General features: G+C 66.0%; 53 protein-coding genes (1 of these 53 cut by a window edge). 20 read left to right on the forward strand and 33 right to left on the reverse strand.

The window, feature by feature from the left end; genetic code table 11:
- Positions 1-30 precede the first annotated feature (30 nt).
- The gene (locus VO57_011260) at positions 31-927 is read left to right on the forward strand and encodes a haloalkane dehalogenase (GenBank protein ID XBL68709.1); all 897 of its coding nucleotides are present in this window, start codon (positions 31-33) and stop codon (positions 925-927) included.
- Between the two features lie 174 nt (positions 928-1,101).
- Here the strand turns inward: VO57_011260 and VO57_011265 are convergent, their stop codons facing one another.
- The gene (locus VO57_011265) at positions 1,102-1,833 is read right to left on the reverse strand and encodes an SDR family NAD(P)-dependent oxidoreductase (protein ID XBL68710.1); all 732 of its coding nucleotides are present in this window, start codon (positions 1,831-1,833) and stop codon (positions 1,102-1,104) included.
- Between the two features lie 178 nt (positions 1,834-2,011).
- On the opposite strand from VO57_011265, the gene VO57_011270 reads away from it, so the two are divergent.
- The 3 genes from VO57_011270 to zapE are packed head-to-tail and all read left to right on the forward strand — an operon-like array spanning position 2,012 to position 4,387.
- Positions 2,012-2,797: a succinate dehydrogenase iron-sulfur subunit gene (locus VO57_011270; protein XBL68711.1), complete on the forward strand. Its 786-nt coding sequence runs from the start codon at positions 2,012-2,014 to the stop codon at positions 2,795-2,797.
- Positions 2,798-3,265 carry a PaaI family thioesterase gene (locus VO57_011275; GenBank protein ID XBL68712.1) on the forward strand — a complete coding sequence of 156 codons (468 nt, stop codon included), beginning with the start codon at positions 2,798-2,800 and terminating at the stop codon, positions 3,263-3,265.
- Between the two features lie 9 nt (positions 3,266-3,274).
- The gene (gene zapE / locus VO57_011280; GenBank protein ID XBL68713.1) at positions 3,275-4,387 is read left to right on the forward strand and encodes a cell division protein ZapE; all 1,113 of its coding nucleotides are present in this window, start codon (positions 3,275-3,277) and stop codon (positions 4,385-4,387) included.
- A gap of 24 nt (positions 4,388-4,411) precedes the next feature.
- Here zapE and VO57_011285 read toward each other — a convergent pair whose 3' ends face one another.
- The 13 genes from VO57_011285 to VO57_011345 all read right to left on the reverse strand — a co-directional run bounded on the left by VO57_011285 (position 4,412) and on the right by VO57_011345 (position 21,328).
- Positions 4,412-5,335, reverse strand: a complete 924-nt coding sequence (locus VO57_011285) for a crotonase/enoyl-CoA hydratase family protein (GenBank protein ID XBL68714.1) — start codon at positions 5,333-5,335, stop codon at positions 4,412-4,414.
- A gap of 135 nt (positions 5,336-5,470) precedes the next feature.
- Positions 5,471-7,366 carry an XrtA/PEP-CTERM system amidotransferase gene (locus VO57_011290; GenBank protein XBL68715.1) on the reverse strand — a complete coding sequence of 632 codons (1,896 nt, stop codon included), beginning with the start codon at positions 7,364-7,366 and terminating at the stop codon, positions 5,471-5,473.
- A gap of 10 nt (positions 7,367-7,376) precedes the next feature.
- Positions 7,377-8,921 carry an exosortase A gene (gene xrtA, locus VO57_011295; GenBank protein ID XBL68716.1) on the reverse strand — a complete coding sequence of 515 codons (1,545 nt, stop codon included), beginning with the start codon at positions 8,919-8,921 and terminating at the stop codon, positions 7,377-7,379.
- Positions 8,911-10,137, reverse strand: a complete 1,227-nt coding sequence (locus VO57_011300; protein ID XBL68717.1) for a TIGR03087 family PEP-CTERM/XrtA system glycosyltransferase — start codon at positions 10,135-10,137, stop codon at positions 8,911-8,913. Before VO57_011300 ends, xrtA begins: the two co-directional genes overlap by 11 nt.
- Positions 10,134-11,210, reverse strand: coding sequence for a FemAB family XrtA/PEP-CTERM system-associated protein (locus tag VO57_011305; protein ID XBL68718.1), 1,077 nt, complete (start codon positions 11,208-11,210; stop codon positions 10,134-10,136). Before VO57_011305 ends, VO57_011300 begins: the two co-directional genes overlap by 4 nt.
- Positions 11,207-12,100, reverse strand: a complete 894-nt coding sequence (locus VO57_011310; GenBank protein XBL68719.1) for an XrtA system polysaccharide deacetylase — start codon at positions 12,098-12,100, stop codon at positions 11,207-11,209. Before VO57_011310 ends, VO57_011305 begins: the two co-directional genes overlap by 4 nt.
- Before the next feature lies 1 nt (position 12,101).
- Positions 12,102-13,286, reverse strand: coding sequence for an XrtA/PEP-CTERM system-associated ATPase (locus VO57_011315; GenBank protein XBL68720.1), 1,185 nt, complete (start codon positions 13,284-13,286; stop codon positions 12,102-12,104).
- A gap of 24 nt (positions 13,287-13,310) precedes the next feature.
- Positions 13,311-15,089 carry a preprotein translocase subunit YajC gene (locus VO57_011320; protein XBL68721.1) on the reverse strand — a complete coding sequence of 593 codons (1,779 nt, stop codon included), beginning with the start codon at positions 15,087-15,089 and terminating at the stop codon, positions 13,311-13,313.
- Positions 15,090-15,100: 11 nt separating this feature from the next.
- The gene (locus VO57_011325; protein XBL68722.1) at positions 15,101-16,171 is read right to left on the reverse strand and encodes a capsular biosynthesis protein; all 1,071 of its coding nucleotides are present in this window, start codon (positions 16,169-16,171) and stop codon (positions 15,101-15,103) included.
- A gap of 10 nt (positions 16,172-16,181) precedes the next feature.
- Positions 16,182-17,699, reverse strand: a complete 1,518-nt coding sequence (locus tag VO57_011330) for an XrtA system polysaccharide chain length determinant (protein XBL68723.1) — start codon at positions 17,697-17,699, stop codon at positions 16,182-16,184.
- Between the two features lie 15 nt (positions 17,700-17,714).
- Positions 17,715-18,356 carry an XrtA/PEP-CTERM system exopolysaccharide export protein gene (locus tag VO57_011335; GenBank protein ID XBL68724.1) on the reverse strand — a complete coding sequence of 214 codons (642 nt, stop codon included), beginning with the start codon at positions 18,354-18,356 and terminating at the stop codon, positions 17,715-17,717.
- Positions 18,357-18,548: 192 nt separating this feature from the next.
- A complete protein-coding gene (locus tag VO57_011340) occupies positions 18,549-19,811 on the reverse strand; it encodes a pyridoxal-dependent decarboxylase, exosortase A system-associated (protein ID XBL68725.1) in 1,263 nt (420 codons plus the stop codon).
- Entirely contained in the window at positions 19,808-21,328 is a 1,521-nt protein-coding gene (locus VO57_011345; GenBank protein XBL68726.1) for an acyl-CoA ligase (AMP-forming), exosortase A system-associated, read from the reverse strand. The genes VO57_011340 and VO57_011345 overlap by 4 nt, the downstream gene beginning before the upstream one ends.
- 64 nt (positions 21,329-21,392) lie before the next feature.
- On the opposite strand from VO57_011345, the gene VO57_011350 reads away from it, so the two are divergent.
- From VO57_011350 to VO57_011365, 4 genes are read left to right on the forward strand one after another with little or no spacing between them, the layout of a single operon-like run.
- Positions 21,393-22,361 carry a GNAT family N-acetyltransferase gene (locus VO57_011350; protein ID XBL68727.1) on the forward strand — a complete coding sequence of 323 codons (969 nt, stop codon included), beginning with the start codon at positions 21,393-21,395 and terminating at the stop codon, positions 22,359-22,361.
- A gap of 35 nt (positions 22,362-22,396) precedes the next feature.
- Entirely contained in the window at positions 22,397-22,702 is a 306-nt protein-coding gene (locus VO57_011355) for an acyl carrier protein (GenBank protein ID XBL68728.1), read from the forward strand.
- Positions 22,703-22,714: 12 nt separating this feature from the next.
- The gene (locus VO57_011360) at positions 22,715-23,416 is read left to right on the forward strand and encodes a hypothetical protein (GenBank protein XBL68729.1); all 702 of its coding nucleotides are present in this window, start codon (positions 22,715-22,717) and stop codon (positions 23,414-23,416) included.
- The gene (locus tag VO57_011365; protein XBL68730.1) at positions 23,413-24,192 is read left to right on the forward strand and encodes a hydrolase 1, exosortase A system-associated; all 780 of its coding nucleotides are present in this window, start codon (positions 23,413-23,415) and stop codon (positions 24,190-24,192) included. Before VO57_011360 ends, VO57_011365 begins: the two co-directional genes overlap by 4 nt.
- 49 nt (positions 24,193-24,241) lie before the next feature.
- On the opposite strand, the gene VO57_011370 is transcribed toward VO57_011365, so the two are convergent.
- From VO57_011370 to VO57_011395, 6 genes are all read right to left on the reverse strand, one after another.
- Positions 24,242-25,444, reverse strand: coding sequence for a class I SAM-dependent RNA methyltransferase (locus tag VO57_011370; GenBank protein XBL68731.1), 1,203 nt, complete (start codon positions 25,442-25,444; stop codon positions 24,242-24,244).
- Positions 25,441-26,811 (reverse strand): bifunctional ADP-dependent NAD(P)H-hydrate dehydratase/NAD(P)H-hydrate epimerase, encoded by a 1,371-nt coding sequence (locus VO57_011375; protein XBL71330.1) that lies wholly within the window; start codon positions 26,809-26,811, stop codon positions 25,441-25,443. Before VO57_011375 ends, VO57_011370 begins: the two co-directional genes overlap by 4 nt.
- 43 nt (positions 26,812-26,854) lie before the next feature.
- Positions 26,855-27,256: a hypothetical protein gene (locus VO57_011380; GenBank protein XBL68732.1), complete on the reverse strand. Its 402-nt coding sequence runs from the start codon at positions 27,254-27,256 to the stop codon at positions 26,855-26,857.
- Between the two features lie 73 nt (positions 27,257-27,329).
- Positions 27,330-28,070: an N-formylglutamate amidohydrolase gene (locus tag VO57_011385; GenBank protein XBL68733.1), complete on the reverse strand. Its 741-nt coding sequence runs from the start codon at positions 28,068-28,070 to the stop codon at positions 27,330-27,332.
- A gap of 6 nt (positions 28,071-28,076) precedes the next feature.
- Positions 28,077-28,886, reverse strand: a complete 810-nt coding sequence (locus VO57_011390) for a 4-(cytidine 5'-diphospho)-2-C-methyl-D-erythritol kinase (GenBank protein ID XBL68734.1) — start codon at positions 28,884-28,886, stop codon at positions 28,077-28,079.
- Between the two features lie 94 nt (positions 28,887-28,980).
- Positions 28,981-29,814 carry an IS5 family transposase gene (locus tag VO57_011395; GenBank protein XBL68735.1) on the reverse strand — a complete coding sequence of 278 codons (834 nt, stop codon included), beginning with the start codon at positions 29,812-29,814 and terminating at the stop codon, positions 28,981-28,983.
- On the opposite strand from VO57_011395, the gene VO57_011400 reads away from it, so the two are divergent.
- Positions 29,785-30,753 (forward strand): FRG domain-containing protein, encoded by a 969-nt coding sequence (locus tag VO57_011400; GenBank protein ID XBL68736.1) that lies wholly within the window; start codon positions 29,785-29,787, stop codon positions 30,751-30,753. The two genes, VO57_011395 and VO57_011400, sit on opposite strands and share 30 nt — an antisense overlap.
- A 6-nt stretch (positions 30,754-30,759) precedes the next feature.
- Here VO57_011400 and VO57_011405 read toward each other — a convergent pair whose 3' ends face one another.
- Positions 30,760-32,406 (reverse strand): electron transfer flavoprotein-ubiquinone oxidoreductase, encoded by a 1,647-nt coding sequence (locus VO57_011405; GenBank protein ID XBL68737.1) that lies wholly within the window; start codon positions 32,404-32,406, stop codon positions 30,760-30,762.
- An 85-nt stretch (positions 32,407-32,491) separates the two neighbouring features.
- Between VO57_011405 and VO57_011410 the strand changes: the two genes are divergently transcribed.
- Genes VO57_011410 through VO57_011425 form a run of 4 tightly spaced genes read left to right on the forward strand, consistent with a single transcriptional unit; the run spans position 32,492 to position 36,688 of the window.
- Complete coding sequence (locus VO57_011410) at positions 32,492-33,307, forward strand: hypothetical protein (GenBank protein ID XBL68738.1); 816 nt, start codon at positions 32,492-32,494, stop codon at positions 33,305-33,307.
- 11 nt (positions 33,308-33,318) lie between these two features.
- Positions 33,319-35,070 carry a lytic transglycosylase domain-containing protein gene (locus VO57_011415; GenBank protein XBL68739.1) on the forward strand — a complete coding sequence of 584 codons (1,752 nt, stop codon included), beginning with the start codon at positions 33,319-33,321 and terminating at the stop codon, positions 35,068-35,070.
- An 11-nt stretch (positions 35,071-35,081) separates the two neighbouring features.
- Positions 35,082-35,609: a molybdenum cofactor biosynthesis protein B gene (gene moaB, locus VO57_011420; GenBank protein ID XBL68740.1), complete on the forward strand. Its 528-nt coding sequence runs from the start codon at positions 35,082-35,084 to the stop codon at positions 35,607-35,609.
- Positions 35,610-35,653: 44 nt separating this feature from the next.
- Positions 35,654-36,688 (forward strand): sodium:calcium antiporter, encoded by a 1,035-nt coding sequence (locus tag VO57_011425; GenBank protein XBL68741.1) that lies wholly within the window; start codon positions 35,654-35,656, stop codon positions 36,686-36,688.
- A gap of 522 nt (positions 36,689-37,210) precedes the next feature.
- On the opposite strand, the gene VO57_011430 is transcribed toward VO57_011425, so the two are convergent.
- Entirely contained in the window at positions 37,211-38,044 is an 834-nt protein-coding gene (locus tag VO57_011430) for an IS5 family transposase (protein ID XBL68742.1), read from the reverse strand.
- Between the two features lie 190 nt (positions 38,045-38,234).
- Here VO57_011430 and VO57_011435 point away from each other — a divergent pair, with 190 nt between their 5' ends.
- The 3 genes from VO57_011435 to VO57_011445 all read left to right on the forward strand — a co-directional run bounded on the left by VO57_011435 (position 38,235) and on the right by VO57_011445 (position 40,508).
- Positions 38,235-39,311, forward strand: coding sequence for a PA0069 family radical SAM protein (locus VO57_011435; protein ID XBL68743.1), 1,077 nt, complete (start codon positions 38,235-38,237; stop codon positions 39,309-39,311).
- 54 nt (positions 39,312-39,365) lie between these two features.
- On the forward strand, positions 39,366-39,929 hold the full coding sequence (locus tag VO57_011440) for a DUF1993 domain-containing protein (GenBank protein XBL68744.1): 564 nt from the start codon (positions 39,366-39,368) through the stop codon (positions 39,927-39,929).
- Between the two features lie 81 nt (positions 39,930-40,010).
- Entirely contained in the window at positions 40,011-40,508 is a 498-nt protein-coding gene (locus VO57_011445; protein XBL68745.1) for a YbjN domain-containing protein, read from the forward strand.
- A 201-nt stretch (positions 40,509-40,709) separates the two neighbouring features.
- On the opposite strand, the gene VO57_011450 is transcribed toward VO57_011445, so the two are convergent.
- The 8 genes from VO57_011450 to VO57_011485 all read right to left on the reverse strand — a co-directional run bounded on the left by VO57_011450 (position 40,710) and on the right by VO57_011485 (position 49,410).
- On the reverse strand, positions 40,710-41,141 hold the full coding sequence (locus VO57_011450) for a DUF1330 domain-containing protein (protein ID XBL68746.1): 432 nt from the start codon (positions 41,139-41,141) through the stop codon (positions 40,710-40,712).
- Positions 41,142-41,144: 3 nt separating this feature from the next.
- Positions 41,145-41,351 (reverse strand): hypothetical protein, encoded by a 207-nt coding sequence (locus VO57_011455; protein ID XBL68747.1) that lies wholly within the window; start codon positions 41,349-41,351, stop codon positions 41,145-41,147.
- A gap of 6 nt (positions 41,352-41,357) precedes the next feature.
- On the reverse strand, positions 41,358-43,115 hold the full coding sequence (locus tag VO57_011460) for a long-chain fatty acid--CoA ligase (protein ID XBL68748.1): 1,758 nt from the start codon (positions 43,113-43,115) through the stop codon (positions 41,358-41,360).
- Between the two features lie 80 nt (positions 43,116-43,195).
- Entirely contained in the window at positions 43,196-46,663 is a 3,468-nt protein-coding gene (gene dnaE, locus VO57_011465; protein XBL68749.1) for a DNA polymerase III subunit alpha, read from the reverse strand.
- Between the two features lie 75 nt (positions 46,664-46,738).
- Complete coding sequence (locus VO57_011470; protein ID XBL68750.1) at positions 46,739-47,089, reverse strand: hypothetical protein; 351 nt, start codon at positions 47,087-47,089, stop codon at positions 46,739-46,741.
- Positions 47,090-47,151: 62 nt separating this feature from the next.
- Positions 47,152-47,424, reverse strand: a complete 273-nt coding sequence (locus VO57_011475; GenBank protein ID XBL68751.1) for a hypothetical protein — start codon at positions 47,422-47,424, stop codon at positions 47,152-47,154.
- A 65-nt stretch (positions 47,425-47,489) separates the two neighbouring features.
- Positions 47,490-48,176: an ABC transporter ATP-binding protein gene (locus tag VO57_011480; GenBank protein XBL68752.1), complete on the reverse strand. Its 687-nt coding sequence runs from the start codon at positions 48,174-48,176 to the stop codon at positions 47,490-47,492.
- Entirely contained in the window at positions 48,169-49,410 is a 1,242-nt protein-coding gene (locus VO57_011485) for a lipoprotein-releasing ABC transporter permease subunit (GenBank protein ID XBL68753.1), read from the reverse strand. The genes VO57_011480 and VO57_011485 overlap by 8 nt, the downstream gene beginning before the upstream one ends.
- 213 nt (positions 49,411-49,623) lie before the next feature.
- Here VO57_011485 and purF point away from each other — a divergent pair, with 213 nt between their 5' ends.
- From purF to VO57_011500, 3 genes are all read left to right on the forward strand, one after another.
- Positions 49,624-51,111 carry an amidophosphoribosyltransferase gene (gene purF, locus VO57_011490; GenBank protein XBL68754.1) on the forward strand — a complete coding sequence of 496 codons (1,488 nt, stop codon included), beginning with the start codon at positions 49,624-49,626 and terminating at the stop codon, positions 51,109-51,111.
- Position 51,112: 1 nt separating this feature from the next.
- On the forward strand, positions 51,113-51,826 hold the full coding sequence (locus tag VO57_011495) for an SDR family NAD(P)-dependent oxidoreductase (protein XBL68755.1): 714 nt from the start codon (positions 51,113-51,115) through the stop codon (positions 51,824-51,826).
- A gap of 87 nt (positions 51,827-51,913) precedes the next feature.
- Positions 51,914-52,273, forward strand: a complete 360-nt coding sequence (locus tag VO57_011500) for a PilZ domain-containing protein (protein XBL68756.1) — start codon at positions 51,914-51,916, stop codon at positions 52,271-52,273.
- Between the two features lie 4 nt (positions 52,274-52,277).
- Here VO57_011500 and VO57_011505 read toward each other — a convergent pair whose 3' ends face one another.
- The 3 genes from VO57_011505 to VO57_011515 are packed head-to-tail and all read right to left on the reverse strand — an operon-like array spanning position 52,278 to position 56,165.
- Positions 52,278-53,447, reverse strand: coding sequence for a serine hydrolase domain-containing protein (locus VO57_011505; GenBank protein XBL68757.1), 1,170 nt, complete (start codon positions 53,445-53,447; stop codon positions 52,278-52,280).
- 1 nt (position 53,448) lies between these two features.
- Complete coding sequence (locus tag VO57_011510; protein XBL68758.1) at positions 53,449-54,705, reverse strand: cyclopropane-fatty-acyl-phospholipid synthase family protein; 1,257 nt, start codon at positions 54,703-54,705, stop codon at positions 53,449-53,451.
- Between the two features lie 56 nt (positions 54,706-54,761).
- Positions 54,762-56,165: a deoxyribodipyrimidine photo-lyase gene (locus VO57_011515; protein ID XBL68759.1), complete on the reverse strand. Its 1,404-nt coding sequence runs from the start codon at positions 56,163-56,165 to the stop codon at positions 54,762-54,764.
- Positions 56,166-56,205: 40 nt separating this feature from the next.
- Between VO57_011515 and VO57_011520 the strand changes: the two genes are divergently transcribed.
- Positions 56,206-56,922, forward strand: the 5' portion of a protein-coding gene (locus VO57_011520; GenBank protein XBL68760.1) for a phosphatase PAP2 family protein. Its footprint extends 57 nt past the window's final position; the window shows 717 of its 774 coding nt (coding positions 1-717); its start codon is at positions 56,206-56,208; its stop codon lies off the right edge, out of view.

A 56,922-nucleotide genomic window follows, 5' to 3' on the forward strand; every position in this document is an offset into this window, starting at 1 on the left:
GCGGTAGGATAATCACAAGGATCGACGTTGATGAGCCTTGCCTACCGCACGCCCGACAGCCGTTTCGCCAACCTGCCGGACTTCCCGTTCCGGCCCAATTACCACACGCTCAGCGAAGGCCTTCGCGTGCATTATCTGGACGAGGGGCCGCGCGATGCGCCCCCCGTGCTGATGATGCATGGCGAGCCGAGCTGGTGCTATCTCTACCGCCACATGATCGGCCCGGTGGTCGAGGCGGGCTATCGCGTTCTCGCGCCCGACCTCATCGGCTTCGGCAAATCGGACAAGCTGACGAAAAAGAGCGCCTATTCCTACGCGCTGCACGTCGCGTGGATGCGCGACTGGCTCGATGTGATGGAGCTCGATAATATCGTCCTCGCCTGTCAGGACTGGGGTTCGCTGGTCGGGCTGCGACTGGTGGCGGACATGCCCGACAGGTTCGCCGCCGTCGTGCTGTCCAATGGGGGCCTGCCTGCGGGTGAAGAGCCGCCGCCCGCGTTCGACAAGTGGCGCAGGTTCTCCCGCTACAGCCCGGTCTTTCCGATCGGCAAAATCCTTCAGAAAGCCACAGCGCGCACGCTCAGCAAGGCGGAGGTCGCCGCCTATGACGCGCCCTTCCCCACCTGTGGCAGCAAGGCGGGCGCACGTATCTTCCCCTCGCTCGTCCCGCTGGGGCAGAACGCGGCGGTGCCCGATCAAAGGGCGGCGTGGGAGGTGCTCGACCGGTTCGAGAAACCCTTCACCTGCGCCTTTGCCGACAGGGACCCGATCACGCGTGGCGGTGATGCGAAATTCCGCGCGCGCGTGCCCGGTGCCAAGGGCAATCCGTTGCACCGCACGCTGAAGGGCCATCACTTCATTCAGGAAGACGACCCGGAAGGCTTCGCCTCAGCGATCATCGAAACCGCGATGCGCGCGAGGGTTTAGGCCAGGTAACCCAGTCATCCTGAATGTGTTTCAGGATCCAGCCATCGCTCCGCGCCGCATCGCCGTCCCCCGGTGCGACCTCTCGCCTGATCGCTACGCTATAGCCTCGCGCGCGCCCGTCTGCACGCTGGACCCTGAAACAAGTTCAGGGTGACGGGTTGCTGAAACGACGGCTCAAAACTCCACCCGCTTGCCCGCCCAGTCGAACAGCTGGCCGCTGTCCTCAGGCCCCAACCCATCGAGCACATCCAGCAGATTGCGCGCGGCCTGCGCAGGCGCAGTCAGCTGACCTTCGGGCAGATTGGCCTGAAACGGCTCCGACAGCGCCGTGTCGACCGTGCCGGGATGCAGCGCGACGCACACCGCCCGGCTGTGCGTACGCCCCAGCTCGATGGCGAAATTGCGGATCAGCATGTTCAGCGCCGCCTTGCTCGCACGGTAGGAATGCCAGCCCCCGATCCTGTTGTCGCCGATCGAGCCGACCCGCGCGGAGAGTGCGGCAAAGATACTGCGCCGGTCGCGCGGCAGCAGCCGGAGGAAATGCTTTGCGACCAGCGCGGGGCCGATCGTGTTGAGATGGAACACCCGCGCCATCGCATCAGCGTCGATCTGCTTGTAACTGCGCTCCGGTCCCGTACCGTCGGGCAGGGTCAGCAGGCCGCTGGCAACGATGGCGCAATCGACCGGCGCGCCGACGGTTTCGGCGGCTGCAGCGATCGTGTCTTCATCGTCCAGATCGAAACGCACCCATTGCGCCCCGTCGGGCAGGTTTTCGGGCCGTATGCGCGATGCGGCGAACACGGTGCCCGCCTCGCGTGCGATCAGCTCGGCAACCAGACCCGCGCCGATTCCCCCGCTTGCGCCGAAGATGATCGCGCGATCGATGGCCTGTCCTACTCGCTCCAAGTGCCCTAGCCTTTCCTCGATGCCGCCCGATTTTTCCCCGCCCGCCCGGGTCCAGCGGCTTTTTCACCCCCTGGACAGTGTGCCAGGTGTGTCAGGGCACACTTTTGTGCGCTTTACGACCCTTGCACCTTGCGCTGCAAACGCTAGGTGAGACGCAAGCAGATTTCAGGACATTGCCATGGCCACCTTCACCCTCCCCAAGAATTCCAAGATCCGTGACAAGGGCGAGGTGCACCGCGCCGCCGAGGGGGCTGGCCGCGTCAAGAAGTTCAAGATCTACCGCTACAACCCGGACAGCGGCAGCAATCCGCATTACGACCGGTTCGAGGTCGATCTGGATGCGTGCGGCCCGATGGTCCTCGATGCGCTGTTCAAGATCAAGAACGAGATCGACCCGACGCTGACTTTCCGCCGTTCCTGCCGCGAAGGCATCTGCGGATCGTGCGCGATGAACATCAACGGGTCCAACGCGCTCGCCTGCACCACCGCGATCGAAGATCTGAAGGGCGATATCCGCATCACCCCGCTGCCGCACATGGAAGTGGTGAAGGATCTGGTGCCCGATTTCACTCACTTCTACGCGCAATACGCCTCGATCCGCCCCTGGCTGCAGACCGTGACCCCGACGCCGAGCGGCGAGGAACGGCTGCAGAGCCCCGAGCAGCGCGAGCAGCTCGACGGGCTGTACGAGTGCATCCTTTGCGCGTGCTGCTCGACCGCGTGCCCCAGCTACTGGTGGAACAGCGACAAGTTCCTCGGCCCGGCGATCCTGCTGCAGGCCTATCGCTGGCTCGCCGACAGCCGCGACGAAATGACCGGCGAACGGCTCGATGCGCTGGAAGACCCCTATCGCCTGTATCGCTGCCACACGATCATGAACTGCGCGAACGTGTGCCCCAAGGGCCTCAGCCCGGCCAAGGCGATCGCCGAAACCAAGAAGATGATGGCCGAGCGCGCGATCTGAATGGAGCGGGTATTCGCGCCGGTCGATTACCACCCGATTCCTGGCGAAGAGGGCTGGTTCAGCTGGAACCTGAAGGACGCGACGCGCTATAATGGCGTGGTCCTCGGGCCGCTGAAGGTTCGCCACGAGCAGATCGGCGATCGCCGCTATACCCGGCTGCGGATGATTCCGGAGCACAAGCACACCAATATTCAGGACATGGTCCACGGCGCGGCCACTCTGGGCCTGATCGACATCGCCCTGTTCGCCGGCGCGCAGACGCTGGGGCGCGGCCACGATGGCCCGATGGTGACGCTGGAGCTTTCGACGCAGTTCGTTGGCGCAGGCGACAAGACCCGCCCGCTCGACGCAATGACCGAGCTGGTCCGCGAGACGGGCAAGCTCGCCTTCGTGCGCGGCGAAGTGGTGCAGGATGACGATACCGTCGCCGCCTACTCGGGAATCCTGCGCAAACTCTCTCACCGGTGACCTTCTGAGATGACCAACGTCGTTGCGCGATACGAAGAGCTGCTTGCGGCGGGCGAACTGCGTGAGGATGCGGACCAGCGCGTGGCTGTCGAGCGGCTGGCGCAGGTGCAGGAAGCGCTGGAGGACCACTCAGCCCCCGGCCTGCTCGCGCGGCTGCGCGGTCGCAAAAGCGAGCCTGTGCGCGGGCTCTACATGTGGGGCGGCGTCGGGCGCGGCAAGTCGATGCTGATGGACCTGTTCTTCGAATGCCTCGCGATCGAGCGCAAGCGCCGGGTCCATTTCCACGCCTTCATGCTCGAAGTCGACAAGATGATCGGCGAAGAGCGCAAGAAGCAGCAGGAAGGCCCCGTGCGGCGCGTCGCCGCGCGGATCGCGGCGGATGTGCGCTGCCTCGCCTTCGACGAGATGGTGGTCAACAACACCGCCGATGCGGCGATCATGGCGCGGCTGTTCACCCCGCTGATCGAGGATCACGGGGTCACCATCGTCACCACCAGCAACCGCCCGCCGCATGATCTCTACAAGGACGGGCTCAACCGGTCGCTGTTCATTCCCTTCATCGAACTGATCGAGCGCAAGCTCGACACGCTCTCGCTCGACGGGCCGACCGACTACCGGCTCGACCGGCTGGCCGGGCTGGAAACCTGGCATACGCCGCTGGGCGATGCCGCCACCGCGCAGGTGCGTGAGGCGTTCTTCCGGCTGACCGATTTCGACCCCGACGATGCCGAGCACGTCCCCAGCGGCGAGTTGGACCTTGGCGGCGGGCGCAGCCTGCATGTGCCCAAGAGCCTGAAGGGCGTGGCGGTGTTCAGCTTCAAGCGGCTGTGCGGCGAAAACCGCGGCGCGGCGGATTACCTGACCATTGCGCAGACGTACCATACGGTGATCGTGGTCGGCATCCCGATTCTGTCACCGGAAAACCGCAACGAGGCGATCCGCTTCACCAAGCTGATCGACGCGCTGTACGAACATAATGTGAAGCTGTTTGCCACCGCTGCGGCCGATCCCGAAGCGCTCTATCCCGCAGGCGAAGGCAGCTTCGAATTCGAACGCACCGTCAGCCGCCTGCGCGAAATGCAGAGCGATGACTATATGGCGCGCGGCCACGGGGTCGAATGACGCCGGGTCGGCCCCGGCGGTAGGTCAGGCGGGAACGGGCGTACGCCCCGCGCGCCGCTGCTGCGCGACCAGCCGGCCCATCAACTTGAGGTCGCGCTCGGTCAGCTTGAGCGCGGTGTCGGCCCACTGCTCGGTAATTTCGTTGAGTTCGGCCAGCGTCAGGTTCCAGGTCCGCTTGGTGGCCTTGCGAGAGCCCAGCAGGCCTGCGTGGCGGCGGCTGTTCTTGGTTATGAAGAGCTGCACCGCAGCCTCACCCTCCCCATCCGGCACCACCTCGTGGACGAGCCCGAGCGCATGCATCTCTGCCGCGGTGTACGTCCGGGCGGAAGTAATCAGCCGCTCTGCCGCGACGCTGCCGATCATCCGGCCGAGCAGCGCGTGCGCGCCCATCCCGGGGAACAGGCCGAACATGATCTCCGGCAGGCCAAAGGTCGCGCTTTCTTCGGCAATGATGAAATCGAACGACAGCAGCGACTCCAGCCCGCCGCCCAGCGCGGCACCCTGGACCAGGCCGATAGTCAGGATCGGCAGGCCCAGCCCCGCAATGTTGCGGTCGAGGATGCGGCAGCAGCGGTGCCCGTAGCTGACCAGCGACTTGCGGTCGCCTTCGATGATCAGCTGGCGAAACAGTTCGAGGTCGCCGCCGTAGCAGAATACGCCCGGCGCGTGGCTGCCAAGAACGAGGAAACGCAGGTCTTCGGGGCCGAAACTGCCCTCGATCAGATCCTGCCAGTGTTCGAAATCGGCGAGCATTGCGGGGGTGAAGCTGGCCCTGCCTTTGGGCACCATGTTGGTCCACAAGGCCTTGGTATCGGCGTCGTATTCGACCCGCAGCCCCTCCAGCGCAAAAAGCGCGGGTTGAATGTGGGGTGCATCTTCGGCGAGGACCGGATCGCCCGCCTCATCAAGGATGATGTGCCTCTCGAAATTCGTGCTCACGCGATTCATAGAGACCCCCGTTGCCACCATACGGGACGCGACGATCCGACCCGTGCTGCAAGTGCTAACCGATCGGCGGAGTCGCGGGCAATGTTTTATTTACCATACTGGCCCATTTTGAATCACTTTTGCGATGGGCAGAGTCTAATTGTTGCTCAAAAGACTCACACTTCGCTCGAGCATGAGCAATTGCCAAAGCTCGCGCGCATGATCGCGTCGGCCCGCGATATGATCTTCCGCCAGCTGCGAAAGCGCAGCCGCGTCGAACCATCCGGTGTCGAGCAACCGCTCGCTGCGCGCCGCCGCACGCGCCGCCTCTTTCAGCTCGCTGCGGAACCACTGCGCGATGGGCAGGACGAAGCCCTGCTTGGGCCGGTAAAGGATCTGCTGCGGCAGCGTACCCTCCATCGCCTGCTTGAGCGCGAGCTTGCCCTGCCCTCCGGAAACCCGCCGCGTCTCGGGCAGGCGCGCGGCCAGTTCGACCAGATGATGGTCGAGCAGCGGCTCACGCGCCTCCAGGCTCACCGCCATGCTGGTGCGGTCGACCTTGGTCAGGATGTCGCCCGGCAGCCAGAACTTGAGGTCGGCATATTGCGCCCGGTCGAGCCCGCTGCGCACAGGCGCATTGCGCATCAGCTCGATCAGCGGCTGCTCGGCGCGATAGCCGCCCAGCTCGCGCTTCATAGCAGGCGAAAAGATCCGCCCGCGAAGCTGGGGAGACATCACCCCGAGGGCGCGCGCGTACGCCTCCTCCCCCGAGAGGGCGAGCGACTGGAATGTGGTCTTGGCGCGAAAGGGGCGCGGAGCCCAGTCCGCCTTGGGATAGAGCGCCGCGAGAGGGCCGAACACCGCGCGCCTGAGCGGCAGCGGCAACGCACCGCGCGCGCGTTCCTCGGCGGCATGGAATACGTGGCGACGATAGCCCGCAAAGGCCTCGTCCGCGCCGTCGCCCGACAGCGCCACGGTCACATGCTCGCGTGCAAGCGCGCAGACCGCGGCGGTCGGCAAGGCGGAGGCATCGGCGAAGGGTTCGTCGAACATCCCCGCCAGCGCGTCGATCCGGTCGAACATCGCCGGGTCCACGATCCGTTCGTGATGCGCGGTGCCGAACTGTTCCGCGGTCAACCGCGCGTGCGCCGTCTCGTCCAGATCCGCCACGTCGAACCCGATCGAGCAGGTGGTGACCGGCTGGCTCGCGCGATCGGCCATCAGCGCGACCACCGCGGAGCTGTCGACCCCGCCGGAGAGGAACGCGCCGATCGGCACGTCACTGACCATGCGCGATGCAACCGCGCTGGCAAGCTGCGCCCGCAGCGCCTCGGCCTCGTCCACCGCCGACATCGTCTCACGCCGCTCGAAACTGATGTCGTACCAGCACACCGGCGGGTGCGGCGGCTTGCCGTGTTCGACGATGCGGTAGTGGCCGGCGGGCAGCTTATCGACGCCTGCCAGCATCGATCGGTGATCGGGCACGTAGCCCCACGCGAAGTAATCCTCGATCGCCAGCGGATCGATCGTCCGGTCGAGCGCGGGATGCGCCAGCAGGCCCTTAAGCTCCGAGGCAAAGGCAAACGTGCCGTCCGGCAGCAGCGCGGTAAACAGCGGCTTCACGCCGAACCTGTCGCGGGCGAGGAACAGCTGGCGCCGCTCGCGATCATACAGCGCGAAGGCGAACATGCCGTCGAAACGAGCGAGACAATCCGGCCCCCACTGCCGCCACGCGGCAAGGATCACCTCGGTATCGCCTTCGGTCCGGAAGGCATGACCCAGCCCGGCCAGCTCGCTGCGCAGCGCGCGATAATTGTAGATCTCGCCGTTGAACACGATTGCCGCGCGTCCATCCGGCGAATGCATCGGCTGTGGCGATCCCTCTACGTCGATCACCGACAGGCGGCGGTGCACCAGCCCTATGCCATCATCGCACCACAGCCCCGCGCCATCCGGGCCACGGTGAACCATCCGGTCGCGCATTCGCGCCAACAGATCGCGGTCGACCTGGGCATGCGCCTGCCGCGCGAACAGACCGGCGATCCCGCACATGCGACGCGGCCTAGCGGGTCTGGCTGCGCTGGACCAGCGCCGCGGGGCCACCGGCGGCGCTGACGAAGGCCTGCAGCGCAGGCGCAGCGCCGGGTTCGGGGGCGGAGACGATCACGATCCAGCGCGGCTCTGCCCGCAAGCGCAGCCGGTCGCCCAGAGTGGAGATGCGGAACAGCAGCGGATTGGCCTGGCTGGTTCCATTGGTGACGAAGCCGGTCCACGCCACGCGCCGGTCGCGGCCATAGGCCATGAGCCGATCGCCCCGCATGGCGTCGGGCGCAGGCGCAGCCTCGACATGGCGCCACGGCGTCTCGGGCGGCACCGCGCCCTCTTCGCCCACAGTGGGATCGGCGTCGCCGGCATAGGCGGCGAGGTAGAGGTCGACGAACCGCCCCTCCTGATCGCGATATCGGGTCAGCAGGATCGCGCTCGCCGCCTTCCCCGCCGGACGCCATTCGGGCGTCGCGGGATCGGCGACTTGCGTCCAGCCCAACACCGGCGGCGCGCGCAGCGCGGGCACGTTCGCCGCGCTCGATGTCGCGAGCGCACTCCACAGGCCGACCAGCACGATGGCCGAGATCAGCAGCGGGGCGAGCGTGGTCGCGGAGAGCGAATGACGCTCAAGCTTCGCAACCAGCGGATGCTCCGCCAGCCGCGCGGCGCTGAGCGCCTCGGCATCGGGATCGCGATCGAACCAGCGCCACGCGAGCGCCAGCACCAGCGCAACGACGACGGCGAAGAAGACCCAGCCATAGATGATATGATCGACCCCGCCCGCACGTTCGGCCCCGATCACCTGCGCGATCGCGATGGTGCCCCAGGCACGCACGCCATTGGCGAGGATCGGCACCACCACGCACAGCGCCATCAGCGCGATCCGGCGCGGCCAGCGCTCCATCCCGATCTTCGCCGCGAGCACGCCCAGCGTGACCATCGCGACCACGAACTGCACGCCCGCACAGGCCGCCGCGACCTCGAACAGGCCCGCAGGCGTATCGATGAACACGCCGTCGATATGCGCCTCAATCCCGCTCAGATGGGTCAGCGCGATAACGATATCGGCGGTCAGCATCTGCAACGGGGGGACGATCTCCTCTCCGAACGGGACCAGGAACACCGCGAAGGCGAGCGGGAACAGCAGCACCGCGCCCGCGCGGGGGCCGAGCAGCGTCAGCGTCGCCGCCTGCAGCAGCATCACTGCCCCGGCCTGCGCCACGATATTGAGCGAGATCAGCGATCCGACCAGCCATACCGCCAGCGCGCCCAGCATCAGGACCAGCCCCGGCCACCAGCCGCGCGGTTCGATCTGCGCGAGCGCGGCGCGGCGGTTCCACACCAGCCAGCCGATGATCGGCGGAACGAACAGGATATGCTGATAGGCGGACACGGTCAGCCACTGGTGCGCCATGGCGATCCACTGGCCGCCGGTCAGCAGCAGTGTCGCGACCCAGACCAGCGCCAGCCAGCCGAGCGCCTTCGCCCAAGCGGCGGGAACGCGCGACAGGGCGACAGCGATCGGCGAGTGTCTGGGGTTGCGGATCAGTTCAGGCGGCATCGCGCACCGGGTCCGCATCGGACGGACGCAGCAGCTGTGGCAGCCCGGCGAGCATCGCGGGCCAACTCTGCTCGTTCAGCACGAATTCGCGCGCCGCCGCGCCCATCGCGCGGGCCTTGTCGGCATCATCGATCAGCGCGAGCGCGCGACCGATCATCATCCGGTCACCCTCGGCGACCGCGAAATGCTTGCCGTCCTCGGCCTCGATCCCCGTCGCCGCCTCGGGCGAGACGAGCACGGGCCTCGCCATCGCCATCGCTTCGAGCACCTTGTTCTGGATGCCGCGGGCGATGGTCAGCGGCGCGGCGACGATGTCCGCTTCGGCGAGGTATGGCCGCACATCGGCAACCTCGCCCCACACGGTCACCCCGGCGTGCTTGCCCAGCGCCTTGACCGCCGGGGTCGGCGCGCGGCCGACGATGTGGAACTCTGCACCGGGGTGCACGTCGCGGATGCCCGGCAGGATGCGCTGCACCATCCGCTCCACCGCAGAGACATTGGGCGCGTAGTCCATCTGTCCGGTGAAGACGATGTTCGGCCCCGGCCCATAAAGCGTGGGTTGCGGCGGGCACGCATCGGGCGCGAAGAACTGTGCGTCGATCCCGTTGCGCATCACTCGCAGATCGATGTGGTTCATGCTGCAAACGCGCGTGCGAAACAGGTTCGCCTCGTTCTCGCTGATCAGCAGAGTGGTGTCCGCCATGCGGGCAAAGCGCTCCTCCGCCGCCGCGAGCAGTCGTGCTTCGCGCGCGTGGACCCAGGCCTTGGGGCCGTGGCCGGCCTCGCCATAGGCTTCGAACTTGGCGCTATCGACGTCGCACAGGTCGAGCACGGTGCGGCCCGGGAAGTGGACCGGGACATATTGCGCCATCTGGCCGGAAAAGACGTAGATCGCGTCGATCGGCCGGTAATGCAGCACCTGCGCGACCCACTGGCGCAGGCCTTCGTTCGCAAAGGCGGAGAGGCTGACCGGGTGCCCCTTCGCCATCGCCTCTGCCGCGGCGAGCATGTCGTGCTTGCGGCGGGGGACGAGGTGATGACTGGCCGCGATGCCGGAGAGGAACTGGTCGCCATAGCCCGAGCCATCGTCGAACGTGCCGACATGCACGGGGCCGAGCGCGGCGAGCGCGCGCAGCACGTTGTGGGAGCGAATCTTGTCCCCCCGATCGGGCGGGAACGGCACGCGGTGGGCCAGGAACAGGGTTTCGCCCGTCATGCCAGCCCCCTTGCAATGACCGGCCCGATCGCGTTGGCGACCGGCAGCGGCAGCTTCTTCCACAGATCGATCTTGCGGCTGTAGGCCTCGCTGGTCGGGTCGACATCGCGCGGCGCTGCACCCGGCGCGCTCCACCGCGCATAGGTGATCGGCTCGGGCGCAAAGCCCCAGTTCTTCTTGTAATTCCACGGCCCGCTGCCGGTTTTGGAGCGACCGAAGTCGAACCGGGTGCAGGCCTTTTCCCCGCGCGCGTGACACATCAGCGCATAATACATCCGCTCGTTCGCCCGCGCCGCGCGAGCGCGCCACACGCCGCCGCCCCAGAATGGATAGGCGGTGCCCAAGTGATACAGCGTCAGCACGCTGGCGAGCGGCGCATCGCCGTCCCACACGGTCAGAATGTCGGCGCTGTCGCCAAACCCGCCCAGCACCGCGTCGAACAGGCTGCGCGGGAAGACCGGGGTGCCGAGATTGTGAACGCTGGCGGCGTAGCAGGCGTAATGCGCCGCACGGTCCGGTTCGTCCGATCCCACGGTAACGTGCAGCTCGCCCTGAAGGCTCTTGCGGACCTCGGCGCGCTGCTTGCGCGGGATCGCGAGCAGTTGCGCTTCGTCGTCTTCCGCCAGATCGCACACGAAGCCCGAATGCTTGCCGGTCACCGCATCCCATCCGCTGGGCACGTTGCCGCCGCGCAGCTCGACCTCTTCGCAGCACAGCCGTTCGGCCAGCTCGCCCACCGCATGGGCAAGCGCGGCTTCGCTACCCGGATCGATAGCAAGGATGCCGCCATCGACTGCGAAACCGCTGGAGATCAGCGCGCGGCCGAACAGCGGCGAACGCAATATCGTCAGCGGCAGCCAGCCAGTGATCCGCCCCGCCCGCTCCGCCAACAGACCGCAGGCCTTCTGGCCGGCGCCACGCTCGACTGCGTTCAGCCAGCTAGGCAGATGGAACGGACTGCCGCCCTGCTCTTCCACGAAAGCGGCGATCCGCCGCGCTTCGTCGGCATTGTGCAGGTCGACCCGGGTGACCGTGTCGGCTGCGCGAGCGTCAGGGGCGAAGGGCGCGTTCATGCCGCTTCCTGCGCGCTTTCCAGCTGGACGACCTCGTCGACCCGGCCCCATGCGAAATCGCGCAGCAGCCGTTCGAGCTTGGCCTCCATCCGGGTAAGATTGGTGTAGTGCCGCAAGCGCGAGCGCAGCGGGGCATCGGCCACGCGCGGCTGGCCCGGATCGACCTCCCACGGGTGGAAATAGAACACCGCCGGGCGCGCGTCGTCACGGTTGACCTGCGCGATCGCCCAGCGGGAGAAGCCATAGGGCAGCGTACGGAAGAACCCGCCCCCGCCTGCCGCCAGCCTGCGTGTGCCAAGCATCGCGGTGGTCACCGGCAGTTCGATCATCGCGGCCCCCGCAACCGGGCGGAAGGCAAAGCGCGGCGCATCGCGCCAGCCGTAATGGTCGTGCGCAATCGGCGCGACGCTGGAGGAGTAGGTATAGCCCTGCGCGGCCAGTTCCTCATGCGCCCAGGGATTGCGTGCATCGATCGAGAAGCTGGGCGCGCGATAGCCGGTCACTTTCATGCCGCTGGTATCTTCAAGGATGGCGCGCGACTTCCTCAGGTCTTCCGCGAACTCCTCGCGGGAGAAGGTGAAGACCCGCTGGTGGTCGTAACCATGGCTGGCGACCTCGTGCCCGGCATCCGCAATCGCGCGGATCGCGTGCGGCACGCGCTCGGCCACCCAGCCCAGCGTGAAGAACGTCGCCTTGACCCCCGCGCGATCGAACAGCGCGAGCACCCGCTCGACATTGCGCTCCACGCGCAGCTCGCAGCCGTCCCAGTCGCTGCGCGCGATCGTGTTCTCGAACGCGCCGACCTGGAACCAGTCCTCGACATCGACCGACAGGCCGTTGACGATCCGGTCCGGCGCAGGCTGCGGATGCCGGGCGGGCGCGAGGTCCATCCTAGGCGGCCTTTCTGCCGTCCTTGTCGAGCCATTCGATCAGCAGCTGGAGGAGGTAGCGCACGCTCTGCTCCTGCTCTTCGAGCCGCGCCTCGAGTGCCTCGACCCGCTTGGCGAGATCGCCCTCGGTGCTGGCCGATCCTTCGATCGCGCGCGAGAGCATGGCGATCGCCGCCCGCAGATCGGACTTCTCGTCTTCATGTTCGGGGCGCTCGGTCGAAGCGGTGGGCGAAGGGGCCGGGGTCGGTGCTGGTGTCGGAGCGGGCGCTGGCGAATGCTCGGGCGGCCGCTGTGTCGGAGGTGGAGGCGGGGCGGAAAGCTCCGCCGCGGGATTGGCGAAAGGCCGCTGGCCAGTTTCGGCCAGGTCCGGACGGTTGTCGCGCGCCATCTCCTCGACCACCTGATCCAGCATCGCGCAGTCGATCTGGCTGCGCTGCTCGACCGCACCCATCAGCAGCAGGCGGGTGGCGATCTGGTTCACCCGGCGCGGAATACCGCCGCTCGCCTCGTGGATCTTCGCGAAAATCTTGGGGTCGAAGGAAGGGTAACCCGTCCAGTTCACCAGCGACAGGCGATGCTCGATATAGGGCGCGACCTCGTGCACCTCCATCGGGGTCAGGTGATGCGCCGCGATCACGCGCTGGCGCAACTGTTCCAGCCGGTCATGCTGGGCGAGCGTCTGCTTGAATTCCGGCTGGCCGAGCAGAAGCTGCTGCAGCAGCGGGTGCGAGCCCAGCTGGAAGTTGGACATCATCCGCAGCTCTTCGAGCGCTTCGAAACTGAGGTTCTGCGCCTCGTCCACGATCAGCAGGCAGCGACGGCCATCGCGCGCTTCCTCGTGCAGGAAAGACTCGATCGAACCGAGCGCACTGGCCTTGTCCTGCCCGGCAACGTCGAGCCCGAAGCTCTGCGCCACCAGGTGGGCCAGTTCGGACCCGTCGAGGTTACTGGTAACGACCTGGCCAACGGTCATCTGGTCGGGATCGACCTTCTTCATGAGGTGGGCGACCATCGTCGACTTGCCCGCGCCGATCTCGCCGGTGATGACGATGAAGCCCTCGCCCTGCGCCATCCCGTAGCCGAGATAGCTCAGCGCCTTTCGATGCGTGATGCTCTCGAAGTAGAACGCCGGGTCCGGCGTGAGCTGGAATGGTCGCCCTGAGAAACCGTAATACTGGTCGAACATGATGTGGTGCGGTCCCTTGGGTAACTAGAAGTCGTAACGCAGGCCCAGCAGGGCCGACGCGTTGGTTTCGTTGAGCAGATCGCTGTCGACCGTGTCGACAGAGACCGCAGCGCGCGCAGACAGGTTGCGCCACAGCGTGCGGCTGTAGGCCGCCGATGCGCCAAGCAGAAGCGCGTCGTTCAGCTCGCTCGTCCCCTCGTCGAGGTAACTCGCGTAACCGGCCACGCTAAACGCGGCAAACGGGCCGAGCGGTGCGCCGATGCTGACATTGGCGTAATAGCTCTGGTCGACGATATCGTTCGCCGCCGCCAGTACCGTGCCGTCCGCGCCGAAATAGGTCCGCCGGTCGTATCCGATGCTCATCGCGGTGGTGATCCGGCCCTGCGTGGTCGAATAGCCGAGGTTCACGCCCCGATTGCGGAAGATCGCGCTGCGCACCGAGGAGAGCGCCCCGCCGAGGCAGTTGGCCGATCCGTCAGCCCCGCTGCCGGTGACGCAGCCGGTGAAATTGCCGGTCAGCGGATTGCGCGTGGCGACGAAGCCGCTCGGCAGATTGGCCAGCGAATTGGTGATCGCGCCGCCGAAGCCGCTGATCGTGTTGTAAACATTCGCGCTCACCGCAGTGCGCGACGAAGGCTGCCAGCTGAACGTGCCGTAATAGGTGTCGCTGTCGTAGCGGCGGCCATAATGCGCCTCCAGCTGGGTCCGGCGCGAAGGCTTCCACACCACGCCGACATCCCAGATCAGGCCTTCGGTCTCGAACGCGATCCTGCGCGGGCCGCTGGTGTCGGTCTCGAACCGGCCATCCTCGCCGACCACCGGATCGCCATTGGCATCGCGCACGACATCGCGGTTGGCGACCTGGACATATTCGTAGCCGACCCCGCCAACGACGGCGAGACCGGGCGCGAGCGGCACGGTGACATCCCCACGCCCATAGAAGTCGCGCACGCGCTGATCGGAATTGGAGACCTCTTCCTGATAGGCGCCCCCGCCCACCGCCACGCCGACCGGCAGCACGGTACGCGGGGCGACGCCGACGCGGGCATTGGCGGAGTGGACGATGCTTTCCTGCGCAACGTCGATCGGGGTGACGGTCGCATCGACCACGCCCACTCCGGGCTCCTCCACCCGGTTGTAACCGAAGCGGTAATTGGCCGACACGTCCGCCACGCCCACCTTGGTCGACACGTTGGGCCCGGCATAGACGGAATAGACCCGCGATTCGCTGTCCGGGTCGATCGGCTGGCCGCTGGCGATCGCCGCGCCGCCGCCGCCTTCCACGCGGCTGCGCGCGGCAAGCCCGCCCGCCTCCAGCGTGATGCCCGGTGCCGCCGCAACATAGCCGCGCGCCACACCGGTGACGCTGTCGCCGCCCGCGACATCGCCCGACAGATCGTCGCCATAGCTGATCACCCGGTCATAGCGCAGCGAGACGGAGCCGCCCGCACGGCGTCCCTGCACCGACGCGTCGACCCCGGCGGCAACCCCGCCATAAACGGCCGTCTCGCTGTCCGGATTGATCCGCTGGGTGACGATCTGGTTGGCTTCGATGTAGGGGGCGATCCGCAGGCGCTGACGTTCGGGCGCACCGCTGGGGCGCGAGCCGCCGCGATCGCCATCGGCATCCTGTGCCTCGACGTCGCCGGCATAGCCATCCGGATAGGCGGGCGCGGGCTGCAATTCGCCGCCGCCGCCGCTACTGGTGACTTCGTCGTCGCTCCAGCCATATTGCGCGAGCGCGGGCGCAGGCAGCATCGCGCCGGCGCACAGCAGCGCGGCCATGGCGGAGATGCGGTTCATGGGGGAATACCTCATCCGTAGTAACTCCCGAAACGGCGACCGCTTGGGCTGAAATTGGCGCCATTGAGCACCAGCTTGATGTCCGGGCAGGCCGACAGCAGCTGCGCTGCATCTTCCAGCGCGGTCTTGCCGGTGCGGTCCGCGCGGGCGACCAGGATCGTCTGGCCGACATGCTTGGCGATTTCGGCGGCGGGCGAGGCGGCAAGCGCGGGCGGGCTGTCGACCAGCACGATCCGGTTGGGCGCCTGCGCGGTCAGCCGTTCGAACACCTCGGCGGTGCGGCGGCTCGACAAAGCCTCGCTCGCGTGGCTCGACTGGCGGCCCGGGGGCAGCACCCACAACCCGTCTATATCGGTTTGCAGCACGTGGCTTTCGACGCGCGCCTGATCATCTGCGAGCACGTCCATAAGCCCGGCACGTTCGGGCAGCCCGAGCACGCGCTTGACCGAAGGATTGGCCAGATCGGCGTCGATCAGAACCACTTCGAGATCGCGCTCTGCCGCCAGCGACAGCGCCAGATTGACCGCGCAGAAGGTCTTGCCCTCGTTCTCGTGCGGCGAGGTGATCAGGATGCGGCGCGCGGCTGCGGTGCCTGCCAGCCGGATCGCGTCAAGGATCTGGCGCTTCACGATGCGGAATTCCTCCGCCAGCGCGGATGCCTGCCCCTCGGGATCGATAAATCCGGCCTTGCGCAGCGATGCGAAGTCGACCTCCACCCGCTCGCCCGCAAGCGCGATTGGGTTTGCAGTGCCATCGATCACCGCAGGCGGCGGAGCGGACGGCTGCGCCGGAACCGGCAGGCTCGCCTCTTCACGCGCCGCTTCGACCGACATCTCGACCGGTGCGGGCGCAGGTGCGGGAACGGGCGCGGGCGTCGCCTCGGGCGCAGGCGCGGGTGCGGGCGTACCCGTCTTGCGCAGCGGACGCGCGCGCTTCATCGGCACGTCGTCGAAGCTGCGCGGCATCGGGGCTGCGCCCAGATTGCTCAGGCCGAACGCGCCGCTTGCGCGCTCAAGCAGCGAGCTCTTCTCTTCCTCGCCACCCTCGGGCTTGGGCGGTTTGATGGGGTTATGCTCGGTCATCCGCGGGTCCTCATGCGATCACCTGACCGACTTGAATGAATTCGATCCCCAGCAGGACCACCAGCAGCCCCGCGAGCGCGCCCGAACCTGCGTAGAACAGACGCATGCGCCGATCCTCGACCGCCTTGCGTTCGGGCGGCACGATGTTCGAGATCGTCCCGAGCACCGGCAGGCCGAGCGATTTCTTGAGTCCGTCGGCGGTCGAGAAGGTCGAACGCAGCAGGGTCAGCAAAATCGCACTGCCCAGCCCCGCGCCCACGCCCAGCACCATCACCGCGACCAGCAGGATCGGGCGATTGGGCGCGGCCGGCTTGGTCGAGATGCCGGGTGCATCGATGATGTCGAAGCGGAAGGAGCTGCGCTCGCTTTCCACCTGGCTGCGCAGTTCCATCTCCTCGCGGTCCTGCAGCAGTTCGTCGTACTTGTTCTTCAGCACCTCGTAATCGCGCCCGATCCGCTGCGCTTCGGCAGCCAGGCCCGGCTCGCTGACCTGATCGGCCATCGTCATCGAGATATCGGCCTGCAACGCGGCCTTGCGTGCCAGCAGCGCCTGCACATTGGCCTGCCGCTCCGCCCGGATGGAGACGAGCGAGCTGTAGGCCGGGTTGGGCATGCCGCCTGCGGTGGCCGCATCGCCGCCCATCTGGCGCAGCAACTGCAACTGGCGCAGCGCGGTCTGCATGTCGGGATGATCGTTCTTGAGGCCCCGCGCGCGCAACTGGGCAACCTGCGTTTCGGCCTGCTGCAACGCGCTGCCGCCACCATTGGCACCGCCACCCGAAATCGTCTTCGGCGTGCTCGCCAGCTGGCCGGTGATCGCCGCCAGCGCGCTCTGCGCCGCTGCCAGATCGGCGTCGACCCCACGCATTTCGGTGCGCGCGTTCTGCAACCTGCCCGAGATCGCAGCAGATCCGCCGATCAGCTCGGGATGCTGGGCCTCGAACTCCGTCCGCCGCGCCTCGGCCTTTTCCAGTTCCTTGGCGCGCTGGTCGAGCTGCTGGTCGAGCAGCGCGACCGCGTCGCTCACTTCGCCGCGCGTGCCCTCGACATTGGCCTGGCGGAAGATTTCCAGCATCTTGACCACGACGTCCTGCGCGAGCTTGGCGTTCTCGGCATCGGTGTAATCGCTCCGGCCCATGGCCGCCGTGATTTCGAACAGGTTGTCTTCCTGGCTGCGCACCTGGACCCGCTGGGCAAGGCTCCCAATCGCATTTTCCATGTCGCGCGGGGTGCGCACGTTCTCGCCCAGTTTGGTCGATTTGATCACTTCACCCAGCGTCGATGCGCTGGCGATGCGCTGCTTGACCCGTGCAATATCGGTCATGTCGCTGCCCGCAATGCCGATCTGTTTGGACAGCACGTCGTCCAGCTGGACGAAGATCTTCGCATGGCTTTCATAGGTGTTGGGGATCGAGGCGACGAACAGCCAGCCCGCCAGGCACACCGCCCAGGCCACGCCCAGCGCCAGCCATTTCCGGCTCCAGGCCGAATAGAGCGCCGAGCGCACTTCGTCGAAGAGATCGTTCACGTCGCGTCAGCCTCTTCAGAACATGCTTTCGGGAATGATGATCACGTCACCGGGCGCGAGCATGACGTTGGCCTTGCTGTCGCCGCGCCGCAGCAGATCGGACAGGCGCAGCGCATATTCGCGCTGGCGCCCGATGCGCGGATCGAAGCGGATCAGCTTCGCCTTGTTGCCCGCCGCGAATTCGCTGAGGCCGCCGACCGCGATCATCGCGTCGAGCACGGTCATGTTGGCGCGGTAGGGGATCGAGGCGGGCTTTTCTGTCGCGCCGATGATCCGCACCTGCTGGCTGAACGTGCCTGCGAACTTGTTCACGATGACCGAGACGATCGGCTGCTCGATGAACTGCGACAGGTGCAGGCGGATATCCTCCTGCAGCATGGCCGGGGTCTTGCCCACGGCAGGCATGTCGGTGACCAGCGGGATCGAGATACGCCCGTCGGGGCGGACCTGGATGTTCTGCGCGCTGAGTTCGGGGTTGCGCCAGACATTGATCGAAAGCTCGTCCAGCGGGCCGATCACATATTCCTGGCTCGGCCCTTCCTGCGTGGCGACGAAGGCTGCCGGGGGCAGCTGCGGGCCGCCGCTGCTCATGCAGGCGGAGAGAGCAAAAAGCCCCAGAAAGAGCGCTGTTAGTCGGGCAATCGCGCGAGAGCGCATGGGATCGATCCTTCCATTCGTGTCAGCCGGACGGCGCACCCGCGAAGCGCGCCACCACGATTGGCCGACGATTTGGGATCGTTCCTCGCGAAAAAGGGTGAATATCCCGTTAGCTAAGGGATCTGATCGCACCCGATCCCGATCTGGGACGCCGGGTTAGCGAGAGGTAAACGCCGCGCGCTGGCGCAGCCGTCAGACCAGTATCTCCAGCGCAGGTCCCTGACCGAGGAAGTGCATCGGCGAAGCGGACGCGCCATAGGCCCCGGCGCAGAACACCGCGACCAGATCGCCGACCTCGGCACGCGGCAGCTCTGCCTTGTCGGCCAGCCGATCCAGCGGGGTGCACAGGCACCCGACGACATTCGCGACCTCGACGGCAGGAGCGTCGAACTTCGTCGCGATGGCGAGCGGATAATTGCGCCGGACAACCGCCCCGAAATTGCCCGATGCGGCCAGCTGATGGTGCAATCCGCCGTCGGTAATCAGGAAAATCTCGCCCTGGCTTTCCTTCCGGTCGACGATCTGTGCGAGGTAAACCCCCGCCTCACCGACCAGATAGCGGCCCAGCTCGATCGCCATCTCGGTCTCGGCCAGTTCTTCGGGTAAATTCGCGAAACGATCGCCCAGCGCCGCGCCGATCGCGCCGATGTCGAGTGGTTCGTTGCCCGCAAAATAGGGGATGCCGAAACCGCCGCCCAGATTAAGCGCGGGGCACGGTTGGCCCACCTCGCGCGCGATCCGGGCTGCGAGGTCGAGCACATGGCCCTGCGTTTCGATCACCGCGTCGGCCTCCAGCGTCTGGCTGCCGGTGTAAATGTGCAGGCCGCGCCACTGCGCCCCGCCATCGATCAGATGGCGGATCAGCGCGGGAACGCGCTGCGCATCCAGCCCGAACTGCTTGGCCCCGCCGCCCATCTTCATGCCCGATCCGCGCATGTCGAAATCGGGGTTCACCCGCACCGCGACCTTCGGCTGAATGCCCAGATCCCGGCCGATTTCGAGGGCACGCTCAGCCTCGGTCTCGCTTTCGCAGTTGAGCGTCACGCCCGCTTCGATCGCCGCGCGAATCTCGCGCGGGCGCTTGCCCGGCCCGGCAAAGCTGATGTGCGCGCCGTCGATCCCGACGCCTTGCAGGATCGCCAGTTCCCCGCCCGAGGCAAGATCGAACCCGTCGACCAGCCCGGCCATGTGGGCGATCACATCGGGGTGCGGGTTGGCTTTGACCGCGAAATGAATCGCGAGGCTTTCCGGCATGGCCGCGCGCAAGGCCGCCATGCGCGCGTCGAGCATGTCGCGCGAATAGACGAACAGCGGCGTGTCGCCCGCTTCGGCGACCAGATCGCTCGCCTTGCGCCCGCCGATCGCCAGTTCGCCGTCAATCGCCTCGAACCCCTGCGGGATCGGGCCGAGCGGCTTGGCCGCATTGGGATCGCGCCTGCGACGTTCGATGCTCATGCGGCGAGCCTTTCGCTGACTTCACGGAACAACGCGGGCCGGTCGATCTTGCCATTGGGGTTGAGCGGCAGGTCCTCGCGCCATTCGATTGCGTGGGGCTGCATGAAGCTGGGCAGATCGCGTTTGAGCGCGGCTTTCAATGCATCGACCTCGCCCGCGCCGCGCACCACCAGATGGACCGCCTGGCCCAGCTTCGCATCGGCCACGCCGAACGCCACCGCATCTGCGACCAGCCCGGTGGCGAGCGCTGCGTCCTCTATCTCCTGCGGGCTGATCCGGTTGCCAGCGCTCTTGATCATCGCGTCGCGCCGCCCGACGAAATAGAGCAACCCGTCCGCATCGCGCTTCACATAGTCGCCCGACCACACGGCCATTCCGCCATATTCGGAATGCGCGGGGGCCGGCTTGTATCGCTCCGCCGTCCGCTCGGGGTCCTGCCAGTATCCTTGTGCGACCAGAGGCCCGCAATGGACCAGTTCGCCCTCTTCGCCCGGCGCGGCGGGGCCGCCCGCCTCGTTCACCACCAGCACCTCGGCAAAGGGCACCGCCTTGCCCATCGAGGTGGGGTGCGTCGCGACCAGTCCGGGATCGAGGAAGGTGGAACGGAACGCCTCGGTCAGGCCGTACATCGGATAGATATCGGCAGCGGGCCAGGTCGCACGCATCGCGTCGATCAGGTCGGGCGTCAGCGCGCCGCCGGAATTGGTCAGGCGTTTGAGGCTGTCACCCGCCCCCTCTTCCCACTTCGCCTCCACCAGCTGGCGCCATAGCGGCGGCACGGCGGCGAGCGTGGTGGCGCGATGTTTCGCCACCGCCTTGGTCACATCGCGCGGCATCAGATAGTCGAGCGGGGCGACACAGCCGCCCGCGCGCCACGTCGAAAGCAGCTGGTTCTGGCCGTAATCGAACGCCAGCGGCAGCACCGCGAGCGTCACGTCGTCGCTGCGCAGCTTGAGGTAATGCGCCACGCTGACCGCGCCCAGCCACAGGTTTGCGTGGCTCAGCACCACGCCCTTGGGCTTGCCGGTCGACCCGCTGGTATAGAGGATCGCGGCGATGGTCTGCGGGTCGGCGGCGGATTTGGGCAGCGGATCGCAGGCCTTCGCCGCCTCCAGCGCCGCGCTTTCCTCTACCTGCGCGCACCCGGCAGGCAGATCGTCCTGCTCCAGCGTGGAAAGCCGCGCGGGCGTGCCGATCAGCATGGCAGCGCCGCTGTCCGCCAGAATATGCGCGACCTGCGCGCGCTTGAGCATCGGGTTGATCGGCACGTGGACCAGCCCGGCACGCGGGGCGGCCAGCGGCAGCAGGCAGGTCAGCTCGCCCTTGGCGGACCAGCTCGCGATCCGCGCGCCTGCTTCCGGAATCTGCGATTTCAGCCACGCCGCCAGCCGACCGACACGGGTTCTTAAGTCGGCATAGCTAAGGGTGCCGTCGCGCAGAGCCAGCGCCGGGTCCGCATCGCCGCCGTGTTCGATAACATGGTCGATCGGGAAAGGGGTCGGATCGGACTGGGTCATGGAGATAGGAGTACAACGCCTCGTGAACGCGGAAACAGGTGGCTATCACAAGGAGGTTACCATTGTGCAAGCAACACCGCAGCAAGCCTGTGGGTGCGCCTGCCCGTCTCCGTTCGAGCGGCCCGAGTGGTACGCCCTGCTCGCCGATTCGCGCCCGCACGCCTTTTTCAAGCGGGTCGAGACGGGCGGCAGCCACGCAACGATCGCACTCAACCGCACCGACGGACGCATCGAAGCCCTGCGCAACTGGTACGCCTTCACCTGGCGCCCGGTGGTGCCCGCCGGTGACGCAGGCGATGCGATGCTGGAGGCACTGGCACGCGACCTGAAGCGCGAGGCGCCGCGCGTGACGCTCTGGCCGCTGCCCGACGAGGACGGCAGCGCCACCCGCCTCGCCGCCGCATTCCGCAAGGCCGGCTGGCAGGTCTCGCTGACCCAGTGTGACGAGAACCATGTGCTGCCGGTCGCGGGCCGCAGCTTCGCCGAATACTGGGCCAGTCGCCCGGGTCGCCTCCGCACCACGCTCAAGCGCAAGGCCAAGAAGGTCGAGATCGAAATCGTCAAGCATTTCGATGCAAACCTCTGGTCCGATTACGAAAACATCTACGCCGAGAGCTGGAAGCCGAGCGAGGACGAGCCCGATCTGCTGCGCCGTTTCGCGCAGGACGAAGGCGCGGCGGGGCGCATCCGGCTGGGTGTCGCGCGCGCCGATGGCGTGGCCGTCGCGGCGCAGTTCTGGACCGTCGAGAACTCCGTCGCCTACATCCACAAGCTCGCCCATCTGGAAAGCGCCAAGCCGATTTCGCCCGGCACCACGCTGTCGGCCGCGCTGTTCGAGCATGTGATCGACCGTGATAATGTCACGCTGGTGGACTTCGGCACGGGCTCCGATTCCTACAAGGCGGACTGGATGGAACAGGTGCGCCCGCGCTTCCTGCTCGACGCGCTGGACCCGGCGCAGCCCGCAGCATGGCCTGCGCTCGCGAAACGCGCATCGCGCGCGATCCTTGCAAGAGGCAACACCCCCCGCTAGGCAACCGCGACTTTTACGGCAGCTTAACGGTATCTATGACCGCCCAGACTTCAGCGCCTGCGGACCCGACCGGGCCCGCCCGCAGCAAGATCGACGAGACCCTGCGCGCAATCCTGCGCGACGTACTCGGCCTGTCGGACGAACGCGCCGCCGAACTGACGCCCGATAGCGGCCTGTTCGGCCATCTGCCCGAACTCGACAGCCAGGCGGTCGCCGACCTGCTGACCGAGATGGAAGACCGGTTCGACATTATCATCGAGGATGACGAGGTCGATGGCGACCATCTGGAAACCTATGGCGGGCTGCTCGCCCTTGCCGAGGCCAAGACCGCCAGCAACTGACATGCTGCTGGCGTGACCACCCCATTCCAGTTCGTCGAATGGCCGTGTCCTGCCGCTGACGGTGAGACGCGCAGCGAGGCCGCGCTCGTGTTCAATCGCGCGCGCGACGCACGCCTGCTGGTGATCCCGCCTTTGTTCGAGGAAGCGAACAAGCTGCGCCGGCAGATCGTGGAGATCATGCGCCGGCTCGACGATGCGGGCATCGACAGCGTGCTGCCCGATCTGCCCGGCTGCAACGAAAGCCGCGCGCTGCTCGCGCAGCAGACTCTTGAATGCTGGCGCGCAGGCGCTGCCGCAGCGGCGGAGCATTTCGGCGCGACTTATGTGCTGAGCGTGCGTGGCGGTGCCCTGCTCCGGCCCGCCGGGTTGCCCGGATGGGATTATGCCCCGCAAGACGGCCCGAAGATCCTGCGCGCGATGGTTCGCGCGCGGATCATCTCGACCAAAGAGGCCAGCGCGCCCGAAACGCGCGAGGAGATCGAGGCGACGGGCCGCAGCGAAGGCGTCCAACTCGCCGGATGGTCGATCGGCCCCGCGCTGTTCGCTGCGCTGGAGAGCGCCGAAGTGCCTGCGCGCGGCGACGGCGTCAGCCTGATCGACCACGAAACCCTCGGCGGACGGCCCCTGTGGCTGCGCGCCGAACCCGACTTCGACGCGGCGCAGGCCGACGCGCTCGCCGCGACGATTTCGGTCGCGATGAGGGACGTAGGATGAGCCGCCGCCTTCACCTGACCTTCAATTGCGAGGGATCGACCCTCGCCGGCACGCTCGACACCGCGCCGCTGACCACCGGCCTGCTGCTGGTGAGCGGCGGTAACGAGCTGCGCAGCGGCGCGTTTCGCGGGCAGGCGCGGCTGGCGCAGACCATCGCCAAACGCGGCTTCCCCGTGTTCCGGTACGACCGCCGCGGGGTCGGCGACAGCGAGGGCGAGAACCTGGGCTTCACCCAGTCCGAACCCGATATTCGCGCCGCGATCGAGGCGTTTCGCGCGATCGCTCCGCAAGTGAAGCGGATCGTGGCCTATGGCAATTGCGATGCGGCGAGCGCGCTGATGCTGGCGGGCGGCGCGGGCTGCGATGCGCTGGTGCTGAGCAATCCGTGGACGATCGAGGACGAGGACGACGATACCCCGCCCCCGCAGGCGATCCGCGCGCGCTATCTGCAAAAGCTTGGCAACCCGTCCGAAGTGGCGCGCCTGCTGCGCGGTGGCGTCAACCTGCGCAAGCTGGCGGGCGGCCTGATCCGCGCCGCGCGCCCCGCCCCTGCGGCGAGCGACCTGGCAGGCCGGATGCGCAAGGGGCTTGAGACGTTCGACGGGCCGGTCAGCATCCTGCTCGCCAGCGCAGACCGCACCGCACAGGTGTTCGACGGGATCTGGGACAAGGACGATGTCCGCGTGGCGCGCTGCGAAGGCGCGAGCCATGCCTTCGTCGAGCCGCGCGCGCGCGAGTGGCTCGATGCGAAGATCGTGGACATGCTGCGGGGCTAGGCCCTGATTTCTCCTCCCCTGCGCAAGCGGCAGGGGAAAGCCGCGCCGACTAATCCCGCACGAACAGGCTCGCCAGTTCGACATGGGTCGACCAGCGGAACTGGCCCACCGGGCGCAGCTCTGCGAGGCGAAAGTCGCCATCGGCCAGCCGCCGCGCATCGCGCGCCCAGCTTTGCGGATTGCAGCTGATATAGACCACGCGCCGCACACTGCTTTGGTCAATCATGTCCGCCTGGTTGCGCGCGCCGGCACGCGGCGGGTCGAGCAGCACGCAGTCGAAGCGGGAGATTTCGGCCGCGGTCAGCGGATCGCGGAACAGGTCGCGGTGCAGCGAATGGACGGGTTTGCCCGACGCGCGCGCCGCCGCCTGACAGGCGAGATGCGCCGCGCGATCAGCCTCCGCCGCCAGCACCTTGGCCGGGCCGGCCAGTGCGAAGGCGAAGGTGCCCAGCCCCGAAAACAGGTCTGCGATGGTCGCAGCATCGCCGCACCATTCCTTCGCAGCAGACAGCAGCGCGGCCTCGCCATCGGCGGTTGGCTGGAGGAACGCGCCATGCGGCAGGGAGACCGGCACGCCGCCCAGCGTGACCGTCACCGGCTCAGGCTCCCATACGGGCTCCGGGCCGTAGCCGTCGTCGATCGACAGGCGCGCGAGGCCCTGCTCGCGGGCGAAATCGGACAGTGCTTCGGTCTGGGCGAGGTTCTCGGGCGAGATATCCCGGATTTCCGCCGTCACGCCCTGATCCGCCAGCGTCAGCGAAATATCCACCGCCAGCTTGCCCGGCCAATGGGCCAGCAGCGCGCGCAGCGGATCGACCAGCGCGAACAATGCGGGCGCGAGGATGTGACATTCGGCCATATCGACGATCTGGTGCGATCCCCGCTCGCGAAAGCCGATCACCACTTTCTTGCCCGCGCGCCGCGCATGCAATGTCGCGCGCCTTCGGCTGCGCGGCGGCGAGAGATGCGGCGCGGTGAGCGTGTCCGGCACCAGCTCCTGCGATTCGGCAGCGAACGCGACCCGCTGGCCGACGAACTCGGCCAGCGCCGCCTCGTCCGCCTGCTGCAACTCGCACCCGCCGCAGCGCGGGAAATGGCGGCATGGCGGGTCGATATGGTGGGGACCATGCTCGACGAGCCCGTCGGCGCCCACCATGTCGCCGGGCACTGTCCCCTTCACGTGGCGACCGCTCGCGGTCACGCCATCGCCCTTGGCGGCGATGCGGATGATCTGTTCCACGGCCTCGCTCACAGCATGTCCTCCAGCGCGGGATGGACCGCTTCGGCGAGCATCGTGGCGGTGAAGCCCGCCCCCGCATGACGCGCCGCGCGGCCATGCAGCTGCACCGCCTCGCACGCGGCCTGCATCGCATCTCCGGTCGCCGCCAGACGCGCGGCGCAGATTCCGGCGAGCACATCACCCGACCCGGCAACCGACAGCCAGCGCGAGGCGGGAGGGAAGAAGCGCACATCTTCGGCCGATGCCAGCAGCGTGTCGGCGCCCTTGGCGAGTACGGCACAGCCGGTCGCCTGCGACAGTGCGAGCGCACGCTCCCGCTTGGTATCGCCCGCGACGTCGAAGGCATCGCACAGGTGCGACAGTTCGCCCTCGTGCGGGGTCAGCAGGATCGGCGCATCGCCCTTCGCGGCGAGTATCTCGGCCATCAGCAGGACCAGCGCATCGGCGTCGAGCACCAGCGGATGGCCGCTGCGCACCGCCGCCTCAAGCCGCTCGCGCGCGGCATCGTCGCGGCCCAGTCCCGGCCCGATCAGCAAGGCCCCGATCCGCTCGTCCCCCAGCGCGTCGGCGAGGGGAGCATTGTCCTTCACCAGATCGGGCGGGTGGCCGGGATGGTCATGCTCGCTCAGCCATTTGACGTAGCCCGCCCCCGCCAGCGCGGCGGCGCGCGACGCCATCAGGCTGGCGCCCGCCATCGCCCCACCGACCACCGCGACCAGGCCGCGGGTGTATTTGTGCGCGTCGAACGCGGGCGGCGCGATACGCTCGGGCAGAGACAGGCGCATCGCCCCGCCGCGATCGGGCACGCCGATATCGACCAGCCGCGCCGCGCCGATGCTCGCCAGCGCCGGGCCGCTGAAATGCGCGGGCTTCCACGCGCCGAACGCCAGCGTCAGGGCATAGCGGGGCATATCATCGCCCTCGCCGCCGACCACATCACCAGTGTCGCAATCCACCCCGCTGGGCACATCGAGCGCGACCGCGCGGTCATGCGAGGCGTGCAGATCGCGGATCAGCGCGCGATGCTCGTCCGAGAGCGGGCGCGACAGGCCAATGCCGAACATGGCATCGACGAACGCCGTCCCTCTCACGCCTTCGGCGTCGGAAAGAACCTCTCCGTCGAACGTGCTCGCGGCGTGGCGGGCAAGATCGGTCTGGGGAGAAATCGGCGCGACCACCTTCACCGTCAGCCCGCGCGCCTTGAGCGCAGCCGCCGCGACATAGCCGTCACCGCCATTATGCCCCGGCCCGCACAGCACGGTGACAGGTCCGCCGGCCGCAAGCCGCGCGATCCATTCCGCTGCGCCGTGGCCCGCCTGGCTCATCAGCGCCCATTCCTCCACCCCCGCGTCGAACAGCGCCGTCTCGGCAGCGCGCATCTGGTCGGTCGTCAGGATTTGCGCGCGTCGCCGCGCGTCATGCTCACCGAGTGGTGGCGGGGAAACGGTATCGGTTTCCGGCGAGAGATACTTCGAGGATGTCACCCGACAGCGTTTGCGTCACCGCGTCCGCTCCTGCAACCGCTGCGACGCCGGAACCGTCGGGCAATTGCTCGAACCGGCGGAATCCGCCGTCGGGGTGGAAGACGGTGAGCAGGATTTTGCCCTCCACCTCGACCCGCTCGACCGAACAGGTCGCATCGAAGCTCTGCGCGCCATCGGGGGCGCAGGCGATGGTGGTGCCGGTGGAAGAGCTCGGTGCAGGCGTCGGATCGGCCGTGCCGGTATCATCGCCACCCGGGTTGGCTACCGCAGCCCCGTCACCACCACAGGCAACTGCCGCGAGGGCCAGGCCGACGACGGCGAGTGCACCAGCGATCCGCATCCACTTCACCTTTCGATCGTCTCCTGCGACCCGGAGAAGCGCCATTCCTACCCGCAATTGGTAAGCAATGCGTTTACTCTGCCGTCCGGCTGGCGAGCGCGGCGAGCACTTCCTGCGCGACCTGCGCGATCCGGTCCGCCCACACCGCCTGATGGCTTTTGCGCGCGACCAGATCCTGCCTCACCTCGATGGTCAGATAGGGGATGCCGTTCGCCTCGGCATGGCGATCCATCGTCGCGTTGAGCTGCTTGCCCGAATAGGGCTCGTTATCGCCCACGGTGAAGCCCATCGCGCCAAACGCGTCGATCGCGATCCGCGCGGCGGAATCGTCCTGATTGTACAGCAGGCCGACATCCCACGGGCGCTGCTCCCCGGTGGAGCCCATTACCGGGGTGAAGCTGTGAATGGCGAGGATCAGCGATGGCTGCGCCTCGGCAACCATCTGCGCGAAGGCTTCGTGGTAGGGCCGGTGATAGAGCGCGGTGCGCCTCTCGATATCCGCACCGATATTGCCGGGGATGGTGTGCCCGTCGCTGCTGGTGACGACCAGCGCGTCGTCGCCTTCGTTACGGTGCAGGTCGATCACCAGCCGGCTGACCTGCGCGATCTGCGCCGCGATGCCGTGCTTGCGCGCCAGCCGCTCGGCAATTCCCGCGGTGCCGATGTCGACCGCGATATGCTGCTCCATCAGCTCTGCCGGGATGCCCAGCTCGATCTCGGCGGGCACGGCATCGCCCGCGTGGTCGGCGACGGCGATGATGCCGCCGCGCTGGGGAGTTCCGATGCGGATGAAGGGGGTCTGCGTATCGTTCATGCGCGCCTATCTAAGAACGCTCGCCATTCTCCACCACCCCGGCTGGCGCAACGCGATCTCGCGCTCCGCCGCGTCGCGCAGCTCGGCATCCTCGTACAGCGCAAAGCAGGTCGCACCCGAGCCGGACATGCGCGCCAGCAGCGGCGAGGTCGCGCTCAGCGCGCGCAGCACCTGATCGATTGCGGGGCAGATCGATATCGCGGGCGCTTCCAGATCGTTGCGCCCCTGCAGCGCGATGTCGCGGGCACTGCCCTGCGGCAGCGGACCGCGATCGAACCCGTCCCACGCCGCGAACACCGGCCCGGTCGAAAGCGCGATGCGCGGATTGACCAGCAGCACGGGGGTGCCAGCGAGATCGTTCTCCAGCGGCGCAAGCTCCTCACCCACCCCGCGTCCGACCGCCATTTCGGATCGCACGCAGGCGGGCACATCCGCGCCGAGCTTCAGCGCGCGAGCCTGCCAGTCACCGGGCAGGCCATGCGCGTTCTCGATCAGCCGGAACACCGCGCCAGCATCCGCCGAGCCTCCGCCCAGCCCCGCCGCAACGGGCAGGTTCTTTTCAAGCGTGATGGAGAGGCCATCGGGATGCGGCAGCGCGGCCAAGGCGCGAGCGACGAGGTTGTCGCCCGGATCGCCCACATTGCCGCCGAACTCGCCGAGGGTGCGCACGTCATCGCGCTCAGCAGGCTCAGCGCTCAGCACATCGCCATGTTCGCAAAAGGCAAACAGCGTTTCGAGCTCGTGATAGCCATCCTCGCGCCGCTGGCGGACATGCAGCGCTAGGTTCAGCTTGGCGTAGGCGTGTTCAACTGACATTACAAAATCAATCGCCTTGCTGGAGGACCTATGTCGATATCTTCTGTTTCAGAATTTGTTGAAAAGATCTTATCTGAGAGCCTGACTCAGAAGTTTATGCGATCTGGCAGTGGCTTGCGATGAGGCGGGTGAGGCGGCGGATGTGGGCGATGGTAGTCCATGCGGTGGAACTTTCGATAGTTCTTTCCCAGTCCTTTGCGAGCCGTCGACATCTGCCGAGCCAGGCGAAGGTGCGCTCGACCACCCAGCGGCGCGGGAGCAGAACAAAGCCCCTGGCGGTGTCGCAGCGGCGCACGATCTCGAGCGTCCATTGCCCATGCCCTTGAAGCGCGCCGATGAGCTTGTCGCCTGCGTAGCCCCCATCGGCGAAGAGGTGGCGCAGCCACGGGAAGCGGTAGCGGATTGCCTTGATGAGATCGACCGCCCCGTCGCGATCCTGAATGCTGGCAGCGTGGATGGTGACGAACAACATCAGTCCGAGCGTATCGGTGATGATGTGACGCTTGCGTCCCATGATCTTCTTGCCCGCATCGTAGCCCCGTGGGCCGCCACTCTCGGTGGTCTTGACGCTCTGGCTATCGATCACCCCGGCGCTGGGGCTGGCCTCGCGCCCTTCGATCTGGCGCGCAGCCATCACCAGCAGGTGATTGATCGTCTGCCATAGGCCGCTGTCGCGCCAGGCATAGAAATAGCGTTGAACCGTCGAGAGCGGAGGGAAATCCTTGGGCAGCATCCGCCATTGGCAACCGCTTGTTGCCAGATAGAGGATCGCGTTCATCACCTCGCGCAGGTCGGCGCAGCGCGGCCTGCCGCCAGGTTTCGCGGGCGGCAACAGAGGCTCGATCAAGGCCCACTCGGCATCGCGCAAATCGCTTGGATAACGTAGACCCGGGCGGCTATGCTGCTGCCGGGAGGTATCGGTCCACATCGCTTATTCCTCGGTCGTTTCTGGCGAAACCCCGGAATCAGCGATGCACCAGCGCGTCAAGCGCAACCAGCTGATATCTCCCAACTACTTTTGAAGACAGGCTCTGAGAATCCATCAGGCAGCAGGGTGATTTGTTATCGCGGCCACGGAGACACTGCATATAAGCTCACCCCCTCCATCTTTCGCAGTTCGATCACCAAAGAAAATGAGCATATTCTCTTGCGTGAACTTGTCGCCGCTCATCCAGAAGACTTCCATGGCGATATCACCGCGCTGGAAATGCTTGTGAGAATGCAGCACTACTCTCTACCAACCCGCCTTCTCGATGTTACGTTCAATCCATTGGTCGCACTTTATTTCGCTTGCGAAGCGGTCAAGAAAAGAAAATCATTCTACAAATCTGGAAAAAGGACAACTAAGACCATTGAAAAGGATGGGCATGTCAAAATATTGACAGTCCCCCGGAACTTAGTCTGCTACTTTGATAGCGATAAGGTCAGCTGCATCACAAATCTAGCAAGATTGAATTATGACTACAAATGTAAAATTAACACCGAACTAAACACCCAAAAATTTAACAGCAGCACTCCCATTAAAAGGCTTCTTCACTTTATAAGACAAGAAAAGAATGGTTTTCTGGGAGAGATACTACCACTTGATATCGAAAAAATCTTGCTAGTTAAGCCAAAGCAAAACAACAAAAGAATTCTCGCTCAAGCTGGGGCATTCTTCGCCTTTGGAACAGATGAGGAGATCGAAAGCGGAACGATCGACAAGATTGGCATTAAAGACCTGCTGATCGATGCTGGAAGCAAAGCACAAATCCGGCATGACCTCGACAAACTAGGAATTAACGAGAAGACGCTCTTCCCTGAAATCGAGCGAGCCGCCAGATACATAACAGGCACCCTAGAGGCCGAAATCATACCGTCGCTTTAACCCCTCTCACATATTCGGATAATTCGGCCCGCCGCCGCCCTCCGGCACGGTCCAGACGATGTTCTGGTTCGGGTCCTTGATGTCGCAGGTCTTGCAGTGGACGCAGTTCTGCGAGTTGATGACGAAGTTCATCTCCCCGGAATCCTCGTCCTCGACCCATTCGTACACGCCTGCCGGGCAATAGCGCTGCGAGAGGCCGGCATATTCCTTCAGCTCGCTTTCCTTCTGCAGCTCCATGTCCTTCACCTTCAGGTGGCAGGGCTGGTCTTCCGCGTGGTTGGTGAAGCTGTAGGCAACGCTGGTCAGCTTGTCGAAGCTGATCACGCCGTCGGGCTTTGGGTAGATGATCGGGTCGAACAGGTCGGCGCGTTTGGTGTGCGTGTAGTCCGGCGTGTGCTTGAGGGTGAACGGCAAGCCGATCTTGAGCGTGCGCATCCACATGTCGATGCCCGCCAGCACGGTGCCGAAATCGCCGCCCAGCTTCGCGATCGCGGGCTGCGCGTTCTTCACCTTCTTCAGCTCGGTCGCGATCCAGCTTTCGCGCACGGCTTCGTCGTATTCGCTCAGCTGGGTGTGTTCCTTGCCCGCAGCGATCGCCGCTGCGACGCTCTCGGCGGCCAGCATCCCGCTCTTCATCGCGGTGTGGCTGCCCTTGATCCGGGGCACGTTGACGAAGCCTGCCGAGCACCCCACCAGCGCCCCGCCGGGGAACGCCAGTTGCGGCACGCTCTGCCAGCCGCCTTCGTTGATCACGCGCGCGCCATAAGCGACGCGCTTCCCGCCCTCGATAATGTCGAGGATATCGGGATGGTGCTTCCAGCGCTGGAATTCCTGATAGGGCGACAGATACGGGTTGGCGTAATCGAGCGCGGTCACGAAGCCGAGCGCAACCTGATTGTCGCCGATGTGGTAGAGGAAACCGCCGCCCCAGCTATCGTTGTCGAGCGGCCAGCCCTGCGTGTGGATCACCCGGCCCGGCACGTGCTTCTTGGGATCGATTTCCCACAATTCCTTGATGCCCAAGCCATAGGTCTGCGGCTGGCAATCCTTCTCAAGGTCGAACTTCGCCTTGAGCTGCTTGGTCAGGCTGCCGCGCGCACCCTCTGCAAACAGCGTGTACTTGGCGTGGATTTCCATGCCGGGCTGGAAATCGGGCTTTTGCGACCCATCCGCCGCGATGCCCATGTCCTGCGTGATGACGCCCGCGACCGCGCCGTCATCGCCGTAGATCACTTCGGCTGCGGGGAATCCGGGGAAAACCATGACGCCGAGGCCTTCGGCCTGCTCGCCCAGCCAGCGGGTCAGGTTGGCGAGGCTGCCGGTGTAGTTGCCCTTGTTGCTCATCAGCGGGGGCATGAAGAGGTGCGGCATGGGGAACTTGCCGTTCTTGCGCAGCACCCAGTGCCAGTTGTCGGTCACCGGGACTTCGCCGATCGGGCAGTCCATGTCCTGCCAGTCGGGGAACAGCTCGTTCAGCGCCTTCGGGTCGTGGACAACGCCCGAAAGAATATGCGCGCCGATCTCCGACCCTTTTTCGAGGACGACGACTTCAAGCTCTTCATTGATCTGCTTCAGGCGGATGGCTGCGGCAAGCCCGGCGGGGCCTCCGCCAACCACCAGCACGTCGCACGGCATGGATTCACGTTCGATCATAATATCCTCGAAGCTCTTTTCGGGCCGAATTAGCGTTGCTTCCGGCTTGATTGCCTGCGCGCCACAGGTCAAGACCCTGTGCGAAATGGCCGACCATTCCTTCCACCCCGAAAATTTGCGCGAAGCATTCGCCGCCAGCCTCGACTGGTGGGCCGATGCCGGGGTGCTGGAGCATGTCGAGGATGCGCCGTCCGGATGGTTGAAAGAGGCCGAAGGCAAGGGGGATGCGCAGGCTGCGCAGAGCGATCGGGCGACGGATGCGCCCTCTGCGCCGCCGCCACCTCCGCCGCCACCGCCCAACCGCACGGCGCTGAGCCGCTTCATCGCCAGCGGCAGCGACGGCGCTGCGCACCCTGGCGATCCGGCGCAGTGGCCCGACGATCTCGACGCATTCCGCGCGTGGTGGATGGAGAGCGACGCGCTCGACCCGCCCGGCTCCTACCCCCGCGTGGCCCCGCGCGGCCCCGCGCAGGCGCAGGTCATGCTGCTGGTCGACCAGCCTGCGGGCGAGGATCTGCTGGGCGAACCTGCCGCCATCCTCGCCGCGAACATGCTGCGCGCGATGGGCTATGCCAGCGATGCGGCCTATTTCGCCAGCGTGCTGCCGCGCCACACCCTGCGGCCCGAATGGGATGCGGTCGGGCGCGCAGGCTATGGCAAGCTGGCGCAGCACCACGTCGCGCTGGTGCGCCCGGCGCAGGTGATCGTGCTGGGCGAACGCGTCTGGTCGCTTCTTGCGCACGAGATGGCGCAGGAAGACAAAGCGTTAACCACAATTTCGCATGGCGGTGGTAAAGCGCCTGTCTTCGCGATGCCGGATTTCGCGAGCCTGCTCCGCAGCCCGGCAAAGCGCGCACAGACATGGACCCGATGGCTCAACCGGAGCGACCCCGCCCAATGAGACAACCGACGATGAAACGCATTCTCCTCCCCCTCGCCGCCACGCTGGCCGCGCTGCCCGTGGCCACGCCCGCGATGGCCCAGTCGCAGAGTGCGGCGGAGTATTTCCGCGAACGCGCGGCCAACCCCAACATCCCCCAAGTGCTCAGCGAAGCCGACCGGCAATTCTACACCCGCGTGTTCGCCGCGCTGGATAATGGCAACTGGAGCGAGGTCGAAAGCCTGCTCGCGCAGCGGGGCGACGAACCGCTCAAGCTGATTGCGCAGGCCGAGTATTATCTAGACGCGAACAGCCCGCGGATCGAACTGCCCGCGCTGCAAGAATGGCTCGCGAAGGGCAGCCGCCTGCCGCAGGCGCAGCAGATCACCGATCTCGCCTCCAAGCGCGGGTTGATGAGCGCGCCCTACCTGCCGCCCGAACAGAGCTTCCTGCCGCAGGGCTATGCCAGCAAGCGGATCCTGCCGCGCGATACCAATGACGGCACCATGCCGGGCGACATCAAGGCGGCGATTCTCGACAAGATCAGCAATGACGATCCCGATGGCGCGCGCCTGCTGCTCGACGGGGTGGATGCCGGGCTCAGCAGCGAAGCACGGGCCGAATGGCGCCGCCGCGTCGCGTGGAGCTATTACATCGAGAACAACGATGCCGCCGCGCTCGCGATGGCGCGCACGGTGCGCGATGGCAGCGGACCGTGGGTGCCCGAAGGCGACTGGGTGGTCGGCATCTCAGCCTGGCGGATGGGCGACTGCGCGACCGCCGCCGACGGTTTCGACCGCGCGGCGGCGACCGCGATCAACCCCGAACTCTCCGCGGCCGCCTATTACTGGGCCAGCCGGTCCTACATCCGTTGCCGCCAGCCGGAAAAGGCGGCGGAAAAGCTGCGCGGCGCGGCGATGATGGACGAGACGCTGTATGGCATGCTCGCCCGCGAGCAGCTGGGCCAGCACCTGCCGCGTGCAGGCGAAACGCCCGATCTCAGCCCCGCCGACTGGCAGCAGCTGAGCCGCGAGGAGAACGTCCGCGTCGCAGTCGCTCTGGCCGAGCTGGGCCATGACGAGCTGGCCGACGAAGTCCTGCGCCACCAGGCACGAATCGGCGACCCGTCCGAGTTTACCGCGCTCTCGCGCCTCGCGCGGGAGCTTGGCCTGCCTTCGACCCAGCTGTGGATGGCGCACAACGCCCCGCGTGGCGGCACGCCCGACCCGGCGCTTCGCTTCCCCGTCGCTCGGTGGGAGCCGGTGACCGGATGGCAGGTCGACCCCGCACTCGCCTATGCCCACGCCTTGCAGGAATCGAACTTCCGCGCCGCGGTGGTCAGCCCCGCAGGTGCGCGCGGGCTGATGCAGATCATGCCCGCCGCCGCGCAGGACCACGCCGGATCGCTGGGCGTCAGCGGCAATCCCCGCTCGCTCAACCAGCCGAGCGTCAACCTCGCCTTCGGCCAGCGGCACCTGCAGATGCTGCGCGATCATCCCGCGACGCAAGGCAAGCTGCCCAAGATCATGGCCGCCTATAACGCCGGCCTGACCCCGGTGGGTCGCTGGAACACCGAGGTCAACGACCAGGGCGATCCGCTGCTCTACATGGAATCGATCCCCTATTGGGAAACGCGCGGCTATGTCGCGATCGTCACCCGCAATTACTGGATGTACGAGCGGCAGGCCGCCGCGCCCTCGCCCAGCAGGCAGGCGCTGGCGATGAATCGCTGGCCCGCCTTCCCCGAGGCGGGGCAACCGACGCAGCGTTTTACGCGCCGGTAGAGGCAGCGCTAATGGCGATCGATGAAGCCCGCACCTTCCGGCCGATCGGGATCGCGCTGGTCACCGTATCGGACACGCGCGATCCGTCGACCGACACTTCCGGCGACCTGCTGGAAGCGCGGGTGCGCGAGGCCGGGCACACCCTCGTCGAACGCACCATCTGCCCCGACGATGCCGCCGAGATCTACGACGTGCTGCGCCGCTTCATCGCGAGCAAGGATGTCGACGCGGTGATCACCACCGGCGGCACCGGGCTGACCGGGCGCGACGTGACCCCCGAAGCGCTCGACCGGGTGAAGGACAAGGACATTCCCGGCTTCGGCGAGCTGTTCCGCTGGATCAGCTACCAGAGCATCGGCACCTCGACCGTGCAGAGCCGCGCCTGCGCGGTGCTGGCGGGCGATACCTTCGTCTTCGCCCTGCCCGGATCGAACGGCGCGGTGAAGGACGGGTGGGACAAGATCCTCAAGGATCAACTCGACAGCCGCCACCGGCCCTGCAACTTCGTCGAGCTGATGCCCCGCCTGCTCGAACGGTAACGTTGGAACGATAGGGACGCGGGGCCGCTCTTCCAGCAAGCCCCATGCCCGATATCCAGTCCCTCCCCCTGCCCTGGCTGGCTGCACTGTTCATCGCGAGCGCGCTGCTGATCGCCTACTTCGGCAGCAAGATGGCCGCCATCGCGGACGTGCTGGCCGACCGAACGGGCCTCGGCGAAGCGCTGATCGGCGCGGTCCTGCTGGGCGCGGGTACGAGCATTTCGGGCATCGTCACTTCGATCACCACCGCCGCCAGCGGCGCGCCGGAGCTTGCGGTGTCCAACGCCATGGGCGGGATCGCGGCGCAGACGATGTTCCTCGCGCTGGCGGACATCTTCTACCGCAAGGTCAACCTGGAGCACGCGGGCGCAAGCACGGTGAACCTTGGCCAGGCGACCGTGCTCATCATCCTCTCGGTCATGCCGATCATGGCATATGCTGCGCCGCAGATCGCGTTTTTCGGCGTCCATCCGGTTAGCCCGATCATGATCGCGGTCTATCTGATCGGTCTGCACAACGCGCATTCGATCCGGCAGGAGCCGATGTGGCAGCCCAAGGAAACGCCGGGCCTGCGCGTCGAGGCCGACGATATCGAGAGCGACCCGCGCTCCACCCCGCTGCTCGCGAGCCTGTTTGCCGGGCTGGTGCTGATCGTCGGCGCCTGCGGCTGGGTGGTCGGCGAAAGCGGCCTGGCGCTGAGCGGCGAGCTGGGCATTTCGCAAGGCGTGGTCGGTGCGCTGGGCACCGCGATCGTCACCTCTCTGCCTGAGCTGGTGACCACCATCGCGGCGGTGCGGCGCGGCGCGCTGCAACTGGCGATCGGCGGGATCATCGGCGGCAACATGTTCGACGCGCTGTTCGTCTCCGCCAGCGACATCGCCTACCGCGACGGCTCGATCTACCACGCGATCGGAGAGCGCACGCTATTCTGGATGGCGCTGGTCTGCCTGATGACCGGTGTACTGCTGCTCGGCCTGCTGCGGCGCGAGAAGCAGGGGCCCGGCGGGATCGGCTGGGAATCGGTCATCCTGCTCGCGCTATGGCTGGGCGCGGCAGTGCTGCAGGTGGCGCTGGGCTGAATTGGCCGCGAAAATGAGATATTGCGAGTATTTAGAAAGTCGGATTCCTTGTTCGCCAACCCCAGAGACTTCATTCCGGTAACGACCCCATTGCGGTCGCAAGTTAATTGGTAGAAGTTCCTGTCACAGACTGCAGACTTCGGGAGATTACCAGTGGATGCGCTACCCCCGCCACCCGTCAATTGTGAAGCGCCCGCGCAGGACGTTCTGCTGACCGTGAACGCTAGCGCCGACGAGGACGAATATTCGGCCTTCGTAGGTGACCTTCAAAGCGGATACGGAGCTTGGACGTTGGTTTCGGATAATGTGCTCGACGGTAAGCGAACGCTCATCTTTCGTGCCCGAATGAGCGTGACATATAAGGCTGTGATGGACGCCACTTTCAATGCAAGCGCCAGAGGGTGGACTACTAGCGTCACCTTTGCAGAGCCAAGCTGTACCTAGATTCTAAGGTCTCATTTCGACCACACGTCGGGACATTGAACCCACTCGCGCGAAAGCCTGAGAGCCTGACTCAGAAGTTTATGCGATCTGGCAGTGGCTTGCGATGAGGCGGGTGAGGCGGCGGATGTGGGCGATGGTAGTCCATGCGGTGGAACTTTCGATAGTTCTTTCCCAGTCCTTTGCGAGCCGTCGACATCTGCCGAGCCAGGCGAAGGTGCGCTCGACCACCCAGCGGCGCGGGAGCAGAACAAAGCCCCTGGCGGTGTCGCAGCGGCGCACGATCTCGAGCGTCCATTGCCCATGCCCTTGAAGCGCGCCGATGAGCTTGTCGCCTGCGTAGCCCCCATCGGCGAAGAGGTGGCGCAGCCACGGGAAGCGGTAGCGGATTGCCTTGATGAGATCGACCGCCCCGTCGCGATCCTGAATGCTGGCAGCGTGGATGGTGACGAACAACATCAGTCCGAGCGTATCGGTGATGATGTGACGCTTGCGTCCCATGATCTTCTTGCCCGCATCGTAGCCCCGTGGGCCGCCACTCTCGGTGGTCTTGACGCTCTGGCTATCGATCACCCCGGCGCTGGGGCTGGCCTCGCGCCCTTCGATCTGGCGCGCAGCCATCACCAGCAGGTGATTGATCGTCTGCCATAGGCCGCTGTCGCGCCAGGCATAGAAATAGCGTTGAACCGTCGAGAGCGGAGGGAAATCCTTGGGCAGCATCCGCCATTGGCAACCGCTTGTTGCCAGATAGAGGATCGCGTTCATCACCTCGCGCAGGTCGGCGCAGCGCGGCCTGCCGCCAGGTTTCGCGGGCGGCAACAGAGGCTCGATCAAGGCCCACTCGGCATCGCGCAAATCGCTTGGATAACGTAGACCCGGGCGGCTATGCTGCTGCCGGGAGGTATCGGTCCACATCGCTTATTCCTCGGTCGTTTCTGGCGAAACCCCGGAATCAGCGATGCACCAGCGCGTCAAGCGCAACCAGCTGATATCTCCCAACTACTTTTGAAGACAGGCTCTGAGAGGTGAGGATCGCCCCGGCGATTGCGGACACGGCTGAAAATCCGGATCGACTCGCCTCTATGTTCCCTGTATGTTCCACCCCATGGAACAGGTCAAAGGCAGAGGAGCACAGAGCGGCGACGTATCCACCCGCTTCGGCCTCGCCACGCGGGAGGCGGATGGCGACTGGCGCGATGTGGCCGAAACGCTCGACGGCCCTGCGCCGAAACTGCGCACCGAGGTGACGATCGAGCATCCGCGCTCGATCCTCTCGTTCAACCAGTCGCCGGACATCGGCTTCGATCGTTCGGTCAACGCCTACCGGGGGTGCGAGCATGGCTGCATCTACTGCTTCGCGCGGCCGACCCATGCCTATCTCGACCTCTCCCCCGGCCTCGATTTCGAAAGCAAGCTGTTCGCCAAGCCCGACGCGGCGAAGCTGCTTGCCGAAACGCTGGCCAAGCCAGGCTACAAGCCGCGCCCGATCGCAATGGGGACCAACACCGATCCTTACCAGCCGATCGAAGGACGGTATCGCATCACCCGCGCGATGCTGGAGGTGTGCCTCGATGCGCGCCATCCGGTGACCATCACCACCAAGTCCGACCGGGTGCTTGCCGACCTCGACATTCTCGAAGAGATGGCCCGTAAAGACCTGATCGCAGTGGCGATTTCGGTCACCTCGCTCGACCCGGCCCTGTCGCGTCTGGTCGAACCGCGCGCGCCCTCCCCAACCAAACGGCTCGCGGCGCTGGGCAGTCTGACCGAGGCCGGGGTGCCGACCCATTGCTCGATCGCGCCGGTCATCCCCGCGATCACCGATGACGCGATGGAAGGCATCGTCGCGCGCGCGGCAGAATTGGGCGTCACCTCCGCCGGGTGGATCCCGCTGCGCCTGCCGCACGAGGTCGCTCCGCTGTTCCGCGAATGGCTGGAAACGCATTTTCCGGACCGCAAGGACAAGGTGATGGGAATCGTGCGTTCGATCCGCAACGGGCGAGACAACGACCCCGATTTCTTCAGCCGATTGAAACCGCAAGGCGTGTGGGCCGACCTCTTCCGCGCCCGCTTCCGCGTCGCATGCAGGCGCGCGGGGATCGGCGACGGCAAGGCAAAGTTCGCGCTCGACTGCGCGCAGTTCCGCGCGCCGACCACCGGCGGGCAGCTCCGCCTGTTGTAGATTGGAAGGCCGGTGGCCTACTGGTCGCCCCTCACCAGACAGGACTTCCCATCGATGACCCCGACCGAGCTGCTCGCCCCGACCTATATCCAGATGCTCGGCGCGCTGTCGCAGTGGCTCGACAAGGCATCGGCGCAGCTTGGAGCATCCGATGCCGAGGCGCTGCTGTCCGCGCGGCTGGCACCGGACATGTTTCCGCTTGCGACCCAGATCCGCTTCGCTTGTGTGCAGGCGATCGAAGGCATGCACCGCCTGCGTGACGAACCCTTCCCGCCGGTGATCGACGAACTGCTCGACGAAGGGCGCAATGCGGGCGAAGCGCCCGGTTCGCTCGGCGATGCGCAGGCGCGGCTGCAACAGACCATCGCGATGGTCCGCTCGCTCGCGGAAGGCGCAGAACAGACAGATGCAGACCGGATGATCGCGCATGCATTGCCCACAGGCATGATCTTCGATCTGACGGTGGACCAGTATGCGCGCGACTGGGCGCTGGCGCAGTTCTATTTTCACCTGATGGCCGCCTATGCGATCCTGCGCAGCAAGGGCGTCGATCTGGGCAAGACCGACTATGTGGCGCACATGTTCGGCTATCTGCGCCCCGGCACCATGCCCGCCTAGGCAGCAAGCAGCCCAGCCTTGCACATCGTCGCTTGCGCGATAGGGTCGCAACAAGTTCTGGACCGAATGGGGGGAATTTCGATGAAGGCTTTCGTTCTTGGCGCAGTGCTGGCCTGCGGGATGGTTTCCGGCGCGAATGCGCAGGCAAACTCGTCCGATCGGCCAATGACGCAGTTCACCCGCAGCGCGCTGCTCTCGGCGCTGTCGGGCATCGATGCAGAGACCGAAGAGCAGTCTGGAAAGCCCAATATCTCGGTCACTTTCGACAATGGCCTGATGGGAGATGCGCTGCTGATGGCGTGTGAGGATCAGCAGACCTCGCGCAATTGCCTGGGCACGTCTATCCTCGTGACCTACGAGACGCCGGACGACGCCACGCCCGCCAAGGTCCGCGAGGCGATCAACGAATATAATTATCGGCAGAATTTCGGCCGGGCCTATCTCGACTCGGACGGGCAGATCACCCTGCGCATGTACATCATCGCCGATGGCGGGATCACCATGGCGAACTACAAGCGGCAGCTCGCCCTCTTCTCGCGGAGCGCGGCGAAACTTCCGGACTACGTCTACGGCGAGTGAGATCGCGCCGCCGCTGGTGCTTTCGGGCGCTCCAAGCGATACAGGGCGCTGTCCTACAGGCGCGCGCGGGACTAGAAGGCGGGCAGCTCTTTGCCATTGTCGACATGCGGCCCGCGCCACCAATCGCATCACTCGATCAGTGACGTTTCGCTGATCGGGTAAGTTTCAAGCCCTGGACTGTGTGTCAGGTGTGTCAGGCCCTCAGCCGAAGGTATCGCCACCTTCGCCGGGTGCGAACCGCATCAGCCGGCTGTCGAGCAGCGCGGCGGTGCGGTTGACCACGGCCTGCTGATAGTCCGGGTCCTTGATCATCTCGAAGAAGGCGCCCGCATTGGGGTAGTGCGCGACGAAGCCGTCGTGCCAGCGCCGTTCGGCGGGACCGGTCACCATCGTCTCGAAGGTTCCGCGCCACACGATGGAGCCGCCCACGCGGGCGAAGATCGGCCCGCTGGTGTGGCCGTATTCCTCGTAGGCACGGCGACCGCTCCACCCCTTGCCCGCATGCTCGTGCCCTTCGGGATACTCCGCCTGGTCGCGATAGAGCAGCAGATTGAGCATCTGGATCGGCGTATCGCGCGGAAGCGCCTTGAACGCCTCGAAAGTCTCCCGGCTCGGGTCGATATAGGGGGTCACGCGCTACTCCTTGTCGGGGACGATCCGCTTGGCGATCGCCCATGATGGCCGCGCGACCACCAGCAGGCAGCCGACGCCGATCAGCGTCATCGCCTGCGGGGTGAGGAACTCCTCCCCGCGCGCGGCCCGCAGAGCGAGCGCCAGGACCAGAAACGCGACCATCGCGAGGCCCAGCCCGATCATGATCGCAAATCCGGTCCTGATCGACATGCGCGCCTAGTCCTTGCCCAGCATGCGCGAGAAGATGCCGCGCTTCTGGCTATCGCCACCGTCTGGCACATCGCCGTTCTGGACCTCGGTCGCCGGGCTCGGGCTGGCATCGGCCATCGCAGGCTCGGCCGCTCCGGATTCGGGAGCGGCCGCAGCCTTCGCTTCGGGCAGCTGGTAGTCGGCGAAGCGGTCGCGCAGGTCCTTCTTGCTGATCTTGCCGGTGGCGGTGTGCGGGATGTCGTCGACGAACTCGACCGCATCGGGCAGCCACCATTTGGCGACGTGATCCTTGAGGAAGTCGATCAGCTCCTCACCCGTGACCTGCTGGCCTTCCTTGCGGATGCAGAACAGCACCGGGCGCTCGTCCCACTTGGGATGGTACATGCCGATCGCGGCGGCTTCGGCGATGGCAGGATGGCCAGCGGCGGCGTTCTCCAGCTCGACCGAGCTGATCCACTCGCCACCCGACTTGATCACGTCCTTGGTCCGGTCGGTTATCTGCATCGTGCCATCGGGGTGCAAGATCGCGACGTCGCCGGTGTCGAACCAGCCGTCTGGCGTCAGCGCGTCCTCGTCCGCCTTGAAGTAGCGGCGGATCACCCACGGGCCGCGGATCTGAAGCGCGCCCGAAGCTTCGCCATCGCGCGGCAGGACCTTGCTCGGATCGTCGAGATCGACCGTGCGCAGTTCCACGCCGAAGACCGGGCGGCCCTGCATCGCCGCCTTGTCGACCTTCTGGTCGAGCGTAAGCTGGTCCCAGTCCCAAGTCGGCCCGCCGACCGTGCCCAGCGGAGAGGTTTCGGTCATCCCCCAGGCGTGCTGGACGCGAATCCCCGCCTCCATCAGGCGCCGGATCATGAACTTGGGCGCAGCCGACCCGCCGATGGTCGCCGCGCGCAGCTTGGGCAGCGGCCTGTCGTTGGCATCACAATATTGGAAGGTTGCGAGCCACACGGTCGGCACGCCCGCGCTGTCGGTCACGTTCTCGCGCTCCATCAGGTCGCACAGCACCGCCGGCTCGTTCACTGCGGAGAAGACGAACTTGATCCCAGCCATCGCGCCCGCAAACGGCAGGCCCCAGCTCGCCGCATGGAACATCGGCACCACTGGCAGCATGACCGAGGAGGCATCGAAGGCAAATGCGGCAGGCTGGATCGCGGCGAGCGCGTGCAGCACGGTGGAGCGATGCTCGTACAGCACGCCCTTGGGATTGCCGGTGGTCCCGCTGGTGTAACAGAGCATGCACGGATCGCGCTCGTCGATCGTCGCCCAATGGTAGTCGCCATCCTGCGCGCCGATCCACTCCTCGAAACCGAGCGCATCGGAGCCTTCGGGCGGATCGTAGCAGATGTAATGCTCGATACTGGTCCACTTGGAGCGCATCTTGTCGACGATCGGCTGAAAAGCCGCGTCGTAGAGCAGCACGCGGTCTTCGGCATGGTTGGCGATGTATTCCAGCTGATCCTCGAACAGCCGCGGATTGATGGTGTGCAGCACCCCGCCCATCCCGGCGACGCCGTACCAGCTGACCAGGTGGCGCGCATGGTTCATCGCGAGGCTGGCGACCCGGTCACCCTTCTTGATGCCGAGCGCTTCCAGCGCCTGCGCCATCTTGAGCGCATCGCGGCGGATACCCGTCCAGTCGGTGCGGGTCTCGCTGCCATCGGCCCAATGCGTCACAATCTCGCGGGTAGGTGCTTCGCGCGCCGCGTGGTCGATCACGTTGGTGACCAGCAGGTCCCAGTCTTGCATCTTGCCCAGCATCTTATTGTCCTCTCATGCCCTGTTTTGCAGGAGAGAATGCGCAAGGCCGCGCCCGCCCGCAAGAGCGCAGGCACGAAAAATCAAGCAGCGCGGTGCAGTTTGGGGCCCGTCTTGGGGACGAGAGTGATGTTCGAGATACCCTCGATCCGCTCCAGCGCATCGGCGAGCTTGCCGTCGACCTTGTAATCGTGCCCCAGCCGCATCACCGGACGCTCCCCCTGACCCAGGTCGAGCGCGATCTGCACCTCGCCATGCCCGGGCGGCCCGGGCTGGAGCGAGAGCGCCAGCTCACCCAGCGCCGCCTCGCTCGACACCTCCAGCGTCAGCAGCATCCGCTGGCCGCCCGCGACCTCGGCCAGCGGACGGGCACCGCGAATGGTGACACGCGGCGGTTCGTCCGGAGAGGGGCTGTCGAGTTCGACGGTCAGCAGCACGCAGGTGCTTTCCTGGGCCCACTTGGTAAACTGTGGGACCAATCCTTCCTCGAAGCAGGCAGCGCTGAACTGGCCAGTGGAATCGGAGAAATCGGCGCGGATGAAGTCCTTGCCCCGCCGCGTCTGCCCCCGCTTCGCGCCCTCGACCATCGCCGCGATCACCGCACGACCACGCGCTTCGCCCGCAGGCCCACCGGTCATCAGCGATGAATAGCTGCGCGCACCATTGGCACTGGCAACGTCGCGGAATTGCTCGATCGGGTGGGCGGAGAAGTAGAACCCGAAGGTCTCGCGCTCCTTGGCCATGCGCTCTGCACGGGACCAGTCCTCCGCGTCCTTCATCCGCAGGCCCTGGTTGGCGCTGTCCTCGTTGCCGAACAGCCCTTCCTGACCGCTCGAACGCTCGCGGATTGCAGCATCGGCGACCGCCAGCAGCAGGTCGACATTGGCGGTCAGCTGACCGCGATTGGGTTCCAGATGATCGAACGCCCCCGCCGCGATCAGCGCCTCCAGCTGGCGCGAGTTCATCGCCCCCTTGGGCAGGCGAGAGAAGAAATCGTCGAGGCTTTCGAACCAGCCATGGGCCTCACGCTCGGCCACGATCGCATCCATCGCCTTCTCGCCGACATTGCGCAGCCCGGCGAGGCCATAGCGCACGGCGTAGCCATCATCGGTCCGTTCGACCGAGAATTCGGCTTCGGAGCGGTTGAGGTCGGGCGCAGCCACCTCGATCCCGTTGCGCCGCGCATCGTCCACGAACACCGCCAGCTTCTCCGACTGGTCCATGTCGAAGCACATCGCCGCAGCGTAGAATTCCTCGGGGTAATGCGCCTTGAGCCAAGCAGTCTGGTAAGCGAGCAGCGCGTAGGCGGCGGCGTGCGACTTGTTGAAGCCGTAGCCTGCGAACTTGTCGATCAAGTCGAACAGGGCGGAGGCTTCGTTCGCCTCGATGTCGGAGACCTTCTTGCACCCGTCGATGAACCGCTGGCGCTGCTTGTCCATCTCGGCCTGGTTCTTCTTGCCCATCGCGCGGCGCAAAAGGTCCGCGTCGCCGAGCGAATAGCCCGCGAGGATCTGCGCGGCCTGCATCACCTGTTCCTGATAGACGAAGATCCCGTAGGTTTCCTTCAGGATCCCTTCGAGCTTGGCGTGCGGGTACTCGATCGGCTCGACCCCCGCCTTGCGCTTGCCGAACAGCGGGATGTTGTCCATCGGGCCCGGCCGGTAGAGCGAGACCAGCGCGATGATATCCTCGAACTTGGTCGGCTTCACCGCGGTCAGCGTGCGGCGCATGCCTTCGGATTCCAGCTGGAACACGCCGACCGTGTCGCCGCGCTGCATCAGGTCGTAAACCGCCTTATCGTCCCACCAGACAGTGCCCAGATCGCACTCGATCCCGCGCCGTTTCAGCAGATCGACCGCCTTTTGCAGCACCGACAGGGTCTTGAGGCCGAGGAAGTCGAACTTCACCAGCCCCGCCCCCTCGACCACCTTCATGTCGAACTGGGTCACCGGCATGTCCGACCGGGGATCGCGGTACAGCGGCACCAGCTCGGCCAGCGGACGGTCGCCGATCACCACGCCGGCGGCGTGGGTGGAGGAATTGCGCGGCAGGCCTTCCAGCTGCATCGCCAGATCGACCAGCGTGCGGACTTCGTTGTCGTTGTCGTATTCGCCCTTGAACTCCGCCGCACCGTTGAGCGCGCGGGGCAGGCTCCACGGATCGGTCGGGTGGTTGGGCACCATCTTGCACAGCCGGTCGACCTGGCCGTAGCTCATATCGAGGATGCGCCCGCAATCGCGCAGCACCGCTCGCGCCTTCATCTTGCCGAAGGTGATGATCTGGGCGACCTTGTCCGCCCCGTATTTCTCCTGAACGTAGCGGATCACCTCGCCACGCCGGGTTTCGCAGAAGTCGATGTCGAAGTCGGGCATCGACACGCGTTCCGGGTTGAGGAAGCGTTCGAACAGCAGGCCCAGCCGGATCGGATCGAGATCGGTGATGGTCAGCGACCACGCGACCAGGCTGCCCGCGCCCGAGCCGCGCCCCGGACCCACGGGGATGTTGTGGTCCTTCGCCCATTTGATGAAGTCGGCAACGATCAGGAAGTAGCCGGGGAAACCCATGTTGTGGATGATCCCGACTTCGTAATCGAGCCGCTCGTAATAGGTCTGCCGTTCCTCGTCGGATAGGTCTTCATAGATCGCCAGGCGTGCATCGAGGCCCCGCCGCGCATCCTCGGCCAGCATCTTCGCCTCGCCCTCCAGATCGCCTGCAAGGCTGGGCAGGATCGGCGCCCGCTGCGGCGGGGCGAAGGCGCACCGCTGCGCGATGGTAAGTGTATTGGCCAGAGCTTCGGGCAGGTCTGCGAACAGCTCCTGCATCATCGGCGCGGATTTGACGTAGGCCGCCTTGGCCGAGCGCGGACGATCCTCCTCCCACAATTTGCGGCTGTTCGCGATGCACAGCATCGCATCGTGCGCCTTGTAGAAATGCGGCTCGGCGAAATTGGCGGGATTGGTCGCGACCAGTGGCAGATCGCGCGCATAGGCGAGGTCGAGCAGCGCCTCTTCCGCTGCCACCTCGGTCGGCTCGCCGCGCCGTGCGAGCTCGATATAGAGCCGCTGCGGAAACAGCGCCTCGAGCCGGTCGAGATAGCGCGCGGCGTGAACGCCCTGCCCCTGCGCCAGCAGACGGGTGACCGCTCCCTCGCTCGCCCCCGTCAACGCGATCAGCCCGTCGGTGTACCCTTCCAGAGCAGCAAGCGGGACGTGCGGCACCTGTTCCAATGGACGTTCAAGATGTGCCGCGCTGACCAGTCTGCACAGGTTGAGCCACCCGGCATCGTCCTGCACGTAAAGCGGCAGGTGATCGATCTGATCGCTGTCAGGACGCGCTACGCCGAGCAGCGCGCCGACGATCGGCTGCACACCGTTTTCGATACAGGCCTGCGCGAAGGGCACACTGCCATACAGGCCGTTGCGGTCGCACATCGCGATCGCGGGAAAGCCGCGCTCGGTCGCCAGTTTGGCGATCGCCTTGGGCTCGATCGCGCCTTCGAGCATGGAGAAGGCGGAGAGCACGCGAAGGGGGACGAAGGGAGCGAAGGCCATCCGGCTAAGCTAACGACGCGCATCGCCCGTTCAAGCGAGCACGCGCATGCCGACGGGGAAAAGCGGTGGACGGTTTCAGACCGCCGGGGGAGCGCCGGATTCCGCTTTCGCCGCGGCGATCTTGCGCCGCGTTTCGCGGACCTGCGACCAGGTGCCGTAGGCAATAAGTGCGGCGAGGAATATCCACACCCACAGCGGAATATCCTGCCCGAAAATGGCGAGATAGAGATAGGCAGAAACGAAGAAGAACCCCGCCAGCATCGTAGGCAAAACGGTTGAGCGACCGGCCCGCGCGCGCTTCACCAGCCACGCGATGGAAGCGAGGAAAAAGGGGATCGCGCCGACATAGATCGCGACGAAGATGTACGGATTGACGTTGTACTGCGCACCCTGCGCGAGAATCCAGTCGTTGATCGATTCGAGCATCGGTGCGCCTCCCCTGTTGCCGGTTGCGACGCCCGCCATGGTGGCGAGCGTCGGATGGGCGGTTAGCCGGGGTAGTCGCCCCGAGCGGCGATCGCTTCGACTTCGCCCGCATCATACATGCGGTCGCCCAGCTTCTGGATCACATGTCCGCGCCGCTCTTCGGGTGCCATCGACATCATCAGCTTGACCATTTCGAGGAAGCTGCCGTCGTGAAGCCCCTTGGCTCCATCGAGCAGGCCCTGCCCATCGTCTTTCCGGTGAATTTCCGCCCGGTCGTCCCATGCGACGCCGCCCTCGGCAGCTTCCGCGTTATAGGTTGTGGGATGATCGCTCATTGCTGTTGCCTCCTTGTTGTTCTGATCAACGCGGGGGTGGCCCCGCGGGTCCGGACCGATCGATCCTAGGCGAGCACGCCGTCATGCAGACGGACCACGCGGTCCATCTTCGCTGCCAGCCGCTCGTTATGCGTGGCGACCAGCGCTGCACTACCCTGCCCGCGAACCAGTTCGAGGAACTGGGCGAGCACCTTTTCCGAGGTCGCCTCGTCCAGATTGCCGGTCGGCTCGTCCGCCAGCACCAGCTTGGGCTGGTTGGCGAGAGCGCGGGCGACTGCAACGCGCTGCTGCTCGCCACCCGAAAGCTGGCTGGGCCGGTGCTCCAGCCGCTCGGCCAAACCAAGCGCGCTGAGCAGATCCTTCGCCCGCGTCTCTGCCTCCGCGCGCGGGACACCGCCGACGAGCTGGGGAAGGACCACGTTCTCGACCGCGTTGAAATCGGGCAGCAGGTGATGAAACTGGTAAACGAAGCCCAGATGCTCGCGACGCAGTGCGGTGCGCTGCTGGCTGTCCGATTTCTCCGCCGCCTGGCCCGCGATCACGATCGTGCCGCCGAAGCCGCCTTCCAACAGGCCGACCGCCTGCAGCATGGTCGACTTGCCCGAGCCCGAGGGCCCCAGCAGCGCGACGATTTCGCCCGGCATGACCTTCAGGTCGACACCGCGCAGTACGTCGATCCGCACCCCGCCCTGTTCGAAGCTGCGGGTGACACGGCGTAGTTCGACCACCGGTTGCATATCGGCATTACTCATAGCGCAGCACCTGCACGGGGTCCGTGTTTGCTGCCTTGAACGCGGGATAGAGCGTCGCAAGGAAGCTCAGCACCAGCGCCAGCGACACGATGCCGAACACCTCCCACGGGTCGGTCCGGGCGGGCAGCGTGGTCAGGAAGCGGATCGATGGATCCCACAGATTCTGCCCCGTGACGATCTCGATCCCGTGGACGATCGGCTGGCGGAAAATCAGCACCAGCGCGCCCAGCGCAAGGCCGGCCACAGTCCCGATCGCACCCACGGTAAAGCCGGTGGTGACGAAAATCTTCAGGATCGACTGCCTGCTCGCCCCCATGGTTCGCATGATTGCGATGTCGCGGGTCTTCGAGCGCACCAGCATCACCAGGCTGGAGAGAATATTGAACGCGGCGACCACCACCATAAAGCTGAGCGCGAAGAACATCGCCACCCGCTCCACCTGCAACGCCTCGAAAATCGAACTGTTGATCTGCTGCCAGGTGCGCACGATTGCGATACCCTGAAGCCGCTGCTCGATCGGGGCCATAATCTCGGTGACACGGTCGGCATCCTCGGTCGTCACCTCGATCATCCCGATCGTGTCGCCGGTCAGCAGCAGGGTCTGCGCCTGCGGGATCGGCATGATGATGAAGGCACCGTCGTAATCGTACAGGCCAACCTCGAAGATCGCACCGACCTCGTAGCCGACCTGGCGCGGCACCGTACCGAAGGGGGTGGAGCGCCCGGCGGGATTGATCACCGTGATCACATCGCCGACCCGTGCGCCGATATTTTCCGCCAGCCGCGATCCGATCGCGACCTTGTCCGCGCCCGGCTTGATCTCAGCCATGCTGCCCATCAGCGTCTTGTCCTGCAGCGCGTCGATATCTTCCTGCGTGTTGCCACGCACCAGCACAGCCTCGACCCGGCCATCGAAGGTCACCAGCAGCGGCTGTTCGATCAGCGGCGAGGCGCTGACCACGCCCTCGCTCTCGCGAATATCGGCCAGCACGCTCTTCCAGTCGTCCAGCCGCCCGCCATAGGCCTGTACGATGGCATGGCCGTTGAGACCCACGATCTTGTCGAGCAGTTCGGCCCGAAAACCATTCATCACGCTCATCACGATGACCAGCATCGCGACCGACAGCATGACGACGCCGATCGAGATTCCGGCGACCAGCTTGATGAACCCCTCGCCCTTGCCGGGCCAGAGGTAACGCTTGGCGATGGTCCATTCGAATGGGTTGAGAAACAAGGAGCAGTCCGTTTTTGTAATCCCGGCCCCGGGCGTTAGGGGGCCGCGCCTTTCTGCGCAATGAAAACGGCGCGGCTTTGTGCACGGGGATGAACGTGGGCACGATTTCGGACTGCGGCTCCGGAGGCAAACCGACCCCACAAGCCTTGTAATTCATCCGTCACATCGCCAATGGAGCGGGCGACCTATCGAGGCAATCGGGCGCCCCCACCCATGGACCTGCAACACCCCTTCCACGACGAGAACGGCGACAGCCTGCATGAAGAATGCGGGGTGTTCGGCGCGATCAATGCCGGCAGCGAGGCTGCGACCACCACCGCACTGGGCCTCCACGCCCTGCAGCACCGCGGTCAGGAGGCCGCCGGGATCAGCAGTTTCGACGGCACGCACTTCTACACCCGGCGCGGGCTCGGCCATGTGGCGGAGAATTTCTCCAGCGCGGAATCGATTGCCGAACTGCCCGGTTTTATGGCCGTCGGCCACGTCCGCTATTCGACCACCGGCGGCGCAGGCCTGCGCAACGTCCAGCCGCTCTACGCCGATCTGGCGAGCGGCGGCTTCGCCATCGCGCATAATGGCAACATCTCCAACGCGGCGACGCTGCGCGAGGAACTGGTCGGCAAGGGCGCGATCTTCCAGTCGACCAGCGATACCGAGGTGATCATCCACCTCGTCGCGACCAGCCGTTACCCCACCATGCTCGACAAGCTCACCGACGCGCTGCGGCTGGTCGAAGGCGCCTATGCGCTGATCGTGGCGACCCCGCGCGGAATGGCGGCGTGCCGCGACCCGCTGGGCATCCGTCCGTTGCAGATGGGCCGGATGGGGGATGCGGTGGTGTTTGCCAGCGAGACCGTCGCCTTCGACGTGGTCGGCGCGAAGTTCGAGCGCGAAGTGGAACCGGGCGAGCTGATCGAGGTCGATTTCGACGGCACGATCCGCTCGCATCGCCCCTTCGGCGACAACCCGCCGCGCCCGTGCATTTTCGAGCACGTCTATTTCAGCCGCCCCGATTCGATCTTCGCCGGGCGTTCGGTCTACGAAGCGCGCAAGGCGATCGGCTCGGAGCTGGCCAACGAGGCCCCGTGCGAAGCGGACCTGGTGGTGCCCGTGCCCGATTCGGGCGTGCCCGCCGCGATCGGTTACGCCCAGCAATCGGGTCTGCCATTCGAACTCGGGATCATCCGTAGCCACTACGTTGGGCGGACCTTCATCCAGCCCTCCGACGGCGCGCGTCATTCGGGCGTACGGCGCAAGCACAATGCAAATCGGGGCCTCGTGGAAGGCAAGCGGATCGTGCTGATCGACGATTCGATCGTGCGCGGCACGACCAGCATGAAGATCGTCGAGATGATGCGCGATGCCGGCGCGACGGAGGTTCACTTCCGCGTCGCCAGCCCGCCGACCGCGCACAGCTGCTATTACGGGGTCGACACGCCCGAGCGCAGCAAGCTGCTCGCCGCGCGGATGGAGCTGGAGCCGATGCGCGAGTTCATCAAGGCGGACAGCCTCGCATTTATCTCGATCGACGGCCTCTACCGCGCGGTCGGGCGCGAATCGCGCGACAAGGCGTGCCCGCAGTTCTGCGATGCCTGCTTCACAGGCGATTACCCCACCCGGCTAACCGACTTTACGCGCAACCAGCAGGGCGCAGCGCAGCTTTCCTTTCCTGAAAACAAGCCAGCCAACAAGGTCGCCTGACATGGCAGAAAACAAGCCGTTCGAAGGGCGCGTTGCGCTCGTCACCGGGGCCTCGCGGGGGATCGGCGCGGCCACCGCGCAAGCGCTCGCCGCAAAGGGCGCGCACGTCATCCTGACCGCGCGCGATGATGCAGCGCTGGAGCGGGTCGAGGATGCGATCCACAATGACGGCGGCACTGCGACGATCGCACCCGTCGATCTGACGGAGAACGATGGCGTTGCGCGACTCGCCCAGGCGATCTCCAGCCGCTGGGACGCGCTCGACATGCTGGTGATCAGCGCGGCCTACCTGCCCACCCTGACTCCGGTGACGCAGATCGAGCCGAAGCAGTTCAACAATGCGATCACGGTCAACCTGCTCGCCACGCAGGCGCTGCTCGCCGGGCTGCACCCGATGCTCAAGCGCGCCGACGCTGGGCGCGTGATCGGCCTGACCAGCAGCGTGGGCGCAACCCCGCGCGCCTACTGGTCTGCCTACGGATCGACCAAGGCCGCGTTCGACAACCTGCTGGAATGCTACGCGCAGGAAGTCGCCAACACCGGCGCGATCCGCGTCGCACTGGTCGATCCGGGTGCCACCCGCACCGCCATGCGCGAGAAAGCCTATCCCGGCGAAGACCCGCAAACGGTCAAGCCGCCCGAGGAAGTGGCCAGCCGGATCGCGGAGCTTTTCGAAGGCGATTTCGAGACCGGTCACCGGGAAAGAGTTGGTTAAGGCGGTTTAGCCAACCCTCATCATATTCGCGCAAGCAGGTCTGCGCGAAACCCGTCTAGGGAAAAATACTAGGACGGGTGAATCGAGATGGTTGCGTTGAAGCACGGCTATGCCGACGCGGTGCAGGAAGACCGGTGCGCGCCGCGCACGAAGCTTGCAATACCGGCGCAATTGCGCGTCAGCGGGGGCGGCACTTTCCGCACGGTAGTCCACGATCTGTCGATCGCTGGCTTCAGCGCATCATCGATCGGGCGGCTGCATCCCGAACAGGCCTGCTGGCTGACACTGCCGAGCCTCCAGCCGATCGAGGCACGGGTCGTCTGGTGGAACCACTCGATTGCGGGGGCCGCCTTCGAAAACATGCTCGCCGCCGAAGTACTCGACGATCTGCTGTCCGTCTGGCGGGCCCCGAAAGGTGGCGGAGTGACCCGGTCCTGCCTGTTCTGAGCGGCTAGAGTCCCGCCCCGATCGTCGCCATGAGCTTGGCGCGTTCGGCGGAGAGGTCCTTGCCGGTCGCGGACGGCCAGTTGGATACAATCGCGATCACCACCCGGCTGGCGGGGAGGATCGTGATCGACTGGCCGAATATCCCCTGCGCGCCGAAATTGTCGCCGGGATAGGTCCACCACTGATAGCCGTAGCCATAGCCGTTGCCGAAATCGACGTGCGGCGATCCCGCTTCCGCGAACCAGCCATCAGGCACCACGCCATCTCCGCCTTCCAGCGCGAACTGGCCCATCCGCGCATAATCGCTGAGCGCGGCGGACAGGCAGCAGCCGCCCACGCTGCGGCCCGACAGATCGGTCTGCCAGAACAGCGGGTGCGCAAAGCCGGCCGGATCGACGATCTTGCGCTTGGCATATTCGGCCAGCGTCTCGCCCACCGCGTTTTCCACCAGCACGCCGATCAGGTTGGTCTCGCCGGTCTTGTAGACCCACTTTTCCCCCGCTGGTGCCTCTCGCGGCAGGGTCTTCATGTATTCGACCACCTGGTCCTGACCCGGCTCGGGGCTGACGTTGAACATCTTCGCCACGTCGGAATTGGGATCGGTGTAGTCCTCGTTCCATTTCACGCCCGAGGTCATCGTCGCGAGCTGTTCGACCGTCACATCGTCGTAAGCGCTGCCCTTCAGCGCGGGAATGTACTGCGACACGGGATCGCTCAGGCTGGCGATGGAACCGTCCTTGATCGCCGCGCCCAGCAGCGTCGAGGTAAAGCTCTTCGCGACCGAGAAGCTGGTCCAGCGATCATCGGGACCAAAGCCGAGGCCATAGTCGACGAAGCGGACCTTGCCGTCCTGCAGCACCATCACCCCGGCTGCATTCTGGCTCGCCATATAGGCGCGGATCGCGGCCTGCGTGCTCGCGGGCAGTGCCTCGCCCTGCGGAAGCGCCCGGGGCGTCGCGGGCGGAGCGACCTCCTGACCCGGGAAGAAGGTTTCCATCGAGCGGAAGCGGGCCGAGCGCGTGGCATCGTCCCAGAACAGCACCTCTGCCCCCACCACCGGCAGCGGGTCCGAGGGCATGCTCGCGGTGACGCCGTGCGCGGTATCGACCGGAGCGGTCGCGCATCCGGCGAGCGGCAGGGCGAGCGCCCCGATCAGCGCGAGGTACTTGGTCATCTCATCTCTCCTTAACCAGGGTCACCTGGTACACATCGATCCCGCCACCACGGAAACCGCCTTCGCAATACATCAGGTAATAGCGCCACAGGGCGCGGAAGCGTTCGTCGAAGCCTTCGGGCAATAGCGACTCCGCCGCCGCCCGATCGAACGCCTCGCGCCAGAGCCGCAGCGTTTCGGCGTAGTCGATCCCGAAGCGCTTCTCGTCCGTCCAGCGCAGCCCGCGTTCCTCGCCGAGCGCGCGGAATTCGGACGCGCGGATCAGCAGGCCGCCGGGGAAGATATAGGCCTGGATGAAGTCCGCGCTGGCGGCGTAGGAATCGAACAGCGCATCGTCGATCGCGATGAACTGGATCGCGGCGCGCCCGCCCGGTTTCAGGTTCCGCGCAACGCAATCCATGAAGGTCGGCCAGTATTCGCGGCCCAGCGCTTCGACCATCTCGACGCTGGCGATCGCGTCGTACTGGCCGTTGGTGTCGCGGTAATCCTGATACAGGAAGCGCGCATCGCCGACGCTTTGCCGCCGGGCCCAGGCAAGCTGCTCTTCCGACAGGCTGATCGCGTCGACCTTCGCCCCGCGATCCGCCGCCGCGCGTGCCAGAGTGCCCCAGCCACATCCGATTTCGAGCAGTGTGTCCCCGGACTTGAGCGCTACGCGGTCGAGGATCGCATCGATCTTCGCCCGCTGCGCCATATTGAGCGTCTGGGGCGCGCTGCCTTCATCGAACAGCGCGGCCGAATAGGTCATCGTCTCGCCCAGCCATGCGGCGTAGAAATCATTGCCGAGGTCGTAGTGCGCGGAGATGTTCTTCTCCGCCCCTTTGCGGGTGTTACGCTGCTTGCCATGCGCGCTGCTTAGCGCGCGCTTCCACCCGCCCTTGGCGCGGGCCGTATCGCCCAGCGTCAGCGCGTTCTGCATGAACAGAGCGAACAGCGGCACCGGATCGGGACTCGACCATTCGCCCGCCTCCCACGCCTGATACCAGCCCACCGAACCGCCGGTCGCGACCCGCACCAGCGCGCGCCAGTTGTGGATCGTCACCTCCGCCTCGAAACCCGGTGAGCGGCCGCCGAGCAGCCGCGTGCTGCCATCGGGCAAGCGCCCAAGCACCGCGCCACGCGCAATGCCTTCGTCCATCTTGTCGATCAGCTTGTGAAATCCGGGGGCGAGCAGGCGGGCGAAGATGCCCGGCTTCCGTTCGAAGCGTTGCGATGCGGCGAGCAAATCGCCTCCGCGCTGGTTTTCGCTTACCCCCATGCAGGCCCGCTTATGCCCCGCAGCCCTTTGGGCGACAACCCGTCATGCGCGCGCCATCAATCGTCCTTCATCGCGCGGTAGGCTTCCAGCGCCCGTTCGCGCGCCTCCTTGTGGCCGATGATCTTTGCCGGGTAGTCGTTGGGGCGGCATTTGTCCGAGGGATCGTGGATTTCGCTGTCGGGCAGGTCCGCCAGTTCGGGCACCCATTCGCGGATATAGCTGGCCGCATCGAACTTCTCGCTCTGGCTCAGGGGGGCCATGATCCGGGGGAACATGTTGCTGTCCACACCGGTGCCCGCGACCCATTGCCAGTTGGTGCCGTTGCTGGCGTAGTCGGCATCGACCAGCGTGTCCCAGAACCAGCGCTCGCCGTGCCGCCAGTCGATCAGCAGATGCTTGATGAGGAAGCTGGCGGCGATCATCCGCACGCGGTTGTGCATCCAGCCGATCGCCCACAGCTGGCGCATCCCGGCATCGACGATGGGGTAGCCGGTACGGCCGTACTGCCAGGCCTCCAGCTCTTCTTGAATCACGTGCCCGCGATTGGGATTGCGCCAGAGCTTGGCGTCGTCGATCGCGTCGCGATAGCTTTCTTCGGGGTAGCGCGGGAACTGGCACAGGACGTTCTGCGCATAGTCTCGCCAGATCAGCTCGCTCTCGTAAGTCCGCCAGCCGTCGCTGCGCTTGTCCTTCATCCGATGCCAGATCTGGACCGGGGAAATTTCGCCCCAGTGCAGGTGCGGCGACATCTGGCTGGTCTGATCGACCGATGGCAGGTTACGGCCTTCGTCGTACTCGCCGACATGATCGGCCCACCAGTCGAGCCGTTCGTGCGCGGCGTCTTCGCCGATCGACCAGAACTTCGCCATCTCCGTGGACCAGTCGGGATTGGTTGGGAGCAGGCTCCAATCCGCCAGATCGTCGCTCGGCGGCAGGTCCCCGGGCTGGGAAATCGTCTCCGGCGCAGGCAGGTCGTCGCGCGGCGGCATCAGGTCGCGCATCGTTCGGGAAAATGGGGTGTATATCTTGTAGGGGTCACCTGAGCCCGTGGTCGCGGTGCCAAGTGGCATCAGGTAATTCCCGTCGTGCAGTTCTAAGTCGCACCCCTCGGGCAGCGCCTTCTTGAGATCGCCCTGTGCCTTGCGCCACCACGGTTCGTAATGGCGGTTGGCGTGGATCGCACTCGCCCCGGTCTTCGCCGCGAGGTCTGCGAGGATGTTCACGCTGTCGCCACGCCGCAGGATCAGCGACGCGTTGTGCCGTCCGAAACTCCTCGCCAGACTTTCCAGCGAATGGTGCAACCACCAGCGCGAGGCATCGCCGTATTTTCGATCCCCCGTCCGCTCGTCGTCGAGCACGAAGACCGGGATGATCGGCCCGGCCTGGGCCGCTGCGTAGAGCGCGGGATTGTCTGCCAGCCGCAGGTCGCGCCGCAGCCAAACGATTTGAGGAGACTCCATGCGCAAGGAACCTCGCACCAGACAGGCTGTTCCTGCTTGCATGGATCACAGCCACATCGGCCACGGACACGAGCCCCAGGCGACTCTCCCCGCCGAGACCGTCGCGCTTCCCGAGCGTGGCTTCACGATCAACCGCAGCAAGGCACTGATTGCCGCAGGCGTGCTGTGGTCGACCTGGGGCTTGATGATCTGGCTGGTCACACAGGGCCGTACCGCCGGCTTCGACCATTCGGGGCTGATGCTCTACCGCGCGGGCGTCGATCTCCAGCCACTCGGCGGCAACATGCTGCAAGAAGCGGTGCGCGATATCACCGCGCTGGGCGGGCTCCTTCTATCCACGCTCGCGGCGGGAGCGGCGGCGATCGCCCTGCTGTTCCTGCGGATGCGACGCGAGGCAATGCTGTTTACGCTTACCGTGGTGCTTGGCTGGGGCCTCAACGCGCTCATGAAGACGCTCGTCGGGCGGGAGCGGCCCACCCTCGTCCCGCATCTGACCGAGGCGGCGGGCTACAGCTTCCCCAGCGGGCACAGCTTTACCTCGGCGATGATCTATATCGGCATGGCGCTGGCCTTCGCCTCGTTCAGCGGCAGGCACTCGGTGCGCTACACACTGATCGGCAGCGCAATGGTGATCTCCGCGATGATCGCGTGGAGCCGGGTGATGCTGGGCGTGCACTTTCCCAGCGATGTGGTCGCCGGCTGGAGCGGCGGCGCGGCGTGGGCCTTCACCGCCGCCGCGCTGCTATACGAACCGGCC

Origin of the sequence: Citromicrobium bathyomarinum (assembly GCA_001306305.2) — a bacterium.
In the GTDB taxonomy this organism is placed as follows: Bacteria; Pseudomonadota; Alphaproteobacteria; order Sphingomonadales; family Sphingomonadaceae; genus Alteriqipengyuania; species Alteriqipengyuania bathyomarina.

Excerpts from the sequence above, each read along its gene's own strand:
- VO57_011260 (XBL68709.1), top strand. The coding sequence starts at position 31 with ATGAGCCTTGCCTACCGCACGCCCGACAGCCGTTTCGCCAACCTGCCG.
- VO57_011270 (XBL68711.1), top strand. The coding sequence starts at position 2,012 with ATGGCCACCTTCACCCTCCCCAAGAATTCCAAGATCCGTGACAAGGGC.
- VO57_011275 (XBL68712.1), top strand. The coding sequence starts at position 2,798 with ATGGAGCGGGTATTCGCGCCGGTCGATTACCACCCGATTCCTGGCGAA.
- zapE (XBL68713.1), top strand. The coding sequence starts at position 3,275 with ATGACCAACGTCGTTGCGCGATACGAAGAGCTGCTTGCGGCGGGCGAA.
- VO57_011285 (XBL68714.1), bottom strand. The coding sequence starts at position 5,335 with ATGAATCGCGTGAGCACGAATTTCGAGAGGCACATCATCCTTGATGAG.
- VO57_011290 (XBL68715.1), bottom strand. The coding sequence starts at position 7,366 with ATGTGCGGGATCGCCGGTCTGTTCGCGCGGCAGGCGCATGCCCAGGTC.
- xrtA (XBL68716.1), bottom strand. The coding sequence starts at position 8,921 with ATGCCGCCTGAACTGATCCGCAACCCCAGACACTCGCCGATCGCTGTC.
- VO57_011300 (XBL68717.1), bottom strand. The coding sequence starts at position 10,137 with ATGACGGGCGAAACCCTGTTCCTGGCCCACCGCGTGCCGTTCCCGCCC.
- VO57_011305 (XBL68718.1), bottom strand. The coding sequence starts at position 11,210 with ATGAACGCGCCCTTCGCCCCTGACGCTCGCGCAGCCGACACGGTCACC.
- VO57_011310 (XBL68719.1), bottom strand. The coding sequence starts at position 12,100 with ATGGACCTCGCGCCCGCCCGGCATCCGCAGCCTGCGCCGGACCGGATC.
- VO57_011315 (XBL68720.1), bottom strand. The coding sequence starts at position 13,286 with ATGTTCGACCAGTATTACGGTTTCTCAGGGCGACCATTCCAGCTCACG.
- VO57_011320 (XBL68721.1), bottom strand. The coding sequence starts at position 15,089 with ATGAACCGCATCTCCGCCATGGCCGCGCTGCTGTGCGCCGGCGCGATG.
- VO57_011325 (XBL68722.1), bottom strand. The coding sequence starts at position 16,171 with ATGACCGAGCATAACCCCATCAAACCGCCCAAGCCCGAGGGTGGCGAG.
- VO57_011335 (XBL68724.1), bottom strand. The coding sequence starts at position 18,356 with ATGCGCTCTCGCGCGATTGCCCGACTAACAGCGCTCTTTCTGGGGCTT.
- VO57_011340 (XBL68725.1), bottom strand. The coding sequence starts at position 19,811 with ATGAGCATCGAACGTCGCAGGCGCGATCCCAATGCGGCCAAGCCGCTC.
- VO57_011345 (XBL68726.1), bottom strand. The coding sequence starts at position 21,328 with ATGACCCAGTCCGATCCGACCCCTTTCCCGATCGACCATGTTATCGAA.
- VO57_011355 (XBL68728.1), top strand. The coding sequence starts at position 22,397 with ATGACCGCCCAGACTTCAGCGCCTGCGGACCCGACCGGGCCCGCCCGC.
- VO57_011365 (XBL68730.1), top strand. The coding sequence starts at position 23,413 with ATGAGCCGCCGCCTTCACCTGACCTTCAATTGCGAGGGATCGACCCTC.
- VO57_011375 (XBL71330.1), bottom strand. The coding sequence starts at position 26,811 with ATGCGCGCTGCCGAGACGGCGCTGTTCGACGCGGGGGTGGAGGAATGG.
- VO57_011380 (XBL68732.1), bottom strand. The coding sequence starts at position 27,256 with ATGCGGATCGCTGGTGCACTCGCCGTCGTCGGCCTGGCCCTCGCGGCA.
- VO57_011385 (XBL68733.1), bottom strand. The coding sequence starts at position 28,070 with ATGAACGATACGCAGACCCCCTTCATCCGCATCGGAACTCCCCAGCGC.
- VO57_011390 (XBL68734.1), bottom strand. The coding sequence starts at position 28,886 with ATGTCAGTTGAACACGCCTACGCCAAGCTGAACCTAGCGCTGCATGTC.
- VO57_011400 (XBL68736.1), top strand. The coding sequence starts at position 29,785 with ATGCTGCTGCCGGGAGGTATCGGTCCACATCGCTTATTCCTCGGTCGT.
- VO57_011395 (XBL68735.1), bottom strand. The coding sequence starts at position 29,814 with ATGTGGACCGATACCTCCCGGCAGCAGCATAGCCGCCCGGGTCTACGT.
- VO57_011405 (XBL68737.1), bottom strand. The coding sequence starts at position 32,406 with ATGATCGAACGTGAATCCATGCCGTGCGACGTGCTGGTGGTTGGCGGA.
- VO57_011410 (XBL68738.1), top strand. The coding sequence starts at position 32,492 with ATGGCCGACCATTCCTTCCACCCCGAAAATTTGCGCGAAGCATTCGCC.
- VO57_011415 (XBL68739.1), top strand. The coding sequence starts at position 33,319 with ATGAAACGCATTCTCCTCCCCCTCGCCGCCACGCTGGCCGCGCTGCCC.
- moaB (XBL68740.1), top strand. The coding sequence starts at position 35,082 with ATGGCGATCGATGAAGCCCGCACCTTCCGGCCGATCGGGATCGCGCTG.
- VO57_011425 (XBL68741.1), top strand. The coding sequence starts at position 35,654 with ATGCCCGATATCCAGTCCCTCCCCCTGCCCTGGCTGGCTGCACTGTTC.
- VO57_011430 (XBL68742.1), bottom strand. The coding sequence starts at position 38,044 with ATGTGGACCGATACCTCCCGGCAGCAGCATAGCCGCCCGGGTCTACGT.
- VO57_011435 (XBL68743.1), top strand. The coding sequence starts at position 38,235 with ATGGAACAGGTCAAAGGCAGAGGAGCACAGAGCGGCGACGTATCCACC.
- VO57_011440 (XBL68744.1), top strand. The coding sequence starts at position 39,366 with ATGACCCCGACCGAGCTGCTCGCCCCGACCTATATCCAGATGCTCGGC.
- VO57_011445 (XBL68745.1), top strand. The coding sequence starts at position 40,011 with ATGAAGGCTTTCGTTCTTGGCGCAGTGCTGGCCTGCGGGATGGTTTCC.
- VO57_011455 (XBL68747.1), bottom strand. The coding sequence starts at position 41,351 with ATGTCGATCAGGACCGGATTTGCGATCATGATCGGGCTGGGCCTCGCG.
- VO57_011460 (XBL68748.1), bottom strand. The coding sequence starts at position 43,115 with ATGCTGGGCAAGATGCAAGACTGGGACCTGCTGGTCACCAACGTGATC.
- dnaE (XBL68749.1), bottom strand. The coding sequence starts at position 46,663 with ATGGCCTTCGCTCCCTTCGTCCCCCTTCGCGTGCTCTCCGCCTTCTCC.
- VO57_011470 (XBL68750.1), bottom strand. The coding sequence starts at position 47,089 with ATGCTCGAATCGATCAACGACTGGATTCTCGCGCAGGGTGCGCAGTAC.
- VO57_011475 (XBL68751.1), bottom strand. The coding sequence starts at position 47,424 with ATGAGCGATCATCCCACAACCTATAACGCGGAAGCTGCCGAGGGCGGC.
- VO57_011480 (XBL68752.1), bottom strand. The coding sequence starts at position 48,176 with ATGAGTAATGCCGATATGCAACCGGTGGTCGAACTACGCCGTGTCACC.
- purF (XBL68754.1), top strand. The coding sequence starts at position 49,624 with ATGGACCTGCAACACCCCTTCCACGACGAGAACGGCGACAGCCTGCAT.
- VO57_011495 (XBL68755.1), top strand. The coding sequence starts at position 51,113 with ATGGCAGAAAACAAGCCGTTCGAAGGGCGCGTTGCGCTCGTCACCGGG.
- VO57_011500 (XBL68756.1), top strand. The coding sequence starts at position 51,914 with ATGGTTGCGTTGAAGCACGGCTATGCCGACGCGGTGCAGGAAGACCGG.
- VO57_011505 (XBL68757.1), bottom strand. The coding sequence starts at position 53,447 with ATGACCAAGTACCTCGCGCTGATCGGGGCGCTCGCCCTGCCGCTCGCC.
- VO57_011510 (XBL68758.1), bottom strand. The coding sequence starts at position 54,705 with ATGGGGGTAAGCGAAAACCAGCGCGGAGGCGATTTGCTCGCCGCATCG.
- VO57_011515 (XBL68759.1), bottom strand. The coding sequence starts at position 56,165 with ATGGAGTCTCCTCAAATCGTTTGGCTGCGGCGCGACCTGCGGCTGGCA.